The sequence below is a fragment of the Mangrovitalea sediminis genome, from assembly GCF_002514725.1.
Classification (GTDB): domain Bacteria; phylum Pseudomonadota; class Gammaproteobacteria; order Pseudomonadales; family Oleiphilaceae; genus Mangrovitalea; species Mangrovitalea sediminis.
Window position 1 is genome coordinate 112,206 of the sequence record NZ_NTLB01000003.1, and the last position, 57,671, is coordinate 169,876.

51 protein-coding genes (2 of these 51 cut by a window edge) are annotated in these 57,671 nt (G+C 57.7%); 37 read left to right on the top strand and 14 right to left on the bottom strand.

The features are described from left to right. A protein-coding gene (gene hppD, locus CLR77_RS07465; protein ID WP_097460014.1) for a 4-hydroxyphenylpyruvate dioxygenase crosses the window boundary here: on the bottom strand, nucleotides 1–1,037 show its 5' portion. 55 nt of this gene lie to the left of the window's left edge; the window shows 1,037 of its 1,092 coding nt (coding positions 1–1,037); the start codon lies at nucleotides 1,035–1,037; the stop codon falls past the left edge of the window. A 163-nt stretch (nucleotides 1,038–1,200) separates the two neighbouring features. On the opposite strand from hppD, the gene CLR77_RS07470 reads away from it, so the two are divergent. The 6 genes from CLR77_RS07470 to cyoE all read left to right on the top strand — a co-directional run bounded on the left by CLR77_RS07470 (nucleotide 1,201) and on the right by cyoE (nucleotide 7,510). Then, nucleotides 1,201–1,689 carry an Lrp/AsnC family transcriptional regulator gene (locus CLR77_RS07470; RefSeq protein WP_097460015.1) on the top strand — a complete coding sequence of 163 codons (489 nt, stop codon included), beginning with the start codon at nucleotides 1,201–1,203 and terminating at the stop codon, nucleotides 1,687–1,689. 1,008 nt (nucleotides 1,690–2,697) lie between these two features. Next, complete coding sequence (cyoA, locus tag CLR77_RS07475) at nucleotides 2,698–3,576, top strand: ubiquinol oxidase subunit II (RefSeq protein WP_097460016.1); 879 nt, start codon at nucleotides 2,698–2,700, stop codon at nucleotides 3,574–3,576. A gap of 8 nt (nucleotides 3,577–3,584) precedes the next feature. Next, nucleotides 3,585–5,618 (top strand): cytochrome o ubiquinol oxidase subunit I, encoded by a 2,034-nt coding sequence (cyoB, locus tag CLR77_RS07480; RefSeq protein WP_097460017.1) that lies wholly within the window; start codon nucleotides 3,585–3,587, stop codon nucleotides 5,616–5,618. A 45-nt stretch (nucleotides 5,619–5,663) separates the two neighbouring features. Continuing rightward, nucleotides 5,664–6,284 (top strand): cytochrome o ubiquinol oxidase subunit III, encoded by a 621-nt coding sequence (gene cyoC, locus CLR77_RS07485; protein ID WP_097460018.1) that lies wholly within the window; start codon nucleotides 5,664–5,666, stop codon nucleotides 6,282–6,284. Next, on the top strand, nucleotides 6,277–6,609 hold the full coding sequence (locus CLR77_RS07490; protein ID WP_097460019.1) for a cytochrome o ubiquinol oxidase subunit IV: 333 nt from the start codon (nucleotides 6,277–6,279) through the stop codon (nucleotides 6,607–6,609). The genes cyoC and CLR77_RS07490 overlap by 8 nt, the downstream gene beginning before the upstream one ends. A 13-nt stretch (nucleotides 6,610–6,622) precedes the next feature. Further along, nucleotides 6,623–7,510 carry a heme o synthase gene (cyoE, locus tag CLR77_RS07495; protein ID WP_097460020.1) on the top strand — a complete coding sequence of 296 codons (888 nt, stop codon included), beginning with the start codon at nucleotides 6,623–6,625 and terminating at the stop codon, nucleotides 7,508–7,510. A gap of 90 nt (nucleotides 7,511–7,600) precedes the next feature. On the opposite strand, the gene mqo is transcribed toward cyoE, so the two are convergent. Continuing rightward, nucleotides 7,601–9,115, bottom strand: a complete 1,515-nt coding sequence (mqo, locus tag CLR77_RS07500) for a malate dehydrogenase (quinone) (protein ID WP_097460021.1) — start codon at nucleotides 9,113–9,115, stop codon at nucleotides 7,601–7,603. A gap of 436 nt (nucleotides 9,116–9,551) precedes the next feature. Here mqo and CLR77_RS07505 point away from each other — a divergent pair, with 436 nt between their 5' ends. The 12 genes from CLR77_RS07505 to CLR77_RS07560 all read left to right on the top strand — a co-directional run bounded on the left by CLR77_RS07505 (nucleotide 9,552) and on the right by CLR77_RS07560 (nucleotide 21,460). Then, complete coding sequence (locus tag CLR77_RS07505) at nucleotides 9,552–10,211, top strand: response regulator (RefSeq protein ID WP_097460022.1); 660 nt, start codon at nucleotides 9,552–9,554, stop codon at nucleotides 10,209–10,211. 162 nt (nucleotides 10,212–10,373) lie between these two features. Continuing rightward, nucleotides 10,374–10,757, top strand: a complete 384-nt coding sequence (locus CLR77_RS07510; RefSeq protein ID WP_097460023.1) for a hypothetical protein — start codon at nucleotides 10,374–10,376, stop codon at nucleotides 10,755–10,757. 247 nt (nucleotides 10,758–11,004) lie between these two features. Then, entirely contained in the window at nucleotides 11,005–12,063 is a 1,059-nt protein-coding gene (locus CLR77_RS07515; RefSeq protein WP_143269376.1) for a methyl-accepting chemotaxis protein, read from the top strand. 84 nt (nucleotides 12,064–12,147) lie between these two features. Then, nucleotides 12,148–12,513, top strand: a complete 366-nt coding sequence (locus tag CLR77_RS07520; RefSeq protein WP_097460025.1) for a response regulator — start codon at nucleotides 12,148–12,150, stop codon at nucleotides 12,511–12,513. A gap of 7 nt (nucleotides 12,514–12,520) precedes the next feature. After that, entirely contained in the window at nucleotides 12,521–12,847 is a 327-nt protein-coding gene (locus CLR77_RS07525) for an STAS domain-containing protein (RefSeq protein ID WP_097460026.1), read from the top strand. Between the two features lies 1 nt (nucleotide 12,848). Beyond that, nucleotides 12,849–15,032, top strand: coding sequence for a chemotaxis protein CheA (locus CLR77_RS07530; protein ID WP_097460027.1), 2,184 nt, complete (start codon nucleotides 12,849–12,851; stop codon nucleotides 15,030–15,032). Nucleotides 15,033–15,081: 49 nt separating this feature from the next. Then, nucleotides 15,082–16,737, top strand: coding sequence for a methyl-accepting chemotaxis protein (locus CLR77_RS07535; RefSeq protein WP_158227143.1), 1,656 nt, complete (start codon nucleotides 15,082–15,084; stop codon nucleotides 16,735–16,737). A 14-nt stretch (nucleotides 16,738–16,751) separates the two neighbouring features. Continuing rightward, nucleotides 16,752–17,291: a chemotaxis protein CheW gene (locus tag CLR77_RS07540; RefSeq protein WP_097460029.1), complete on the top strand. Its 540-nt coding sequence runs from the start codon at nucleotides 16,752–16,754 to the stop codon at nucleotides 17,289–17,291. An 11-nt stretch (nucleotides 17,292–17,302) separates the two neighbouring features. After that, complete coding sequence (locus CLR77_RS07545) at nucleotides 17,303–18,100, top strand: CheR family methyltransferase (RefSeq protein ID WP_097460030.1); 798 nt, start codon at nucleotides 17,303–17,305, stop codon at nucleotides 18,098–18,100. A gap of 6 nt (nucleotides 18,101–18,106) precedes the next feature. Continuing rightward, nucleotides 18,107–18,601, top strand: coding sequence for a chemotaxis protein CheD (locus CLR77_RS07550; protein ID WP_198962713.1), 495 nt, complete (start codon nucleotides 18,107–18,109; stop codon nucleotides 18,599–18,601). Continuing rightward, a complete protein-coding gene (locus CLR77_RS07555) occupies nucleotides 18,598–19,665 on the top strand; it encodes a protein-glutamate methylesterase/protein-glutamine glutaminase (RefSeq protein WP_097460032.1) in 1,068 nt (355 codons plus the stop codon). The genes CLR77_RS07550 and CLR77_RS07555 overlap by 4 nt, the downstream gene beginning before the upstream one ends. Before the next feature lie 97 nt (nucleotides 19,666–19,762). Further along, entirely contained in the window at nucleotides 19,763–21,460 is a 1,698-nt protein-coding gene (locus CLR77_RS07560; protein WP_227519843.1) for an HAD family hydrolase, read from the top strand. A 19-nt stretch (nucleotides 21,461–21,479) separates the two neighbouring features. Here the strand turns inward: CLR77_RS07560 and petA are convergent, their stop codons facing one another. The 3 genes from petA to CLR77_RS07575 form a co-directional block, all read right to left on the bottom strand. Beyond that, entirely contained in the window at nucleotides 21,480–22,127 is a 648-nt protein-coding gene (gene petA / locus CLR77_RS07565) for a ubiquinol-cytochrome c reductase iron-sulfur subunit (protein WP_097460033.1), read from the bottom strand. 167 nt (nucleotides 22,128–22,294) lie between these two features. Then, nucleotides 22,295–23,305: a tRNA dihydrouridine synthase gene (locus CLR77_RS07570; protein WP_097460034.1), complete on the bottom strand. Its 1,011-nt coding sequence runs from the start codon at nucleotides 23,303–23,305 to the stop codon at nucleotides 22,295–22,297. Between the two features lie 86 nt (nucleotides 23,306–23,391). Further along, nucleotides 23,392–24,645, bottom strand: coding sequence for an EAL domain-containing protein (locus CLR77_RS07575; RefSeq protein ID WP_097460467.1), 1,254 nt, complete (start codon nucleotides 24,643–24,645; stop codon nucleotides 23,392–23,394). Between the two features lie 692 nt (nucleotides 24,646–25,337). Here CLR77_RS07575 and CLR77_RS07580 point away from each other — a divergent pair. After that, a complete protein-coding gene (locus tag CLR77_RS07580) occupies nucleotides 25,338–25,943 on the top strand; it encodes a DUF1439 domain-containing protein (protein WP_097460035.1) in 606 nt (201 codons plus the stop codon). Here the strand turns inward: CLR77_RS07580 and CLR77_RS07585 are convergent. Further along, complete coding sequence (locus tag CLR77_RS07585) at nucleotides 25,933–27,552, bottom strand: methyl-accepting chemotaxis protein (RefSeq protein WP_097460036.1); 1,620 nt, start codon at nucleotides 27,550–27,552, stop codon at nucleotides 25,933–25,935. The genes CLR77_RS07580 and CLR77_RS07585 overlap by 11 nt on opposite strands. A gap of 215 nt (nucleotides 27,553–27,767) precedes the next feature. Beyond that, nucleotides 27,768–28,040, bottom strand: coding sequence for a hypothetical protein (locus CLR77_RS07590; protein ID WP_097460037.1), 273 nt, complete (start codon nucleotides 28,038–28,040; stop codon nucleotides 27,768–27,770). 301 nt (nucleotides 28,041–28,341) lie between these two features. On the opposite strand from CLR77_RS07590, the gene parC reads away from it, so the two are divergent. Next, nucleotides 28,342–30,636, top strand: coding sequence for a DNA topoisomerase IV subunit A (parC, locus tag CLR77_RS07595; protein WP_097460038.1), 2,295 nt, complete (start codon nucleotides 28,342–28,344; stop codon nucleotides 30,634–30,636). Beyond that, nucleotides 30,629–31,852, top strand: a complete 1,224-nt coding sequence (serB, locus tag CLR77_RS07600) for a phosphoserine phosphatase SerB (RefSeq protein ID WP_097460039.1) — start codon at nucleotides 30,629–30,631, stop codon at nucleotides 31,850–31,852. Before parC ends, serB begins: the two co-directional genes overlap by 8 nt. 73 nt (nucleotides 31,853–31,925) lie before the next feature. Here serB and CLR77_RS07605 read toward each other — a convergent pair whose 3' ends face one another. From CLR77_RS07605 to epmB, 3 genes are all read right to left on the bottom strand, one after another. Next, the gene (locus CLR77_RS07605) at nucleotides 31,926–34,010 is read right to left on the bottom strand and encodes an EAL domain-containing protein (RefSeq protein WP_097460040.1); all 2,085 of its coding nucleotides are present in this window, start codon (nucleotides 34,008–34,010) and stop codon (nucleotides 31,926–31,928) included. A 228-nt stretch (nucleotides 34,011–34,238) separates the two neighbouring features. Further along, nucleotides 34,239–36,074: a GTPase gene (locus tag CLR77_RS07610; protein ID WP_097460041.1), complete on the bottom strand. Its 1,836-nt coding sequence runs from the start codon at nucleotides 36,072–36,074 to the stop codon at nucleotides 34,239–34,241. 325 nt (nucleotides 36,075–36,399) lie between these two features. After that, entirely contained in the window at nucleotides 36,400–37,443 is a 1,044-nt protein-coding gene (epmB, locus tag CLR77_RS07615) for an EF-P beta-lysylation protein EpmB (RefSeq protein ID WP_097460042.1), read from the bottom strand. Nucleotides 37,444–37,488: 45 nt separating this feature from the next. Here epmB and efp point away from each other — a divergent pair, with 45 nt between their 5' ends. Further along, entirely contained in the window at nucleotides 37,489–38,061 is a 573-nt protein-coding gene (efp, locus tag CLR77_RS07620) for an elongation factor P (protein ID WP_097460043.1), read from the top strand. A gap of 87 nt (nucleotides 38,062–38,148) precedes the next feature. Further along, nucleotides 38,149–39,132: an EF-P lysine aminoacylase EpmA gene (epmA, locus tag CLR77_RS07625; protein WP_097460468.1), complete on the top strand. Its 984-nt coding sequence runs from the start codon at nucleotides 38,149–38,151 to the stop codon at nucleotides 39,130–39,132. Nucleotides 39,133–39,142: 10 nt separating this feature from the next. Here epmA and asd read toward each other — a convergent pair whose 3' ends face one another. Beyond that, entirely contained in the window at nucleotides 39,143–39,991 is an 849-nt protein-coding gene (gene asd, locus CLR77_RS07630) for an archaetidylserine decarboxylase (RefSeq protein WP_097460044.1), read from the bottom strand. A 4-nt stretch (nucleotides 39,992–39,995) separates the two neighbouring features. Next, nucleotides 39,996–40,808: a rhodanese-like domain-containing protein gene (locus CLR77_RS07635; protein WP_097460045.1), complete on the bottom strand. Its 813-nt coding sequence runs from the start codon at nucleotides 40,806–40,808 to the stop codon at nucleotides 39,996–39,998. Nucleotides 40,809–41,237: 429 nt separating this feature from the next. On the opposite strand from CLR77_RS07635, the gene motA reads away from it, so the two are divergent. Together motA and motB are read left to right on the top strand one after the other, a co-directional pair. Then, nucleotides 41,238–42,089 carry a flagellar motor stator protein MotA gene (gene motA, locus CLR77_RS07640; protein ID WP_097460046.1) on the top strand — a complete coding sequence of 284 codons (852 nt, stop codon included), beginning with the start codon at nucleotides 41,238–41,240 and terminating at the stop codon, nucleotides 42,087–42,089. A gap of 73 nt (nucleotides 42,090–42,162) precedes the next feature. Further along, complete coding sequence (gene motB / locus CLR77_RS07645) at nucleotides 42,163–43,128, top strand: flagellar motor protein MotB (protein ID WP_097460047.1); 966 nt, start codon at nucleotides 42,163–42,165, stop codon at nucleotides 43,126–43,128. 11 nt (nucleotides 43,129–43,139) lie between these two features. Here motB and rsgA read toward each other — a convergent pair whose 3' ends face one another. Next, nucleotides 43,140–44,189 (bottom strand): small ribosomal subunit biogenesis GTPase RsgA, encoded by a 1,050-nt coding sequence (rsgA, locus tag CLR77_RS07650; RefSeq protein ID WP_097460048.1) that lies wholly within the window; start codon nucleotides 44,187–44,189, stop codon nucleotides 43,140–43,142. Between the two features lie 168 nt (nucleotides 44,190–44,357). Between rsgA and orn the strand changes: the two genes are divergently transcribed. Further along, a complete protein-coding gene (gene orn / locus CLR77_RS07655) occupies nucleotides 44,358–44,900 on the top strand; it encodes an oligoribonuclease (RefSeq protein ID WP_097460049.1) in 543 nt (180 codons plus the stop codon). A gap of 19 nt (nucleotides 44,901–44,919) precedes the next feature. Here orn and queG read toward each other — a convergent pair whose 3' ends face one another. Continuing rightward, nucleotides 44,920–46,035 carry a tRNA epoxyqueuosine(34) reductase QueG gene (gene queG / locus CLR77_RS07660; RefSeq protein WP_097460050.1) on the bottom strand — a complete coding sequence of 372 codons (1,116 nt, stop codon included), beginning with the start codon at nucleotides 46,033–46,035 and terminating at the stop codon, nucleotides 44,920–44,922. 50 nt (nucleotides 46,036–46,085) lie between these two features. Here queG and CLR77_RS07665 point away from each other — a divergent pair, with 50 nt between their 5' ends. The 11 genes from CLR77_RS07665 to CLR77_RS07715 all read left to right on the top strand — a co-directional run. After that, nucleotides 46,086–47,633, top strand: a complete 1,548-nt coding sequence (locus tag CLR77_RS07665) for an NAD(P)H-hydrate dehydratase (protein ID WP_097460051.1) — start codon at nucleotides 46,086–46,088, stop codon at nucleotides 47,631–47,633. Nucleotides 47,634–47,656: 23 nt separating this feature from the next. Further along, nucleotides 47,657–48,136: a tRNA (adenosine(37)-N6)-threonylcarbamoyltransferase complex ATPase subunit type 1 TsaE gene (gene tsaE, locus CLR77_RS07670; RefSeq protein WP_097460469.1), complete on the top strand. Its 480-nt coding sequence runs from the start codon at nucleotides 47,657–47,659 to the stop codon at nucleotides 48,134–48,136. A 101-nt stretch (nucleotides 48,137–48,237) separates the two neighbouring features. Next, nucleotides 48,238–49,572, top strand: coding sequence for an N-acetylmuramoyl-L-alanine amidase (locus CLR77_RS07675; RefSeq protein ID WP_264754685.1), 1,335 nt, complete (start codon nucleotides 48,238–48,240; stop codon nucleotides 49,570–49,572). Nucleotides 49,573–49,646: 74 nt separating this feature from the next. Beyond that, nucleotides 49,647–51,518 (top strand): DNA mismatch repair endonuclease MutL, encoded by a 1,872-nt coding sequence (gene mutL / locus CLR77_RS07680; protein ID WP_097460052.1) that lies wholly within the window; start codon nucleotides 49,647–49,649, stop codon nucleotides 51,516–51,518. Then, nucleotides 51,518–52,528, top strand: coding sequence for a tRNA (adenosine(37)-N6)-dimethylallyltransferase MiaA (miaA, locus tag CLR77_RS07685; protein WP_097460053.1), 1,011 nt, complete (start codon nucleotides 51,518–51,520; stop codon nucleotides 52,526–52,528). Before mutL ends, miaA begins: the two co-directional genes overlap by 1 nt. A 138-nt stretch (nucleotides 52,529–52,666) precedes the next feature. Continuing rightward, nucleotides 52,667–52,924 (top strand): RNA chaperone Hfq, encoded by a 258-nt coding sequence (gene hfq / locus CLR77_RS07690; RefSeq protein ID WP_097460054.1) that lies wholly within the window; start codon nucleotides 52,667–52,669, stop codon nucleotides 52,922–52,924. Nucleotides 52,925–52,993: 69 nt separating this feature from the next. Continuing rightward, nucleotides 52,994–54,331: a ribosome rescue GTPase HflX gene (gene hflX / locus CLR77_RS07695; protein WP_097460055.1), complete on the top strand. Its 1,338-nt coding sequence runs from the start codon at nucleotides 52,994–52,996 to the stop codon at nucleotides 54,329–54,331. 102 nt (nucleotides 54,332–54,433) lie between these two features. Then, nucleotides 54,434–55,618, top strand: coding sequence for an FtsH protease activity modulator HflK (gene hflK / locus CLR77_RS07700; RefSeq protein ID WP_097460056.1), 1,185 nt, complete (start codon nucleotides 54,434–54,436; stop codon nucleotides 55,616–55,618). A 1-nt stretch (nucleotide 55,619) separates the two neighbouring features. Continuing rightward, the gene (gene hflC / locus CLR77_RS07705) at nucleotides 55,620–56,516 is read left to right on the top strand and encodes a protease modulator HflC (RefSeq protein ID WP_097460057.1); all 897 of its coding nucleotides are present in this window, start codon (nucleotides 55,620–55,622) and stop codon (nucleotides 56,514–56,516) included. A gap of 182 nt (nucleotides 56,517–56,698) precedes the next feature. After that, nucleotides 56,699–56,884 carry a DUF2065 domain-containing protein gene (locus CLR77_RS07710; RefSeq protein WP_097460058.1) on the top strand — a complete coding sequence of 62 codons (186 nt, stop codon included), beginning with the start codon at nucleotides 56,699–56,701 and terminating at the stop codon, nucleotides 56,882–56,884. A gap of 17 nt (nucleotides 56,885–56,901) precedes the next feature. Continuing rightward, nucleotides 56,902–57,671, top strand: the 5' portion of a protein-coding gene (locus CLR77_RS07715) for an ATP phosphoribosyltransferase regulatory subunit (protein WP_097460059.1). 415 nt of this gene lie beyond the right edge of the window; the window shows 770 of its 1,185 coding nt (coding positions 1–770); its start codon is at nucleotides 56,902–56,904; the stop codon falls past the right edge of the window.

A 57,671-nucleotide genomic window follows, 5' to 3' on the forward strand; every position in this document is an offset into this window, starting at 1 on the left:
AGCGCCCGGAAGTTGCCTTCGCCAAAGCCTTCATTCCCTTTTCGCTGGATGATCTCAAAGAAGATGGGGCCAATCACGGTTTCGGTAAAGATTTGCAGCAGCAACCCCTGGCCCTGCGTCGGCGCGCCATCGATGAGGATATGGTTGCGGCGCAGTCGTGCCAGGTCTTCATTGTGCCCGGGGAGCCGTTCGTCGACCTTTTCATAATAGGTGTCGGGTGTGCTCAGAAAGGTCACGCCGGCTTCGCTCATCCCTTCTACCGTGGCATAGATATCGTCCGTACCCAAAGCAATATGCTGGATTCCTTCTCCTTTATATTGCTGCAGGAATTCCTCGATCTGACTTTTCTCGTCCGTCGACTCGTTGATCGGAATGCGGATCTTGCCGCAGGGGCTGGTCATGGCACGTGATTTGAGGCCGGTCAGCTTGCCTTCGATGTCGAAGTAGCGGATTTCCCTGAAATTGAACAGTGTCTGATAGAAGCCTGCCCAGTGGTCCATTCTGCCGCGACCGACATTGTGGGTCAGGTGATCGATGTAAGTCAGTCCCAGCCCTTTGGGGTGTTGGTCAACGCCCGGAATGGGGCGGAAGTCCACATCGTAGATATTGTGGTCGCCATAGCGGTCCACCAGATAAATCAGGGAGCCGCCGATGCCTTCTATGGCAGGAATCTGCAGCTCCATCGGACCTGCACCTGAAGCCACCGGCTTGGCGCCTCCCGCGATCAGGGCTTCGAGGGCATGGGCCGCGTCCTTGACGCGGAAGGCCATGGCGTTGGCGCAGGGGCCGTGTGTTTCGGTAAAGCGGTGCGCCTGACTGTCCGGTTCCGCATTGAGGATAAAGTTGACGTCACCTTGGCGGTATAACGTGACGTTTTTGCGGCGGTGTCGGGCCACGGCGGAGAAACCCAGGCTTTCGAACAGGCTGGCCAGCTTTTCCGGTTCCGTGGAAGCGTATTCGACAAATTCGAATCCGTCCGTGCCGAGCGGGTTTTCCCAGAGGCCTGTATCGGTATGAGCAATTGCGGGTTGTGCCATGTTCTTGTTCTCCCCGAACCTGTTTGAGGGGTCCGATCTGGTCATGGAAGTAGCAGTAACAGTTGTAACAACTACGATACGGCGTTTGCCGCGCAAGGTGATTGCATATTTCGCGTTTTACCCTTAGCGTGTGCAATAAAGCTGCATCAATAGGACGTAAAGTGTGAAAACCGCGCATGTTGTTGAGTTGGATCGTCAGGATGCCCGAATTTTGGATGCATTACAGGACAATGCGCGTCTGAGTAATGTGGAACTGTCGGAAATCGTCCACCTGTCGCCTTCGCAGTGTCAGCGGCGGCGGCAGCGCCTGGAGGAGATGGGGATTGTCCAGCACTACGTGGCCCAGTTATCGCCGGAGAAGCTCGGGCTGACAGTGATGGCGTTGATGAGTGTGACGTTCGAGCGGCATGGCGAGCATATTGCCCAGGAGTTTCGGGAGCACATTGTCGACTATCCGGAAATTCTGGAGTGCTGGAGCGTGACCGGCGACGCGGATTACATTCTCAAGGTCGTGGCTGCCGACCTTAAGGCATTCAATGACTTCATGATGTATAAGCTTTTGAGCCTGCCCATGGTGGCTAATGTGCGCTCGAACCTCCTGCTGGAAGCCTTGAAATCCACAACACGCTTGCCTGTGCATTATGGGCGCTGAACGTGTGTTTCAGGCAGCGCTCTTTCATGGCAGGGCATGCGTGGCTTTATCGACATCCTGTTTGGCCTTGTGATAGAGGGTGGCGAGCGGATGCCTGCGTGGGTATCAAAAAGGGTGTTTTGGTGGGCCAAATGACCATGCGCAATATAGGGGAAATCGGGCAGTTTAGGTCGGGTATGTCGCTGATCTTCTTGCCATGTGGCTGTTTCGACAGGTAATTCGCGTTGATGGATTTTACGTCCAACTCATTAAATCGCATCTTATCTTTTGCCTTTTCCCTCCCAACCTCTGTACAATTCGCCACCTAAGAATAAGGCGAGAGCGTTTTTGTCTCGGCCAGATTGATCCTTTGGTGTGAAGTGGACGTAACCTCCTGTAAGTGCCCTGTAGGCTCCTGAGCGTTCAGGAAGAGGAAAATGTCACTCTCTGCATCTCGTAGGATGCAGCCATTTGATCAGAATTCGTCAGGGTTCCCGCGGCGCAGGCAGATTTTGTCGGCGACGGCGAAGCTATGTCTAAAGTCGTAAGTTCGGCCCAGGCTTATTTCACTCATCTGAAGATATAGGCTTCCGGCCCGGATTTCGACTGTATGGGCGTGTTAAGTGCATTAAATTTGGTTAAGTCTTCGGCAGGTTGATATCTGGTTGAAGGCTCTGGGGAAATTCTCCGGGTGCGGTTGAGCGGCTGATGGCGGCATTGCGGCTGTCTTGATGTAGCTTAATAAGTTGCCTGTACCTTTGACGGAGATGGGTGCAAATTTGCCGCCCCAAATCGCTTGGATAGGTGTTGGATAGTTTTGGTTGCAATCGTTCAATGATGCAGGGACTGAGTCATCGGGTTAGGCGAATGTAAAAGGCGGTCGGCATCGATCTCATGTCAGGGAATTCATGATTCAGGTTCCGCTGAAAGACCCTATCCAACATAACGACTTTCGATAACAAAAATTAATTTTTGAAAACCCGTTCCTAAATCGTTAGTGACTTGAGGTAGAGGTAGTGAGGTCGTGAAATGATCAAGGCGAAATACCCAGGCTTTGTCAAATGGCTTTCCCTTTGCTCCGTCGTTCTTCTGAGCGGCTGCAAAGCGGCATTGCTGGATCCTAAGGGGCAGGTTGGGGTCGACGAAAGATCGTTGATTCTGACTGCTTTCCTGTTGATGCTGATCGTCGTTATCCCGGTCATCGTGCTGACTTTGGTCTTCGCGTGGAAGTATCGGGCTTCGAACAAGAAAGCGACGTTCATGCCTAACTGGTCTCACTCCACTGCCATCGAGGTTGTGGTATGGCTGATTCCCTGCGTTATCATTCTGGTGCTGGGAACCATTACCTGGAAAACGACCCACTCTCTAGATCCCTTCAAACCCCTGGAGACCAAGGACAACGCCAAGCCGATAACCATTGAGGTTGTTCAGCTTGACTGGAAATGGCTCTTCATCTATCCGGAACAGCACATTGCCACCGTGAACCAGGTTGAATTCCCGGCTCATGTGCCTGTGCGTTTCAAGATTACGTCGGATACCGTGATGGGGGCCTTCTTCATTCCGCAATTGGGGACGCAGATCTACTCCATGGCCGGTATGCAGACGGAGGTTAACCTGATCGCGGATCACGAAGGTACCTTTGACGGCATTTGCTCGAACTTCACGGGCGATGGCTTCTCCGGTATGACCTTCAAGGCAATTGCGACCTCCAAGGATCAGTTCCAGAACTGGGTCAGCACGGTCAAGCAGGCTCCCCTGCAGCTGGATCAGGCGGTATACGACAAGCTCGCCAAACCCAGCGAGGACACGCCTGTGACTTATTACTCGTCGGTGAAGCCTGGTCTGTTCAAGGACATCATCGGTAAGTACATGAATATGAACTCCATGCAAATGAAATCGGGTTCCTAGGAGTCGTGATGTTAGGCAAATTAACACTTTCGGCAATCCCATTTGACAATCATATTGTTATGGGTGCGGTCGCCTTCATTCTCTTAGGGGGGGTGGCCGTTTTAGCAGCGATTACTTACTACGGTAAGTGGGGCTACCTCTGGAAAGAGTGGCTGACTTCCGTCGATCACAAGAAGATCGGCGTGATGTACATTGCGGTTGCGATGGTCATGTTGTTGCGGGGCTTCTCCGACGCAATCATGATGCGTGCCCAACAAGCGGTGGCAGAAGGTGCCTCCCAAGGCTACCTGCCGCCTCACCACTACGACCAGATCTTCACCGCACACGGCGTAATCATGATCTTCTTCATGGCCATGCCGTTTATGGTTGGTCTGATGAACATCGCGGTGCCGCTGCAGATCGGCGCACGTGACGTGGCCTTCCCCTTCATGAACTCCGTCAGCTTCTGGCTGTTCGTGGTTGGTGTGGTCCTTGTTAACCTGTCTCTGGGTGTAGGCGAATTCGCCAAGACTGGCTGGCTGGCCTATCCGCCGCTGTCCGAGCTGAAGTACAGTCCGGGGGTAGGGGTCGACTACTATATATGGAGTCTGCAGATAGCCGGTGTCGGTACGCTGCTGACCGGTATCAACTTCTTTGTCACCATTATCAAGATGCGTGCTCCGGGCATGGGGCTGATGAAGATGCCCGTATTCACCTGGGCCTCGCTGTGCACCAACATGCTGATCATCGCTGTGTTCCCGGTTCTGACCGTGACGCTGGCATTGCTGACGCTTGACCGCTATATGGGCATGCACTTCTTCACCAATGCCCTGGGCGGCGACATGATGATGTACGTGAACCTGATCTGGATTTGGGGTCACCCGGAAGTTTATATCCTGATCCTGCCGGCATTCGGTGTGTTCTCGGAAGTTATCGCAACCTTCTCCAAGAAGCCGCTGTTCGGTTACACCTCAATGGTCTACGCGACCATGGCGATTGCTGTACTGTCGTTTGTCGTTTGGCTGCACCACTTCTTCACCATGGGGTCAGGAGGGGATGTCAACGCCTTCTTCGGCATCATGACGATGATCATCGCGATACCGACAGGGGTAAAAATCTTCAACTGGCTGTTCACGATGTTCCGTGGTCGTGTGGAAATGACCACTCCGGTTCTGTGGACACTGGGCTTCATGGTGACCTTCACCATCGGTGGCATGACCGGTGTCTTGCTGGCGGTTCCGGGTGCTGACTTTGTTCTGCACAACAGTCTCTTCCTGATTGCGCACTTCCATAACGTCATCATCGGCGGTGTGGTATTTGGCTATCTGGCGGGCTTCTCATACTGGTTCCCGAAAGCCTTCGGTTTCAAGCTCAACGAGACTTGGGGCAAGAGAGCCTTCTGGTGCTGGCTGATTGGCTTCTACTTCGCCTTCATGCCGCTGTACTACCTGGGCTTCATGGGTATGACACGTCGTCTGGACCACTATGACAATCCTGCGTTCCAGCCCTACCTGATTGTTGCGTGCTTCGGTGCCGTCATCATTATGTTCGGCATTATCTTCCAGCTCGTTCAGCTGTACGTCAGCATCCGCGATCGCGAGCAGAACCTCGACCTGACCGGCGATCCCTGGGATGCCCGGACACTGGAGTGGTCTGTTTCCTCGCCGCCCCCGTTCTACAACTTTGCGGATGTTCCTGTCGCGGGTGAGATCGATTCCTTCTGGGCTATGAAGCAACGTGGCGAGTACCCGCATGTGCCGCGCGAATACAAGCGCATTCACATGCCGAAGAACACCGGTGTGGGTGTCTTTATCGGCGCGTTCAGCCTGGTCTTCGGTTTCGCCATGATCTGGTACATCTGGTGGCTGGCTATTGTGAGCTTCCTGGGTATTGCCGGTTCGATGATCTTCCGTAGCTTCCAGACTGATGTGGACTACTACGTCGAAGTCGAAGAGATCGAGAAGATCGAGAGTGAATGGCTGGAAAAGGTGCGTTCCGCCGGTAAGAAGAGCATGGCCGAGTCCACGCTTGCCGAAAACGGTGAACCGCAAGTCGCGCATTAAGCCGACAGACCTTAACTTCACACTTTGGTAAATCGGGCTTAAATCATGGCAACGGATGTATTAAATAGTCACGACGCTCATGCTCACGAGCATGAGCACCACGACGCCACGAAGACCAAGGTCTTCGGGTTCTGGATCTACATCATGAGCGACTGCATTTTGTTCGCGACGTTGTTCGCGACCTTTGCAGTGCTCAGTCACAATTTTGCCGGTGGTCCCACCGGCAAAGATATCTTCGAACTGAAGGGCGTTCTGGTAGAAACTTTCTGCCTGCTGTTCTCCAGTATTACCTATGGTTTTGCCATGCTGGGTATGAAGGCTGGCAAAAAGCAGGCGGTGCAATTCTGGTTGGCAGTAACCTTTGTGCTGGGGGCCTGCTTCGTGGGCCTGGAGCTGAAGGAGTTCCATCACCTGGTCGTTGAAGGCCATGGCTGGTGGCAGAGTGCCTTCCTGTCGTCCTTCTTCACCCTGGTCAGTACCCACGGTCTGCACGTGTCCTGCGGTTTGATCTGGATGGCGATAATGATGATCCAGATTCAGCGCTCCGGTCTGAACGAAACCAACAACATGCGCCTGATGTGCCTGAGTCTGTTCTGGCACTTCCTGGATATCGTCTGGATCTGCGTATTCACCTTTGTTTATCTGCTGGGGGTGCTGCATGGCTAACCAACATCACGATAACGCAAGCGCCTATCACGGTAGCTATAAGGCGTACATCATCGGCTTTGTGCTCTCTGTCATTCTGACGGTGATCCCGTTTTACATGGTGATGAACGGGACTGCTTCGCAGGCGGCGATCATTACGACCATCGTGATCTTTGCGGTAGTACAGGTGCTCGTTCACCTGTATTACTTCTTGCACCTGGACACGTCCGAAGAGCAGCGTTGGAACTTCATGGCGATAGCCTATACGTTTCTGCTGGTGTTTATCTTTATCGGCGGTTCGGTCTGGATTATGTGGCACCTCGACTACAACATGATGCTCCGCTGAGAAGCGCAACTGCGTGATTAAGAAATATCTCCTCGTCACCAAGCCGGGTATCGTGCTCGGCAATCTGATCTCCGTCGCGGGAGGCTTTTTCCTGGCCTCCAAAGGCAGTATCGATCCGGTACTGCTGCTCGCGACGGTGATTGGCGTTTCGCTGGTTGTGGCGTCGGGTTGCGTTTTCAACAATTATATTGATCGGGACATCGATCAAATGATGGAGAGAACCAGAAATCGTGTTCTGGTTAAGGGACTGATCTCTCCGCGCGTAACCTTGTTGTATGGGACCGTACTCGGTCTTGCGGGTATTGCCGTGCTGTATATGGCGACGAATCCGCTGGCCGTGGCGGTTGTGCTGGTCGGGTTTGCGGTTTATGTCGGGCTGTATAGCCTGTATCTGAAGCGCAATTCGGTCTACGGCACACTGGTTGGCAGTCTGGCTGGCGCAGCACCCCCTATTGTGGGGTATTGCGCTGTCAGTCAACGCTTCGATTCAGGAGCCTTGATCCTGTTGCTGATCTTTAGCCTGTGGCAGATGCCGCATTCCTACGCGATCGCTATTTTTCGGCTGAAGGACTATACGGCCGCTTCCATCCCGGTACTTCCCGTTAAAAAGGGGATTCCGGCGACCAAACACCATATCTTCCTTTATATCCTGGCCTTCGTTGTAGCGACCTCTTTGCTGACCTGGGATGGTTATGCTGGCGTCAAGTATCTGGTCGTGGCGGTTGCGATGGGAGTTTACTGGTTGTATATGGCCTGGTCCGGCTATCGGGCTGCGGATGACCGTCTTTGGGCGCGCAAGCTGTTTGTCTTCTCTATCATGACGATCACGGTGTTGAGTGTCATGATGTCTGTCGACTTCAACCTGCCTGCGGCTGCAGAGCTCGTTACCTACGTCCACTAGGCGGCGACAGCGATATACGGTAGTACGTGATCGCATTTTCGCCGGGAATTGAAAAAGGGGCTCCTTGGAGCCCCTTTTTTTATGGATCGATCATGCCTGCTTGCGGGTTTCCGGCTCGGATGCATCGAGTTCCAGTGTTGACAGGGTGCGGCGGCGGACGCTGCGTAGGAGCTCTGCGTCATCGATCAGGGACTGACCGTAAGACGGCACCATCTCGCGCATCTTCGCCTGCCACTCATCGCTGGCCATCCGATCCTTGAAGCAGCGTTCGAGCACGTCGATCATCGCATGGGCGGCTGTCGAGGCGCCGGGCGAGGCGCCCAGAAGTGCTGCCAGGGTACCGTCTTTGGCGGCGACGATTTCCGTACCGAATTCCAGCTTTCCGCCTCCCTGAGGCGTGGCTTTGATGATCTGGACACGCTGTCCTGCATATTGCAGGTTCCAGTCATCTGCCTGGGCATCAGGGAAGAAGTTCTGCAAGGCTTTGACGCGATCGGCGTGTGACTGGAAGACCTCACTGATGAGGTAGCGGGTCAGGTCGATATTGCTCAGGCCAGCGGCCATGATGGGCTTGAAGTTGCTGGATTTTACGGAAGAGAAGAGGTCGAAGTAGGAGCCTTCCTTCAGGAACTTCGTTGTAAAGCCGGCAAAGGGGCCGAACAACAGCGCCGGCTCGCCATTGATGATGCGCGTATCCAGGTGGGGTACGGACATCGGCGGCGCACCGATCGGCGCTTTACCGTAAACCTTGGAATGGTGACGCTTCACGATTTCCGGTTTGCGGCAGACCAGCCATTGCCCGCTGACGGGGAAACCGCCGTAACCTTTGCTTTCTTCGATACCCGATTTCTGTAGCAGCGGCAGGGCTCCACCACCGGCACCGAGGAATATGAATTTGGTGGTGATATGGCTGGCAGCGTCAGGCCCCCCGTCGTTACGGAGGTTGACCTTCCACTCGCCGTCACGGGTCTGCTTAAGGTTTTTGACGTGGTGGTTCAGGAGGAGCTTGAAGTTTTCATGGGTTTTAAGGTGCTTGACCATGTTGCGGGTCAGGGAGCCGAAGTCGACGTCGGAACCATGTTTGACGCGCGTTGCGGCGATAGGCTGGCTCGGGTCCCGGTTATCCAGAATCAGCGGCATCCAGTCCTGCAGGACTCTCGGATCATCGCTGAACTCCATACTTTCGAATAGATGGTGGGCGCTGAGCCGTTCGTGACGCTTGCGCAGGAAGGCGACATCCTTTTCACCCCAGACAAAGCTCTGGTGAGGCGTCGCATTAATGAACTCGCGAGGGCTGGGCAGCGCACCCTGTTCCACCAGATATGTCCAGAGCTGGAGGGAGGATTCGAAGGCTGCATTGATGCCCAGTGCTCGCTGGATCTCAACATCGCCGTCCGGTGTTTCCGGCGTGTAGTTGAGTTCGCAGTAGCCGGCGTGCCCCGTTCCTGCGTTATTCCAGCCGTCAGTACTTTCATGGGCGACGTGATCGAGACGTTCGACCATGGTGATATGCAGGGACGGGTCAAGGTTTTTGAGCATCATCCCCAGGGTGGCGCTCATGACGCCGCCCCCAACGAGCAGTACATCGGTTTTTATATCACTCATTACACGGTTGCCTTTAGGGTGAAAAATTTTGGCCCCATGATACCGTTTTAGCCATAAGGTAGGGAGCTAAAAGGAAACGCGTTACTGTACTCCACTTACCTGGACACCTGCCTTCAGAGGGATTCCCGGCGCGGTGATCGCGGGTCACTCGGTTCGCCTCGTGGTTGAACCGTAGACAGGACACGTCCTTTGGGGCGTGTGTTCAATCAGGGTTTTGTGAATCTATCGTTCGGCAGGTGACGCCTGCTTTTCCCCACCCGAGGGCTGCGTTTTCAACCCGGGATAAACAGACCTGGACCTGCGTTGCTTATTGTACCTGTACTCGGCGCATTTTTGTGCTTTCTGTTGACGCCGAATGGTGGCTTTTCTTCTCTGTTACCGAATATGGCGTCTATAGTGGTTTCGAACGGTTTCGTCTCAACGGGAGAGGCCCGCATTGGCAAGTTACCGAGTGGGATTGGTCGAGGATCAACATATCATCAGGGCCGGGCTCTGTTCTCTGGTGGAAAGTTTCAGTGATTTTTCTGTCGTCGCCGAGGGGGCGGATGGTGACGACGTGCCTCGAATGTTGCGTGATCACCAGATTGACGTCCTGATCATGGACATCGCCATGAAGCGGGTATCTGGCCTGGAAGCGTTAGCCCTGATCCGGAAGCACTATCCGGAAGTCCCTGTCATCATGTTGAGCATGTACGGAACCAAAGAGTTCATTTTTCGGGCGCTTCAGGATGGAGCTGCCGGTTATGTGATGAAGGACGGTGCGGTGATAGAGCTGCACCTGGCATTGCGTTCCGTTCTGCGGGGCGAACGCTATCTCAGTCCCCGGATATCTTCGGAGTTGGTCAATGCGATTTTTCAGGCCAGATCCGACCCCTTCGGGGTGGGCGAGGTGCTCAGTCCCCGCCAATTGGAAGTCCTGCGTTTGATCGCTCTCGGCAAGGCCACCAAGGAAATTGCCTTTGAGCTCGGGCTCAGCGCCAAAACTGTCGACACACATCGGCTGCAGATTATGAGCCGGCTGCAAATCCACGACATTCCGGGGCTGATTTTCTACGCCCTGCGCAACGGCATTATCTCCCTCGACCTGATTCAATGAGTTGCGAGGGGGAGCACCTGTCCAAGATCAGGAGTTCTCCTATGGAACCCTGTTTTCTGTAGCGTACACTCAAAAACGTGCAGGAGTGCAGAATATAGGCGGGATGCGTATGTCATCGGGCCTATTGGTGTTTTTCCCGTCTGGCGGAGTATGGAGCGGGCGATGTCTACCGAAGCATTGATGCGTTACGTGGCGGGTCTCGATGCCCCGGCTTGCGTCATAGACCCTGCGGGGGTTGTCTGTGTGGCCAATGACGCCTGGATAGAAGCCGTCGATCAGGGCGGCGGAGTGCTGTCGTTGACTCCGGTTCGGTCCGACTACCTCGCTTTTTGCGACGAGATTGCCATACATGGTTTTCCCGCTGCCCATCAGTTGGCACAAGGCATCCGGGACATTCTCGAAAAGCGAAGCGGGCAGTGGGCAATGGCTTACCGGCATCAAGCCGAGGGAATGCAGGCTTATTTCGCAGTGCGAATCGAAAGTCTTGATATAGATCATTGCCGGCATGTGCTTTTAAGTCATCGGCGAGTCGCGATGAACGCCTGAAATTTATCTTTATATAATTGATATGTATAGAGTATTTTGTTCTGTTTTTGCGGTTGTCCGTTCTGAGTAAACCCGTCAAAAACCTGATACCCCTATCAGGTATTTTCTGAGATGACCTTTTTAATAGGAGCCTAAGCTTTGAGTGCTTGGTTCGGGGAATCCGGACCTTCATTCATCAAAGGTGGGTGGAATGGTCGGCGGCAGCACGAGGAAGTATTGGTACGTCGCAGGAATAGCGGCAGCATCTGTGTTACTGGTGATCGCTCTTATCCGTGAAGACAGCTGGATTATCGCAGCGGCCCTGATCTCAGGGGCCATTCAGGTTGTTTCAGCCATGGCTGCCTGGCAGGCGGACGTTGAGAGGGTGGTGCCGGTGACCTCGGAGCCGGAGCCCGAGTCGCAGCCATCCCCTGTGACTGCGCTTTTGGATGATGTGCTTCCCGTTTGGAGTGACGGTATTCAGAGAGCGCGCGAAATTCTCCACGCCAATGTCGACGACTTAATCAGTAGTTTTTCCCAACTGGTCGGGGAAGTGGAGCAGACGCTATCCCAGGTGGCGTCCCTGCAAAGCGACAATGATGATTCCACCGTTGCCGGCTTGCTGGACTCAACCCGCATCGAACTGGAAACCGTGTTGGAAGGATTGCGTCGGAATCTCGTTGAGAAGAGTGAATTCCTTACCAAAATTTCCCATCTCGAAAGCTTTACTGAAGAGTTGCTGACCATGTCCACCGAGGTCCGCAGCATTGCCGGGCAGACCAACCTGCTGGCATTGAATGCGGCCATCGAAGCTGCCCGCGCCGGTGAGGCCGGACGGGGATTTGCGGTCGTTGCCGATGAGGTCCGCAAGTTATCGACATCGTCCGGCGATGCCGGCTCCCGCATGACGGACAAGACCCAGAGTATCAGCGCCGCCATGCATGAGGCGGTCGCGGCGGCGCGCTCCATGAGCGAGTCGGATAGCGAACAACTGGATTCGATGGCCAGCACTATCGATACCGTCCTCGGTCGCCTGCAAGGTAGCTTGGCGGCTGTCAACGATGCGTCCCGCTTGCTGGAAAACAGCAGTCGGCAGGTCTCGCAGCGCGTTCACCGCATCATGGTCGATCTCCAATTTCAGGATCGAGTCGAGCAGATACTGGAACATGTCCAAAGCGATCTGGTTCGGTTGGGGAATGCTCTTCGCGAGTCTGATGGTGAGATTGACCGGGAACTCTGGGTGCAGCGCTTGCGTTCCAGTTTTACAACCGCAGAGGAGCGTGGCGCCCCGGTTGCGGAAGACAGTCAAGAAGTCACCTTTTTCTGAGTAGGACAGTGCGGGATCGCCGCAACTGTCCTCACTCGGGTATCTGAAAAATCAAGACGACCACCACCATTAGGGAGTAAGGGAATGGCGAAAACCGTCTGTGTTGTCGACGATTCATCGTCTATGCGTCAACTGGTTCGAATGACCCTGAGTGGCGCCGGATATGACATTTTGGAAGCCGTGGATGGCCAGGACGCCCTGGAGAAACTCGGCGCGCGTCGGGTCAACCTGATCATTAGCGACGTCAATATGCCTCGCATGGACGGTATCAGCCTGGTTAAGGCGCTGAAGCAGAATGCCATGCACCGGTTTACGCCAGTGCTGATGCTGACGACGGAAAGTGAAGATGCCAAGAAAAGGGAAGGGCAGGCGGCTGGCGCCAAGGCTTGGATCGTCAAGCCCTTTAAGCCTGATCAACTGCTCGCCGCCGTTCAGAAGCTGATCATGTGAGGCCGTTATGGACGTGAGCGAACCGGGCGCGGGAGAACTGACTGTCGTGATTTCCGAAGATCTCTGTATCTATGAGATTGCCCAATTGCATGATCAACTGCTGCCGCGACTGGCCGGTGGACAGAAGATCCAGTTGGACCTTGGGGCGGTCGCCGAGTGTGATTCGGCGGGTCTGCAATGGCTGTTGGCGTTGCGCGCCTGGGCCCGTTCGTCGGGGGTGACACTATCCTTCGAGCCGCTTTCCGATGCGGTCAGGGAATTGGTCGATCTGTGCCAGGTACAGAGTCTTCTGGGGTTGCAGACCGTGATACCGGCTGACATGGGAGCCTGTTGATATGCTCGACGATGAGCAATGGCGCTGGCTGGCGGAAACCTTCATTTCGGAGGCCCAAGAGCTCCTGCAACGCGCGGAGATGAGCCTGTCTGACCTCGAGCAGGATCTTCAAGACGTTGAAGCGATCAATAGCCTTTTCCGGGCGGTACATACCCTCAAGGGATCTGCCGGTATCCTGGGTGTCGATTTCGTGGTGGGGTTTACTCACCATTACGAAAACCTGCTGGTTGGTGTGCGCGACGGGGACATTCCGCTCGACAGTGCACTGCTCCATCTGTGTTACCGGTGTCTGGACCGCATCAATCACCTGATTGAAGCCGCAACGGGTGGCCTACAGGACGACCCTGATCCTGAGGCAACGGCGATCCTGGTCCGTCAGCTCAACGAGGTCCAGCGTTCCGGAGCCGATCTGCCGGTTGCGCAGGATGGACAGCATCAGGAGCGGGGGACCTTCGAACGGGTTTCTCCGGCATCGGACCAACGCGATCAGGCATGGCATATTTCCCTCCGTTTCGATCGCGAGTTGTTCCGCAGCGGATTCGATCCCGCGTCCTTCCTGCGATACCTGGGGCGGTTGGGCCAGCTCACCGAAGTGATCTATATCGCGGACGAGCTTCCGGACGACCTGGCAGATTTTGATCCTGAGCAGTGCTACTTCGGCCTGGAAATCAACCTCCTTGGCGATACGACCAAAGCGGACATCGAACAGGTCTTCGAGTTTCTCGACGATCTGGCAACCATTCGTATCCTTCCGCCCGAGAGTCAGTTGGAAGACTACATCCAACTGATCAGGGCCTTGCCCGAGGATGACCACCGCCTGGGCGAAATCCTGGTAAAGGCCGGGCTGCTGACGGAAAAGGAACTTCAGCAGGGACTCAACCTGCAGTCCGCCGAGCAGGGCCGGAAATTGGGGGAGGTGGTCGTCGATGCGCAGATGGTGGCGCCTGAGGCCGTGCAGGTTGCGTTGGAGAAACAGTCCAGCGTCCGCGAGCGATTGGGGCGAGCGGCCTACCTGAAGATTGCCAGCGACAAGATGGATGAGCTGATCAATCAGGTCGGCGAGCTGGTCATTGCCGCAGAAGGCATGCGGCTGGCCGCGCAGCAGAGCGTTCAGGCGCGTATCTCGGAACGGGCGGAGGAGCTTTGTCGCCATGTGGAGTCCATCCGGGAATCCGCCCTGCGCTTGCGCATGGTTGAGATTGGCGAAACCTTCAACCGTTTCCACCGATTGATCCGGGAAACCGGCGATGGCCTCGGCAAGCAGGTGAAGCTGGATATCCAGGGGGCCGATACCGAACTCGATAAAACCATGGTCGACCGCATTTACGAGCCGCTGGTTCACCTGGTGCGCAATGCCATCGACCATGGACTGGAAAGTCCGGAACGGCGTCTTGAAGTCGGCAAACCGGAGCAGGGCACTGTAACCCTGAATGCCTTTCACGAGTCGGGGCAGATCGTCATTGAGGTCAGCGACGATGGCGGGGGCATCGATCCGGACCGCATCCTGCAGAAAGCGATCGAGCGGGATCTGGTCGCGCCTGGTGCGGATATCGACGAGCAGTCGGTCCTGCAACTGATTTTCCATCCCGGGTTTTCGACGGCGCAAACCGTAACGAACATTTCCGGTCGTGGTGTCGGCATGGATTCCGTGCGCAAGGATATCGATGGCCTGCGCGGCACCATTGAGATCGATAACCGCCCGGGACGTGGGTGCTGCTTCCGTATTCGCCTGCCGCTGACGCTGGCGATTATCGAGGGTTTCCTGGTGAGTGTGGGAGAGCAGTACTACGTCATTCCGCTGGAGCTGGTGACGGAGTGTATCGAACTGCCGGCTCACCTCGCCCAGAAGGCAGAAGGGTATCTGGAACTTCGAGGCCAGGCGCTGCCTTATCTGGCGTTGCGCCATTACTTCTCGATCAAGGGTGGCGCCGCGGAGCGTCAGAGCCTGGTCGTGGTTCGTCAGGGGAACTTGTCGGCGGGCGTTCTCGTGGATCGTCTGCACGGAGAAATCCAAACGGTGATCAAGCCATTGGGACAGTTGTTTCAACATCTCAAGGGGGTGGGAGGCGCCACCATCCTGGGGTCAGGGGAGGTCGCACTGATTCTGGATATCGGGAGCCTGCTGAGGCAGGTGTGTGACCAAACGGATGCCGGTAGTGACCGGTTGATAGCGGCGATGCCGTAGACAGGCTTCTCAACTGTTTTGGCCCAAGATTTTCAATTGGAGAATGAGCATGGGGTTCCTCGGAAATCTGAAATTACGTACACGTCTGGTGCTGGCCTTTATGGTCGTTTGCGCCCTGATGGTCATTGTCGGGGTGGTTGGGATGTCCAACATGTCGGAGATGGACGGTCTCGCGACGCACCTTTATAAGCACAATGTGCTGGGGATCTCACGGGTCAAGGAGGCCAACATCTCGCTGCTGTATGTTGAGCGTGATGCCCGGAATCTGGCGTTGGCCGATAAGCCGGAACAGCGCCAGTCGATGGAAGATGCGCTATCGAAGGACATGGCGGCCTATCAGCAGCAGGTTAAGGATGCCCATAAGTATGTCTCTTCGGAGGAGGACCGGGCGTCGTTCGACAAAGTCGATATCATGATGCCCAAGTATCTCCAGGGGCTGGATACGCTGATGTCGATGGCCAAGAGCGAGCCCTACACCCCGGCGGGAACGATCGCTTTGAGGGACTTCCTGTTTGGTCCTTTCCATGCCGTTGTCGAAGGGCTTGATCAGGATATGAGCGACTTTGTCACGCTCAAGGAAGATGACGCCAAGAACATGGCACAACAGACGACGTCGATCTATCACAATAGCCGTACAGTGATGCTGGTCGTGATCGTGCTGGGGGCTTTGATCGGTATGGTTATGGGCTACTGGATCGCGACACGCATTGTGCGCCAACTGGGTGGCGAGCCGGTCTATGCAGTCGAGATCACGCGACGAGTGGCGGATGGCGACCTGACCATGGATATCGATACCGACACCAGGAACAAGGGTTCTTTGTTGTATGCCCTTAAGGAGATGGTCGACAAGCTGGGCCATATCCTGGGTGAGGTGCGCGGCTCGGCCGACACGCTTTCTTCCGCTTCCAATCAGGTGAGCGCCACGTCGCAGGCCCTCAGCCAGGCGGCCAGCGAACAGGCGGCCAGTGTCGAGGAAACCACGTCTTCCGTGGAGCAGATGTCAGCGTCCATCAACCAGAACACGGAAAATGCCAAGGTCACCGACGGTATTGCGTCGAAGGCGGCCCAGGATGCGCAACTGGGCGGCAAGGCCGTCAGCGACACGGTTTCTGCCATGAAGCAGATAGCTGACAAGATTGGCATCATCGATGACATTGCCTACCAGACCAACCTGTTGGCGCTGAATGCGGCCATCGAAGCCGCACGTGCGGGAGAGCATGGTAAGGGCTTTGCGGTGGTTGCTGCAGAGGTTCGCAAGCTGGCGGAGCGAAGCCAGGTGGCCGCCCGGGAGATCGGTGAAGTGGCTGGCAGCAGCGTGGATCTGGCCGAACAGGCCGGAAGCTTGCTGCAGGAAATCCTGCCGAACATTCAGAAAACCTCGGATCTGGTGCAGGAGATCACGGCGGCCTCTGAAGAACAGGCCGCCGGTGTCAGCCAGATCAATGCGGCGATGACGCAACTGAATGAAGTCACCCAGCAGAATGCGTCCAGTTCGGAAGAACTGGCGGCGACCTCAGAGGAAATGAGTGCCCAGGCGAATCAGCTTCAGGAACTGGTGACCTTCTTCAAACTGCGCCACCTGAAGCACTCTGCGTCCGCTCGCAGTCCCCAGCGTTCCCTGGAACCGAACAGGGGTGAGGGCAGTGTCGCGAATCTGCATGGCGGCGCTAATGCCGATAAGGAATTCGTGGCATACGGCCAATAACCGGGAGGTCTGTGATGAGCGAGCCTGACGTGAAAGCGCTGCCCGCAGAACTGGCCGTGATTGACGAGCTGGCAGAGCAGTATCTGTCGTTTCGGTGCCGCGGCGAAGCCTTGGCGTTACCCATCCGTATTGTCCGGGAAATCATCGAGTACGGCCAGGTGACGCCTGTTCCCATGATGCCCAGCTTTATCCGGGGTGTGATCAACCTGCGTGGGCATGTCGTGCCCGTAGTGGATCTTGCCGGCAGGTTGGGGTATAACGCCGAAACTCAGGGTCACCGTACCTGTGTCATTATCATGGAGTTACAGCGCGAGGACTGCTCCATGGTGATGGGCCTGGTGGTCGATGCGGTGGATGCCGTGCTCGACATCCCAGGCGACGGCATTGAATCCGCGCCCAGTTTCGGAACCGGTATCCGGACTGACTTTATCGCAGGTATGGCCCGGCAGGATGCCGGGTTCCTGATCATCTTGAACGTTGACAATGTGCTATCCGTGGAGGACCTGCGACGTGTCGCCAGTGCTGGCGTCCAGGCTCCGGAAACGGAGGCGTAGCAGGCGGAGTCATGCAGTCGTTTTCTCTCGAACCTGAGGTCTTCCAGCAGTTGCAACGATTGATGAAAGAAGCCTCGGGTATCTTTCTGCCGGACCATAAGCAGGCGCTGGTGTCCGGCCGTTTGCAAAAGCGCTTGCGCGCGCTTCGCCTGCCTGGTTTTTCGGACTATGCCGCCTATTTGAAAACATCAGCGGAAGAGCGTCAGATTGCGATAGACCTGCTGACGACGAACGAAACCCGCTTTTTTCGGGAGCCCCGCCATTTTGAGATCCTGACGGATATCGCCGCCCAGTCGCGCCGGCCGCTCCGCCTGTGGAGCGCGGCATGCTCCTCCGGTGAAGAGCCGTATACCATGGCGATGGTCATGTCCGAATCGGCCCGGGAACCGGGGTGGGAGATTGTGGCGTCCGACCTGTCCCGCAGTGTGCTGGATAAGGCCCGTCAGGGTATCTACCCGGTCGCTCAGGAAAGCCAGATGTCGCGGGACTGTCTTGTGCGTTACTGCCTGCGGGGCACCGGAAGTCGCGCCGGCTACTTTCAGGTCAATCCCCAGTTGGCCCGGCGTATCGAGTTTCGTCCGATGAACCTGAATGAACCGTTGCCGGGCGACCTGGGGCGTTTTGATGTGATCTTCATTCGCAATGTCCTGATCTATTTCGACGTTGCGGCCAAGCGGAAAATACTCCAACGCGTGTTGTTGCAGCTTGTGCCCGGAGGCTATCTGTTCCTGGGGCACTCGGAAACGGTTCAAGGGCTGGGGCTGCCGCTCAGTACGATCGCACCTGCAACCTACCGCAAGGAGTCGTGACGCCTGGTGACGCCGCGTTATATCAATCCCGGAGAATACGTCTTTGGCGTGATTCCCGAAGGCGTGCGTACGCTGTTGGGCTCCTGTGCCTCCATCGTGCTCTGGCATCCCGAACGCCGGATTCTTGGGTTCTGTCACATCCTGTTGCCGGAGACCCCGAAGTCGCAGGGAACTTTGGTCAGGCGCGATGGTTACTATGCTGACCAGGTCATGACAAAGTTCCTGGACGATATGCGGAGTTGGGAAAGCCAACCCGGGGACTACGTTATGGAACTCTATGGGGGGAGCCGACTCTTGTTGGCGAACGGGGAAACGCTGCAGACGCCCTTCTCGGTCGGAGCACGAAACATCGAATACATTCATGCCCGCGCCGGAGAGCTCGGCTGGCACTTCAGCCGGGTCGACACTGGAGGCCCTCTGCCGCGCCGGATTGAAGTAAATGGTATGACGGGTAAAGTGACAGTCCAGTTCGTGCCGGCACGCCGCAAGGAGGCCTTATGAACCAACAGCGACCCCGGGCTTTTATCGTTGATGATTCCGCGCTGGTCAGGCAGGTGCTTACGCACTGTCTGAGAGATAACGGTATCGATGTCATTGGTTCCGCCGCCGATCCGATCTTCGCTCAACAGCGCATGGCAAAGGATTGGCCGGATGTGATCGTGCTTGACATGGAAATGCCGCGCATGGACGGCTTGACCTTCCTGCGGCAGCTGATGTCAGAGCGTCCGACGCCGGTCGTCGTGTGTTCCACACTGACGGAAAAGGGCGCCAGAATCACGCTGGAAGCGCTATCGGCGGGAGCCGTCAGTATTTTCACCAAGGCCAGCGTCGGCGTTCGCGAGAATCTTGAGGCCATGGGACGTGACCTGGCCCGGGCCGTCAAGGAAGCGGCGCTGTCCAGACCTAGAACCCTCGCCTCGGCACCCTCGCCGGCGACCGTGACGAAGGCGGCGGAGCCCGCCTCTGTATCACCCGCCTTGGCCCGCGGCGGCTATCGGACGACCGACAAGATTGTTGCCATCGGTACGTCGACGGGGGGAACCCAGGCCTTGGAACGTGTGTTGAGCCAGCTGCAGCCGGGGTGTCCGGGTATCGCTGTCGTTCAACACATGCCGGAACAGTTTACCGCCGCGTTTGCCAACCGGCTCAACGGGCTCTGCTCGATCGACGTCGCGGAGGCAAAGGATGGCGACCGGGTGCGGCCGGGATTGGCCCTGATCGCGCCGGGGGGGCGGCATATGCAGCTGGTGCGTAGCGGTGCCCAATACCGGGTCCGGGTGTTCGATGGCCCGCCAGTGAATCGTCATAAACCCTCTGTCGATGTCCTGTTTCGCTCAGTGGCCCAGTGCGCAGGCAATAGCGCCATGGGCGTTATCATGACGGGGATGGGGGACGACGGTGCCCGAGGATTGGTCGCCATGCGTGAAGCCGGAGCCCAGACGCTGGCGCAGGACGAGGCTTCCTGTGTGGTTTTCGGTATGCCGAAGGAGGCGATAAAGCTCGGCGGGGCGATGGATGTCTGTGCGTTGAACGCCATTCCAGGGCATATCAGCCGCTTTGGCTAGGCTGGTTCATCGTTTTGCCGTCTTTTGTGTTTTCCCTCGTGGCTGATTGGACGCTACGCTTAAGGTAACCTCGACCAAAATCCGGAAGCGAAGCCCCATGTCGATCAGCAATGCGCCCCTAGTGCCTCCCCGTGTCATGTTGTTCGATTGGCACGGTACCCTGGTCGATACGCTGGATGCGATGTTCAGCGCCATGGAGGAAATGCTGCCGCAGCTGGAGTCACTGGGGCTGGTCGAGCGGCTGTTACCGGAGCATCAATGCAAAACGCCGGAAGATGCGAAACTGGTTCGTTACATTCGCATATTCCGGCGCCTGCATCCCCGTATCCTGGCTGAGCGCCGCGTATCGCGCACCGATATCTTCAACGCCATTTTCGGCCCGGACCGGGTAGCCAAGGGTATTGCCCACCGGGCCTACAATGCCTGTTACCGGCATCACTTCGGCAAAGTGAAACCCTTCCAGGAAGGCGTACTCGATTATCTGACGCTGTTTCACCGACTCGGAATCCGTCTCGGAGTCGCCACCAATCGCAGCCGGGAGTTTCTCGATAAGGAAATCCGGTTGGTCGATGACGGGCGCTGGCAGGACATGATCGATACCACGGTATGCGCCGATGACGTGATCGACTATAAGCCAGCGCCGGAAGTGATCTTATCGGCATTGTCTGCATTCGATGTCGAGCCGGGACCGGATGTCTGGTACGTAGGGGACAGCTATGTCGACATGCTGACGGCCCGCAACGCCGGTGTGACGGCGGTGTTTTACAACGGCGCACGTTGGGAGCGGGATTGGATCGAGCAGAACTTCGAGGGAAACGGGGAGCTGCCGCCTGACGCTGTGGTTGATAGTTTCGACCAACTGGTCGATGTGCTGGTCAATGTGCAGTTGCATTGCCCCGAAGCTTTCGATATTTCCGTTGAGGCGAATCGTCCGCCGTCCTATCCGGCACCGGAGCCGCCACCGCCTCGCATCGAGGCCGACTGGCACCCGTCGGTCGCCCGCCTGACAGCACCCACCCTGATTCTCTTCGACTGGCACGCGACGCTGGTCGATACCCTGGACGCCATGTACCACGCGGTCGATGACATGCTGCCTGAGCTTAAGGCGCTGGGCCTTCAGGATCGGCTGGTGAGTCCTGAGGACAGCCGTTCTCCCGAGGACGCCAGACTGGTGGAGTATGTCCGCAGCTATGGCCAGCTGCATCCCAAGATCAAGGCGGACCGCAAGATATCTCGCACCGACATCTTCGAAGTCTTGTTTGGCGAAGACCAGGACGCGAAGATCATTGCTCACAAAGCCTTCAACCATCACTACCGCAAGCATTATGGACAGGTGCAGCCATTCGAACCCCAGGTGCGGCGTATGTTAGTGGCGTTGAGGGATCTGCCCGTCAAGGTTGGGGTGATTACCAATCGGGATCGGGAATTTTTCGAGCACGAGCTGGCGGCAGTCGATGGGACTGGCTGGGTGGAGCTGTTCGACACCAATGTGTGTGGGGACGATACTCCCTTGCGTAAGCCTCATCCCGACCAACTGCTTCGGGCTATCGATAACCTGGGGTGTACCGCCGGGCCGGATGTCTGGTATGTCGGGGACAGCACCACGGATATCGTGTCCGCCAAACGGGCCGGTATCACGGGGGTGTTTTTCAACGGTGCGCTTTGGGATCTGCCCTGGCTGCGCAAGATTTTCCCGGGAACGCCTCGTCACCCCCATAAACCAGATGTAGTGGTGAACGATTTTTCCGAATTCTGGGCACTGGTTTTGGCCTGCCGTGACAAGGGGCGCCGGTGAGTCGGGCCTGTTACGGCAATCACCAGGTATTGGGCTTCCAGTCCTTCATTGACCCATCGGCCAACGTGCCGACGCGGATCTCGCGGTCGTTCAGGAAATAGTAGGGAAGCACCGGCAGGTTGAGCGGCGCCGGGCTTCCTTTCAGCACTCTTCCGGCCAGGTCGTAGTGAGAACCATGGCAGGGGCAGAAAAAACCGCCAAGCCATTGGGGCCCCATTTCAGGAGAATGCGGTGTCGGCTTGTAGTCCGGGATGCAGCCAAGGTGAGTGCAGATACCGACGCAGACGAAATAGGCCGGTTCCAGTGACCGGTAAATGTTCTGTACCTTGGGGCTGAACTGTTGGTCGGCCTTGGAATCCGGATCCTTACAGGCGTCGTTGAGTTTGCTTAATGTAGCAAGCTGTTCCGGGGTGCGGTGCAAGACCCAGACCGGTCTGGAACGCCACGAGACCGTAACCATCTGGCCGGGCTCGAGCTTCTTGATACTGATGTCGACCGGTGAGCCGGCTGCTGTTGCCCTGGCGCTGGGCTCCCAGGACGCAATAAAGGGAACGGCTGCCCCCACAACCCCAATCGCGCCAATGACGGAGGTTGCGGTGACCAGAAAGCGTCGGCGGGCTTCGTTGGTGACAGGGTCTTCGTCGCAGTCGGAGACATCTTCGGTCATGCAGGTACTCCTCTGACGGTCGAGTGAGTCACAGACTTCCGAGACACTCCATTATGGCGACAACCTAACGCCCTTTTGGGAGACCGCTGTCCCTATTGCTATGATGCGCCATTCCGCCGAAGGTTTCCTGCTGCTTGACGAATGTCAAGATGAGCGAGAGGGGAACGTCAGCCGCAGGCATCCATGAGTGGGATCTCGTCCCGCCGGTTGTAGGGTGTCTGGGGAAGATGTTGCGCGCCTTTGTCGATCAGGCTGAAGATAGCCTCCGGCTCAGTGCTGCGCTTGATCTGAAGGAACAGTTCTGCCGCCGCGGGGTAGGTCTGTCTCAGGTAAGTCAGCCACTGTTTCAAACGTCCTGCCGCCTGAGCGGGTGTTGCCGTCGCCAGCATGCGCGCGAAGAACTCCCGCAGCAAGGGTGTTACACCCGCCCAGTCTAGAGGTTCTGCGGGAGCGTGCCGGCGGCCCCGTTGAATCTGCCGGGCGAGATCCGGGCGAGCCACCAGCCCGCGACCGAGCATGACGTCGTCACAGCCGCTGACGGTTCGGCAGGTGTCGTAGTCATCGCATGTCCAGATTTCGCCATTGGCGACGACCGGCACCGAGACCGCTTCGCGAATCGTGGCCAGCCAATGCCAGTGGGCTGGCGGCCGGTAGCCTTCGACTTTGGTGCGCGCGTGGACGGTAATCTCCGCGGCCCCCGCCGCCTCCAGCGCACGGGCGCAATCCAGGGTCAGGGCGGTATCGTCATATCCGAGACGCATCTTTGCCGTTACCGGAATCGCTTTCGGAACCGCCTGCCTCAGGGCTTCCACAATCCGTTGCATCAACTCGGGTTCACGCAGCAGGGCCGCACCCCCACGGTGCCGGTTGACGGTTTTTGCCGGACACCCGAAATTCACGTCGATTGCCGGTGCGCCCAGGGCGGCAGCCTGACAGGCATTTTCGGCCATGCAGACCGGGTCACTGCCGAGTAATTGGACGACGACGGGAGTGCCTGCCGCTGTGCGCCCTTCTGTGAGTAGTTCAGGTGCCAGGCGATAGAACACTTTGGGGGGTAGCAGGGTGTTGGTAATGCGGACGAATTCGGTAACGCACTGATCCACTCCGCCGAGGCGAGTGATCAGGTCGCGGGTGATTGGGTCAACCAGACCTTCCATCGGAGCCAGGATGATGCGCATGGGAACCTACTCGGTATTAGTCGAATCCGGGAGCTTCCTGTTCCGGGGCGCCTATTGTGCCACAGTCTGGAGGCGGGCCAAGCGTTTTACAGGGACAGGATATCGCAGCAGAGCACCTGATGTTCGCCATCTTTCTCGAAGGCACAGGACAACGTGACACACATATGGGCGCCGGTGACAGACAGGTAAGGGCGTGTGACCTGCAGGACATCGGGAGCTTGCATTGCCCGTCGAAGGTAATGCTGGCGATACCAATCGGCGCTGGTAGTATTTTCCAGTGGGCGGAAGCGTGGGTCGAGACCGTTGGTAAGGTGGGAGGCGAGCAGGGTATCGCCCAGTTGGACACCGTCGCTGCCGATCAGGTAGCAACGTGATACCGCGTGATGGGAAAGCAGGTGCTGGCTGGCGCTGGAAAGTGCTTCCCCACGCTTGAGCGCCCCCATGGCACCGCGGAAGCGGGCCTCAAAGAATCCGGTCAGTTGTTCGGTGGGGTCCGCGTGTTCGTTGGACTGGCTCTTGTAGTCCTGCAGCAGCGAGTCGAAATCGGCGCCGGAGGTGATGACCCGATCCAGGGCAATACTGGGCACTTGGAAGAAAAAGCCTTGCACGAAGTCGACGCCGGCATCTACCGCGATCATTGCCTGATCCCTCGTCTCCACACCTTCCAGGAGCACCAGGCAGCCCGATTGGTGGAGCAGGGAGACGATCCCGTTGAGAATTTGGCGCGCGCGCTTATCATCGGTCGCACGGACCAGGATCTGGCGGTCAAGCTTGACGATGTCCGGCCCCAGGTTCCAGATGCGTTCGAAATTGGAATGACCGGCTCCGAAGTCGTCAATGGCGATCAGGCAGCCGAGCTCATGGTAGTACTGGACGGTTTCGCGTAGTCGTGCGGCGTCGTCCGTGGGTTGCTCGACGATTTCGACAACCACGCGATGGGACGGGAACTGGGTTTTCGTCAGCAGCTGGCCAAAAAAGGAGTCGTAACGGGCGCCGCTGGCTACGGCTTGCGGGGATACATTGAGGAACAGCCAGTTCACGTCGTCAGACAGCGTGGAGAAATTACGGACATGCAGGTAGCGGCACAAGCGATCCAGCAAGACGTTTTCCGGTTCGCTGGATGGCAGTGAGAACAAATGGATCGGCAGTACGGGGGATCCATCGTTATCGAATGCCCGTATCAACGCCTCATAGCCAACCGTTCGCTTATGCGAAATGCTGAAGATGGGCTGCAGTGCCGTACGCAGCGTCAATCCCTGAAAGCTGGCGGTCCAGACAGAGTCTGACTGTTGTTTCAATAAATGCTTCAGGGCATCGAACTCTGGAAAAACGGGTGTCATGAAAGCGTTTGATCGCATTATCGACAACGTACTGATAACCGGATCGCTCGACGTCATCATGTCCTGTCGATGTTAGACAGTAACGGCAGACGTGGCGGCCAAATCCGGGTCGGATATCCTGGGTGGAGACCCCCACAGAAGGAGGAGCCATCAGATACGACACCGGCAAATCCGTTATTCATTAAGAGAATGAAGATATCTTAAGGCTCTCTTAAGAACAAAAAGCTAGCTAACTATGTATAGCAGTGAAGTGGCTAGCTTGCCAGAGTCGTTGACTGGCCACCAGAGGTCGTCGAAAAAATTTGGTTAAACGACACAGGAGGGGCGTGTGCCCGGATAACTTTACCCGGGCACACAGATATTCAAACCGGTCGTCACCGGCAGGCTTCAACGTTTCTCATTCAAGCCGTCGAACTATGTCGTGGACAGAGTGTATCGCTGGCTTGTTGTCGTTAGTTGTTGCTCGGAACAACAACGCGTTCGTCGAATTCCGGTTCCATGACGTTCATCCTGTTCTATGCCTTTGGTGTGTGCTGAGTGTTTTATTGTCCTTGTTTAAGAAAATACTTGACAATGCGTAGTAACCACAATTCTACCAACGTATGGGGTACCTGTTGGCCTTATCGGCCTGGACAGCGATGTTGGCGGATGCATAGACTCATCGCGGTCTGCTAAGCGAGCGAGAATGTTGTATGGAGCGCGGTACCGGGCAGGATCGTCGAGTTCAGGAGAATGAAGGTAAACCGAATGAGGGGCGGCCTTTTGTCTCGGTGTTGTCGGATTGGCTCGGGGAGACTGCCGATCGCATCAGCCGGTCATTGACCTATTCCTACGACATCAGTGAACAGGATATCGAGCGACATCTGGTGGCGACATTGGCCAAAGGGGGCGGTGCCTGGGGGCTGGTCGACCCCCGCTTGACGATTCAGTCCGAAGACAGATTGAGGCTGGAAGCGAATATCGCGCGAAGCTCCCGCACGAGAGAAGCGATTATTGGTTGCCTGGTGCTTGAGGGACGGTTGGAGTATGTCTCCGCCGAAGGTGTGTTTTGGGTCAGGGCCTCTCGCATTACCGATCTCCGTCTTGGCCCGTTACGACGTGTACTGGTGCCCCTGAGGCCGGTACTGCAATGGGGTGTTCGCTGCTGGATGCGTCGGCACCCGGTTTTCCGCTTTGATGCCCTGCGTCCGGGGCATGTCTGGGTCCACCGCTACCTGGACCGTATCGAGTGCCGCCCCGGCCGGCTGAGGCTACAGCTGCGCAGGCCGCCGAATGGCGGCCGCGCGCTTAAACCCTGAAACGGCTCACCTGGCCATGCAGTTCTTCCGCCCGAATGGTGAGGTTGCTGCTGATCTCGCTGATCTCTTTCGACCGTACGTCGTTTTGGTGAGCCTGATCACTGATCTCCGTGACGTTACGGTTGACGTCTTCAACCACCTGGGATTGCTGCTCCGTGGCGGAAGCGATGCTGATGCTCATATCGTTGATCTGGGTGATAGACTCCAGGATCCCGAGTAGCGCCGACTGGGCTTCTTCGGCCAGGGAAACGGTTTCTTCCGCCTGATTGCTGCCGGATTCCATGACCTGTACGGCTTGGCCGACCCCCTCCTGCAGCGTTTGAATCATGCGCTGTATATCTTCCGTCGACTGTTGTGTGCGACTGGCCAGGGTGCGCACTTCGTCGGCGACAACGGCAAACCCTCGGCCCTGTTCTCCGGCGCGGGCGGCCTCGATGGCGGCGTTCAGTGCGAGCAGGTTGGTTTGCTCGGCGATGCCGCGAATCACATCCAGGACCGAAACAATGTTCCCGGAGTCCGCCGCGAGTTTCTGGATAACCTGTACCGCCTCCTGCATCCTGTCCGCCAGAGCCCTGATCTGTGAGGTCGAGCGGTTGATCGTGCCGGTGACAGTATCTCCGTGAGTCCGGGCCAGGCGTGTCTGTTCCGCTGCCAATGAGGCGTTGTTGGCAACATCCTGGATGGCGCTCTGCATCTGGTTAACCGCAGTGGCCGACATATTGATGGCGTCGGTTTGGCGCGCGACGCTCTGGCGATTTTCGTGTGCGGCGCCATTGAGTTTTTCTGCGCCGGACTTGAGTTCCACCGAGTGTCCCTTGACGTTGCGGATCATGCCTTGCAGATTGGCCAGTACCTTGTTGAAACGTTCGGCGAGTTCGCCCAGCTCGTCCTTGGATGTCACCGGAATTCGCGCTGTCAGGTCGCCTTCGCCTTCGGCCATGTCGTCGATACGGTTACGCAGCTCACTGACGGATTTCAATATCATGCGGAGTGCCCAGAACATGATGGCACCGCTGAGGACGAGCGTTACGATGAAGATGATCAGCGTACTTAGGGTTCCTTCCCGGCCATTGGCAGCGGACTGTTCGGCAAGGTCGCGAGCCTCCCTGTCCGCCAGTTCACCCGCTTTGTTATAGATGTCCCGCAAACTCTGGAATTTGTCGTTGACCGGTCCCAGGGAGTCGGCCCAGGCCTGAGATGTCTGCCCGGCATCGGCCTCCTGAAAGACCTTATCGGCGGCCTGCTTCCAGGTTTGGTAACTGTCGTCGAATGACTGTAGCAATGCCTTTGCTTCTGGACTGGTCACCTTGGCCTGGAAGAGTTTCATGCGATCCCAGGCTTGTTTGGCGTTGTCCTCGTAATCTTTTCGGAAGCTACTGCCATCCTTTTTCTCGGAGATGGCGGCGATGTAGTCCTGTTGTGCGGTAAGTGCCTGGTAGAGATCTCGGTCCGCATTGAGAACGGCGCTGGTGCTGGGTAGGTAAACCTGTTGAAGAGTATGCGTATTATTCACCAGCTCCGAGCTAATGAAATAGGACATCACTCCAATGATGATCAATCCCAAGGCCATGATCGAGCATGGGACCAGTAGCTTGCTACGAAGAGTCATGTATACCCCTCCCGGGCCGCTCTGGTGGCGGTCTCCTTGATCTCGAGTTGTGTCTCTTATCGAGTCCTACCCGCGTCCTGGCCACTAAGCGGTCATACTGCCACGCTATTGTTCAGTGTAGTTGCTTGTGCAGATAATGACCTAAAAACAGATGGTCGGTATGAGAGTCTACGTGGTTAGTATGTTGCCGGAGTGTTGGTGGCTACCGTGGGGGGTCAGGAGGGCCGGAAGGGGCTGGATTTTGTCGGGGTTGTAGAGGTTTTGTTCATCGTGCAGTAAGCGTTGCGGGAACAGTAAGACAGCTGACGGGGCAGTGTAATGAAGAAAATAATGACGCTGATCGCACCTGCCGCATAGACGTAAGGCAGATACATTCGCAGATTGCCGCTGATACAGAACTCCATCAGGAGCATCAATGCCAGAGCCACCACACCGTTGGTGAGGGCCGACATCAGGGCTTGCAGACAGGCGCGCAATGTTCGCTTCATACTGCGTCCAGGGGAATCCGCCAGGATTCGTCGTCAGTTCGATGGGTTATAAATGTCTTCCGATGATTGCATGTGCTGCCTTTAATCCTTTCGGCCAATGGCAGGAGATTATGGAAAGCGTCCCTCGGGCTCCATGCGTATAATCCGCAACGCCGGGTCGTTGGCATTAGTGTTATGTCAGTGACCCTGGCGCGATGTTACGAAGGTTGGTCTGCGCCGAGTGCCTTCCTATAATACGGGATTGGCTAACTGGGCCCTGGCCCGGCGGCCAGCCGTCAGTCATAACCACAAAGAGGCTTCCATGCCAGAGTATCAAGCCACGGATGAGGGCTTCGAGCGAGTCGCCCTACGGGAATATACCGAGAAGGCCTATCTCGATTATTCGATGTACGTCATCCTGGATCGGGCCCTGCCGCATGTCGGGGACGGTCTCAAACCGGTACAGCGCCGCATCGTCTATGCCATGTCCGAGCTGGGGCTGAAAGCGACCGCCAAATATAAGAAGTCGGCGCGTACTGTCGGTGATGTCCTGGGTAAATTTCATCCCCACGGCGATAGCGCCTGTTATGAGGCCATGGTGCTCATGGCCCAGCCGTTCTCCTACCGTTATCCGCTGGTTGACGGTCAGGGCAACTGGGGTTCTCCAGACGATCCCAAATCCTTTGCCGCGATGCGTTATACCGAGGCGCGCCTGTCGGCATTCGCGGAGGTACTGCTGTCGGAGTTGGGGCAGGGGACTGTGGACTGGACGCCGAACTTTGACGGAACCCTCGATGAGCCGTCGACACTCCCGGCACGCCTGCCCCATGTCCTGCTCAATGGCACGACCGGGATTGCGGTGGGTATGGCGACGGACATCCCTCCGCACAACGTGCGCGAGGTCACGGCGGCCTGTATACGCTTGCTCGACGACCCGCTGGCGACCGTTGACGATCTCTGCGAACACGTGAAAGGACCTGACTTCCCCACCGGCGCGGAAATCGTGACGCCGCGCGCCGACTTGCGTCAACTCTACGAAACCGGTCGTGGCTCGCTGCGGATGCGCGCTCGTTGGCTGCTGGAGAACGGTGACGTAGTGATCACTGATTTGCCACACCAGGTTTCCGGCAACAAGGTTCTGGAGCAGATCGCTGCGCAGATGCAGGCCAAGAAACTGCCGATGGTGGCTGATCTGCGTGACGAGTCGGACCATGAGAACCCGACCCGGCTGGTCATTGTCCCGCGTTCCAACCGTATCGATGTCGACGGTCTGATGGCTCATCTCTTTGCGAGTACGGACCTGGAGAGAACCTATCGGGTCAACCTGAACGTGATCGGTATCGACGGCCGTCCAGCAGTCAAGAACCTGAGGGCCATGCTGAGCGAGTGGCTGAGCTATCGGACCGTCACGGTGCGCCGCCGTCTCCAGTATCGCCTGGACAAGGTGCTCTCCCGCCTGCACCTGTTGGAAGGCCTGTTGATTGCCTACCTGAATCTCGACGAAGTCATCGAGATTATCCGCAGTGAAGATAAACCAAAGCCGGTGCTGATGGCGCGGTTTGGTCTGAGTGACGAGCAGGCGGAAGCCATCCTCGAGCTGAAATTGCGGCACTTGGCCAAGCTGGAGGAAATGAAGATCCGGGGTGAGCAGGACGAGTTGCAGCAGGAGCGTGATTACCTGCAGCGGACGCTGGGCTCTGAAGCACTTCTGCGGGATCTGGTGAAAACCGAGTTGCAGGCGGACGCCGAAACCTATGGCGACGATCGTCGCTCGCCGATCGTCGCGCGAGAAGAGGCGCGCGCCTTCAGTGAAGCGGATCTGGTGACCAGCGAGCCGGTAACGGTCGTGCTTTCCGAAAAAGGCTGGGTACGCGCCGGCAAGGGACATGATATCGATCCCGCGGGGTTGAGTTACAAGGCGGGAGACCGTTATTTCCTTTCGGTGCATGGCCGAAACAACCAGCAGGTCGTGTTTCTCGATTCGACGGGGCGTAGCTACTCGGTGCCAGCGCACACACTGCCGTCGGCTAGAGGGCAGGGCGAGCCCCTGACCGGACGGGTCAATCCGCCGGCAGGTGCCGGTTTCGAAGCCCTGGTCATGGGGGATCCTGAGCAGAAAATTCTGATGGCGAGCGATGCGGGTTATGGCTTCGTTGCCAACCTCAGCGACCTGTTTGCCAAGAACCGGGCCGGCAAGGCGGCGCTCAGCTTACCCAAGGGCGGGCGGGTCATGCAGCCGTTGTTGGTGCCTCGGGGGAATGATGTCTTCCTGGCGGCGGCGTCGAACGAAGGCCGTATGCTGGTGTTCCCGTTGTCCGAACTTCCTGAGCTGGCGCGGGGCAAGGGTAACAAGATCATCAGCATCCCCGGTTCCCGCGTGCAGTCACGGGAAGAGTATGTGACGGCCGTTGCCCTGTTCCGGCGCGATGATGTGTTGGTGGTACAGGCTGGCAAGCGCCACATGAAACTGCAATTCTCCGACCTCGAGCACTATCTGGGTGAGCGGGGACGGCGCGGGCACAAGCTGCCGCGCGGCTTGCAGCGGGTGGATCGTATCGACGTGGAGGCGGCGGAGGTCGCCGCTCCCGCTACTGAAGGACAAGACGACAGTGAGTGAACGCGTCCTGATCAACGTGTCCGGGCACGATAAACCCGGCCTGACCTCCGAAATCACCGGCATCATGGCGCACTATGGCGCCCGCATCCTGGATATCGGTCAGGCGGTCATTCACGACCACCTGACCTGGGGCATCCTGGTGGAAATCCCTGACGAAACCAAGGCGCCGCTGCTGCTGAAGGATGTCCTGTTTCGGGTACACGAATTGGGGCTTCATGTGCGTTTCGCCCCGGTCAGTCAGGAGGATTACGATCAATGGGCTGCGGGGCGCAATCGGGCTCGCTACATCGTGACCCTGTTGGCGCGGGATATCAGCGCGGATCAGATCGCACGGGTTTCCGGCATTACCGCCCGTCATGGGCTGAATATCGACACGATCACCCGATTGTCGGGACGCCCGTCTCTGGATGCCGCCCGCAACCGGATAGCGTGCGTGGAATTTTCGGTCCGTGGCAAACCGGCCGATTTGGACCAGTTGCGTGCTGACTTCCTGCAAATCGCCAGTGAGCTGAATGTCGATATCGCGTTCCAGGAAGATTCGATTTTCCGGCGAAACCGCCGGTTGGTCGTGTTCGATATGGATTCGACACTCATCGAGGCGGAAGTCATCGACGAACTGGCCCGGGAAGCCGGTGTTGGCGAGGAAGTGGCCGCCATCACCGAGCGTGCTATGAGGGGAGAGCTGGATTTCGTGCAGAGTTTCACCCAACGGGTTGCGCTGCTCAAGGGATTGGATGCCCAGGTGCTGGAGAAGGTTTCGGCGCGCCTTAAATTGACCGAGGGGGCGGAACGCCTGATCCGGACACTGCGCAGCCTGGGGTACCGTACGGCAATTCTGTCGGGCGGCTTCACGTACTTTGCCCGCGAGCTGCAGCGCAAGCTGGGTATTGACTATATCTATGCCAATGAGCTGGAGATCGAGGACGGTCATGTCACCGGGCGTGTCACCGGTCAGGTTGTCGATGGTCAGCGCAAGGCACAGCTGCTACTGGAGATTGCCGAGCGGGAGCACGTTCGCCGCGAGCAGGTGATTGCAGTCGGCGACGGTGCCAACGATCTGCCGATGTTGAGCCAGGCCGGTCTCGGTGTAGCTTTTCGCGCCAAACCGTTGGTCAAGGAGTCTGCCCGCCACGCGATATCGACCCTGGGACTGGATGCGATTCTTTACCTTATTGGGTTTCGTGACAGCGATACGCTGGAGCAGATTGATATTTGAGACGGTTGTTCGTTGATGTGAAATGCAAAATGGGCGGGGAATTCCCCGCCCATTTTTTTGGTGGCATAACGATCTACTGTTCGCCGAAGTCGTAGTTCATCTCGGGGACCGGCGCTTGCAGGTAATAGCCCTGGATATAATTCACGCCCGCCTGCCAGAGCGTTGACAGTATGGATGCATTTTCCACCAGCGGTACAATCGTCAGTTTGCCGCTGTTCTGCAGTGAGCGAACCATTTCCTTGACGTTTTCCTTGGCTTCTTCGCTCTTCTGGATTTCCTCGGTGAAGGAACCGTCCAGTTTCACATAGTCGACATCCACGTGCTTCAGCGTGTTGAAGGGGTTCAGGGCACAACCGAAGCGGCTGATGGATATCTTGCAATGGAGCTCCCGCAACGATTTCGAGAATTCCCGGGCCTGCTTCAGATGGGTGGTAGTATCACCTTCCGAGAGCTGGAATATCAGGGAGTCACCGGGCAATCGGGCGGCTTTCAATGCGACAGACAGCCAGGACGTGAAGGTCTTGTCCACGATGGTTTCCGTCGTAACGTTCAGGAACAGGCGTGTATCGTGGCCTTTGGATCGGTGCGTCGACAGATGTTTGATCGTCTGCAGGACTACCCAGCGGTCGATTTTGGCTGCCATTTCCGATGGACCACCTGGCGGTAGGAAGTCGTAGGGAGAGACCTCTTCGCCCTTGTTGTCCAGCATGCGCAGGAAGGCTTCGTAGTGTTCTTCGCCTTCGCCCCGCAGATTGATAATCGGCTGGAACAGGAGGCGGAAGCGGTCTTCGTCCAGTGCCCGCTGAATGGCGGCAACAGAATTGTCATCGTCGCTGATTTCGTAGGAGGCCGGGTTGTAGATCACCACACCGTTGCCTTGCGGCTTGCCCTCACGTTTACGGACGTCCGACGATGCCGTATGGGCGCGACCAAGGAGATCCTGCGGTTTGGGCGCGTTTTCGGCGATGGCTGCGATCCCGATGCTGAAGGTTACCTGAACCGTTTTCCCGGAAATCTCAAACAGGTGATCTTCAATGGCCTTACGCAGGCTTTCGCAAATCTCAAACATGTGCTTTTCATCGCAGGGGTACGCCAGTAGCGCGAAAGCATCGTCACTGAGGCGGGCCAGCGTCATATTGCTATCGCCATGTTCGCGCAGAATATTGGCGACGTCGCTGAGGATAAGGTCTGCGCCGGCGATACCGACCTGGCTTTTGACCGGAGTAAAGTTGTCGAGCGCGATATAGGCGAGAGCGCCGACCTGACCACCTTCCTGCGCGCGCGCAATGGTCGCGGTCAGTTGGTCCATCAGGTATTGACGGTTGTAAAGGCCTGTCATCAGATCCTGGCTGCTGATCTGGCGTAGCTTTTCTTCAAGTTCTGCGTTGTCCTGTTCCGGGCGCAGGACGATCTGTATGCAGGGCTCGCCATCGTAGGTTGCGGCAGAGGCCTGCATGATCACGCTGATTTCCGTGTCGTCGCTGCGGCGCGTGACACACTTAAGCTGCTTGCCGTCTTCACGGGACTCGGCAAAAGCCTTCATGAAATCGCGGAAGGCTTCCTGGCTTTCAGGTGCCAGGGTGTCGAGTATGGGTATGCACATCAACTCATCGATGTCGTGGTAGCCGCAGAACTCCAGGTAAGACTGGTTGGCATACACGTGCATGCCGTCATTGACGTAGGCGATGGCATCCTTGGAGCTTTCCAGCAGCAGTTGACAGCGCTGCTCGGAGTCCCGCAGGTGTGACTCGAGGAGTCGCCTGCGACGGCGTTCGCCCAGGTTGCTCAGCTCCCGGTTGAGTATCAGTGTCAGCAGTTCCTGGTCATCGAAGGGGACGACGTCCTGAGCTCCCAGTTTCAGGAAGGCCGCGGATTTTTCGCGGTTGAACTCGTTGGTCAGCAGCACGAAAGGAACGTCTTTATCCAGACGCCGGATATGACCCAGCGCTGTTTCAGCTGAACATTCCTGTTCTGTGTCGCGGGCGAGGAACAGGTCCCAGTTGCCGTTGTTCAGGGTCTCCAGCAGGTCTTCTTCTGAGGTGATCCTGTGCGCGCGCGTGGCACGACCTGAATTACGAAGTAGACTGACGAGTTTTTCAGCATCGTTCTGCGACGGGTCGAGAATGAGCAGGTGCGTCGTCTCGTTCTTTTTCTGCATGCGGTGAGTATCTCGTGAAGGCCTCGAACCTCTGCCGGCCGAGACTATCGGATTTGCGCACATGAGCATGCGCACAGTGTTCTTTCGTCAGAAATTGCTAGTCCGGTAGATGGTCTTACTCGAAGGGTGTTGCAACTCTAACACCCTGAGCGCCATCTTTCTTTTTTATTCTAGAATGCGTTGCCGGTTGCCTCAACCTCTCCCAAGCGGGTCATCATGTGACCTGCGTCAAAGAGAGGGCCATAGCGAATCGAATTCGTCCTCACTGGTGCCGCCCTGGTTCGAACGCCGGCCGTTTGATTCGTTACCCTGTCCGCCCTGACTGCTACCCAGATTGATGAATTTGAGTTCGAATTGGCTGACACTGCCGGTTGCCGAAATGCGTCGGTTCAATTGGCACTGATCTTCCCGGCTGTCGTGCAGGAGGGATATGCGGTTACCTGTCTGAAAGGGCAGGCGCGGCGCGATCAAGGTGGCTGGTTGGCCGATAGCACTGAGCTCGGGCAGTAACAAGCCTCGCAGAAACTCACTGCTATTTCCGACTTTCTGGATCAGTCTCACTCCGCAGGGGGCTGCATTGGGTGCCAGCAACTCCACGCCGACCTGTGTACCCTGCTGGCGTACCTGTCGGATCCAGCGGATCACTGCAATGCTCCAGGGGTGCTCATTCTGCTCGCGAACGCCCAGGATTTCGCCAGCCTGCAATGTGGCTGGCACCTCAGCGTCCCAGTTGAGGCAATAGCCCCCGGGACTGGTGTTGATCAGGGATACGCGGTACTGCTTGTGGAGGACACCTTTCTCTGTGCCGTTCTGGATGCGGCCATCGGCGCCACGGAATTGAATGGGGGTATCCGGGGATACGAAGCTGTCTCCCGGGCCTGCATCGAAGGCACCGGCCCAGGCGTCTTCCCTGCGGCGAGCCCTGGACAGGAAGATGTTTTCGTCATCCTCGACGTGATCGTGGTTTTCCAGGTGCGATTTAACGAACTGGCTGAACTCCACCTGTCCCGAACAATAATAGTGAAGAGCGCTTAAGCCCAGGCACACCTGCAGCGTTCCCGAACTCGACATTCGCTTAAAGGATCGTTTGGTCAGTATGCCCAGGGCTTGGCTCAGGTGGCCGAGCAGCGACTCGCTGACGGTCACTGGAACGTCCAGAAGGGCGTCAGCCTCTTTCCTGCGTTCCCGCTTCAGGGCCAGATATTCCGTCAGCAGGTTTGACAGGTTCGAGGTGTCAAAGCCATAGCAGTAGCTGGACGAGGCATCCGGCGCCAGGCTCCGATACAGCGGTGGCGCGTCGCGTTCGAGGTTGATGACGAACATCGCGTCGGAATTATCCTCCGGCCGACAATTGACCAGGTCGGTCCAGTTCTCGAACAGCTCGTAGGCCTGCGTCAGCTCGTTCTGTCTCAGCTGGTTAGGCCGGCAACAGCCCAGAAGCAGTAGGCGCTTGTATGCATCGCTGACAGAGGTTTCCGCCCGATGGGTGTTGGTTTCGTCGGGCACCTGCTGGTTGTGCAGCTTGTTCTCATAACAGAATTGAAAGACCTGGTGGCTTTCAAGCCAGCTGCCTGCCGGGCTCGGACAGTAGAGCTGGCAGGAGCGCAGAATGGTGGCGCTCAGGTCGGTGATGACCCGGTGGGCGGCCTGAGACAGAGAGCGTTTGTTCTTCTCGGGGCTGTTCTGTTGGGCAAGTTCGCACAGTACGGTTTTATAGCCGCCCGCGAGATGCAGCTGTAGAGCCTGGGCCAGGTTGGCAATCTTCCGCTGCTTTTCGGGCAGCGAGATAGAGTGGCCGAGGAAGTGCCGGCTGAGTTCACCACAGATGAAATAGATGGGCTGTCGAATGCCTTCCAGCATCAGCATGCGCTGTGCGGGCGGGGTGATCAGCTGGTTGAGTTCGATAATGGCATGATAAAGCTGACGCGAAGCTTCCCCTATGTTTGCCAGTGGCAGGCTTGCCGCCCAGTCCCGAATCGCTTTCGGCGTTGCCTCGCAGAAAGAGAGATTGGCCAGCTTCTGTTCGGGTAGGGAAAGATCGAGCGTGCTTTTCGTGCCTGCCATCAAATACTCACCGATATCGTCGTGGAGCCCATCGCTGTACTTTGCCGACTGCCGGTTTTCGGGGTGGGCAGTCGGTAGTGGGGCATCGGAACATTCTGCATCGGGTTATCGTTTTGTAATAGCCCGAAAAGGCATTTGGATCTCAGGGTTATCATTCAGCTTCCTTCCCAAAAAATCCAACAGTTACGCATCTTTATAATACAAGCCCAGCCTTGGCGAAATAGCAAGTGCGTCATCCCGTGCCAAACCCATCACTTCGTGGTCTGATTTGACAATATTTGACGGCGACGAAGCCGTGGATGATGAATCGTATCACCTGTTCCCGTTAAGCGAGTCCCAGATCGAGAGGCCATTTGCTCTCGCCGCCAGGCACCTCTCTGACTAAACGCGGCACGAGAAAGCCTGGCAATCGAGACAGCATCTGGCGGCAAAGGTGACGAGCTTCGTCATCGGAGACCCGGAAATGTGCAGCGCCAAGGACCGGATCGAAGGCGTGCAGGTAATACGGCATTATACCGGCACCGAAGCATCGCTCGCTGAGTTCGCACAAGGTGTCGACCTGATCGTTCACGCCGCGCAGAATGACGCTCTGGTTTAGCAGTGTGGCGCCAGCGTCCCGCAGTCTCGCAGCGGCATCGGCCACTGCCTGATCAATCTCGTTGGGGTGATTTATGTGCAGGACGATCACTTTCTGTAGCGACGACTCTCGAAGCCAGGTCAGTAGGCGTTCGTCGACTCGTTGAGGAATGACAACAGGCAGGCGGGTGTGAATACGGAGTCGTTTGATATGGGGTATGGCTTCAAATGCCCTGACCCACTCGGCGAGCAGGCGATCGTTCATTGCCAGCGGATCCCCGCCGCTGAGAATGACTTCGTTGAGGCCGCTTTCGCGCTGCAGGTAACGAAGCGCTTCTTCGCGGGCAGACGGCGACAGCCGGTTGTCGCCGTAGGGAAAGTGACGGCGGAAGCAATAGCGACAGTTGACGGCACAGGTGCCGGTGAGAACCAGTAATGCGCGCGACTGGTACTTGCGGATGATGCCGGTAGTGACGGTAGTCGCAGCCTCCTCCAGGGGGTCATTCCGGTCTTCGTCGTCACTGAGTGTTTCCTCGTGACGGGGAAGGACCTGACGCAGCAGCGGGTCGTGCGGGTCGCCGGGTTTGATGCGGGATAGGTAGGGTTCGGGCACAACAGTGGGAAACAGCCGATGCCCCTGCACCGCCCCGGGCAGCCATTCCAGGGACAGGCCAAGGCGCGACAACAGCGTTTCGGGGTCGCGGATGGCCTGGGCTAAAAGGGTTTGCCAGGAAGCGTTAATGTCAGTGGCTTGCGCTCGGACTTCTAACGGAGTTGCGGTTCGCTGTATCATTACGCCCTTGTCATTCACAACAGCGTGATTTCGGGTATCTTTCTCATGGCTTCATATTCTACCAACGAATTCCGGGCTGGTCTCAAAGTTCTGCTGGAAGGCGATCCTTGTGTGGTACTGGAAAACGAGTTCGTCAAACCGGGTAAAGGGCAGGCCTTCAACCGTGTCAGACTGCGCAACCTGATCTCCAACCGGGTCTGGGAACGGACCTTCAAATCCGGCGAAACGCTGGAAGCGGCCGATGTCATGGACCGCGACATGGAGTATCTCTATAACGACGGCGAGTTCTGGCACTTTATGTTGACGGATGGCTCCTTCGAGCAGTTCGCTGCAGATGCCAAGGCGGTAGGGGATACCGTCAAGTGGCTGAAAGAACAGGATGTCTATACTGTGACGCTGTACAACGGTTCCCCGTTGTCTGTTGCACCGCCCAACTTTGTCGAACTGGAAATCGTGGATACGGATCCCGGTATCAAGGGCGATACAGCTCAAGGCGGCACCAAGCCGGCGACGCTGTCCACCGGCGCGGTGGTCAACGTACCGTTGTTCGTGGCCACGGGCGAGGTGATTCGTGTCGATACCCGTTCCGGCGACTATGTGAGCCGGGTCAAGAGCTGACCTCCTGAACGACCTGACCCACTCGGGGACAGGTCGTCATGTTCCCTCGGCCTTCTCTGTCTCTGTTCTGCCTGACCCCATTTTATGATGGAATCCTCCGATCCTGGCGCTCTGTGGCGTCCGAGTTGTTCTCTGTTGGCGCTGCAAACGCGCGCGCGCCTGCTGGCATCGCTGCGGGCGTTTTTTGCCGAGCGTAACGTGCTGGAAGTGGAGACGCCGGTTCTGGCCCATTATGCGGTTACGGACGTCCATATCTCCGCGGTTGAAGCCAAGATGCATCTTGGGCGGCCCGATGTCGGCGAAGCATATTGGTTGCAAACGTCTCCCGAATACCACATGAAACGCCTGTTGGCAGCCGGCAGCGGCTCGATCTATCAGGTTTTTCGGGCCTTTCGTGACGGTGAGCGCGGCGCTCGACACAACCCGGAGTTCAGCTTGCTGGAGTGGTATCGGGTTGGGTTCGATCATCTGTCGTTGATGGATGAGGTCAGGACGTTGGTCGAATCTCTGTTGGGGCCGCGTCAGTGGCTGACACTTTCCTATCGAGACCTGTTTAAGCGCTTCCTTGGGCTGGACCCGGTAGAAGTCTCTGATGGAATTCTTGCCGAAAGGGCTGCCCGGGTTTCCGGATTGACGGCGTCGTCGCTGGACCGGGATGGTGCACTGGACCTGCTATTGACCCACGTGATCGAACCTGCGCTGAAGGAACTGGATGCGGTATTCGTGCATAGTTATCCGCCATCTCAGGCGGCGTTGGCGCGCACGGATAGGGTCGATGGTGTAGAGGTCGCACACCGTTTCGAGCTTTACATCGGCGGTATGGAGTTGTGCAACGGATATTGGGAGCTGACCGACTCGGCTGAGCAGGCGCGCCGTTTTAGCGAGGACAACCGCCAGCGTCGTTTGCGTGGGTTGCCGCCGATGTCTGTCGACCCCTGGTTTATGGCGGCACTTCAGGAGGGGTTGCCCGATTGTGCGGGCGTTGCCCTGGGGCTGGACCGCCTGCTGATGTTGATGTTGCAGGCGACCAGACTCGAAGAGGTCGTGACTTTCCCCGTGGCGCGGGCCTAGGTCTCAGCGGTCAGCGACTGCCGAAGGCCTGCCCCATGCGTACCGAGGTGCCTGCGGTCATGGCACCATCCCACTTGACGGAGCCGCGGGGCATCACCATGACGACGGTGGAACCCAGCCGGAAGCGTCCCATCTCCGCCCCTTTTTCCAGTGTGATCGCCTGCTGGCCGCTGTATTTTACGGCCGTAATCCCGTTGTGCCGGTGCGCGACCAGGCCCGACCAGACGGTTTCCACGCTGGCAACGATCATGGCTCCGACCAGCACCAGTGCCATGGGCCCCCATTCCGTATCGAACAGGGCGACGACACGCTCGTTACGTGCAAACAGTCGCGGAACGTTGGCAGCAGTGACCGGATTGACCGAAAACAGGCGGCCAGGAACGTGCACCATTTCCTTTAGCGTGCCGGTAATCGGCATATGAATCCGGTGGTAGTCCTTGGGCGAAAGATAGAGTGTGGCGAAATGCCCACCCTGGAAGGGGGCTGCTCGTTGTGCATCTCCGCCCAGTAGCTCGGTCAGGCTGAATGACTGTCCCTTGGCCTGGAAAACCCGGTCGTCCGTTACATCGCCGAGTTGGCTGATGGCGCCATCCACCGGACAGATCAACGTATCTGGCTCGGAGGCGATCGGCCGGGCGCCGGGGCGAAGGGCCCGGGTGAAAAAGCTGTTGAAGTCGGGGTATGCGTCGAGGTCTGCATTTTCGGCCTCGCTCATATCGACGCCGTAATGCTTGGCGAACCAGTGGATAAAAGGTTGTTTCACACGGTTCGCGCGACTTTCCGCCAAGAGGCCGGCGGCGCGCGAGAGGGCGTGATGGGGCGTGATGTACTGGCTCCAGACAAATAACTTATCGAGCATTAACTCATTTCTCCACTGGGGTGTCCGGGTGATTGCCCCATTCCGCCCAGGAGCCGGCATAACCCTTGATTTTTGGGTAGCCCAGTATCTTGGCGACCAGATAGGTCAAGCCGGAGCGGTGATGGGTCTGGCAATGGGTGATAACGGTTTTGTCGGGCGTGATACCCAGGGTTTCGAGCTGCTTGCGCAGCAGGGTTTCCGGCTTGAGACGAAAGCCGCGCGCGGGATCCATGGCTTGCGTCCACTCGAAATGGCGCGCTCCGGGGATGTGGCCGGACTTCGCGGCGGTTTGCCGTTCGCCATGAAATTCCGCTGCGGACCGGGCATCCCAGATAACGTGGTCCCCCTGTCCGAGATGGTTCAGGATCTCGTCCAGGGTTGCAGTCGGTGCGTCGGTCAACTGGAGCGGGTAGTGGCTCGGAGCTATATCAGGTATTTCCACTGTAAGCGGACGCTCCTCGCTGTCCCAGGCAATCCAGCCACCGTTCAGATAGCTGTAATGCGAATGGCCGATGCAGTCGAGTAGCCAGATAAACCGGCCCGCCCAACCGCCGCCTTCGTCGTCGTAGACCACGACATGTCGCTCCGGCGTCAGACCGATGCGGTTGGCCAGAGCCTGCAGGGCTTCTCTGTCGGGCAATAGGCCGGGTGATGGCGGTCGTCTGGATTGGGTTTCCTGCGGGTGAACGTATACGGCACCGGGAATATGGCCCTGGCTGTAGCGTTCAGGATGACAAAGGTCAACAATCAGCAGGCTGTCGTCGTCAAGTAAGGGTTCCAGTGTTTCTGGTTCGACGATAAGCGGCAAGTCGGCCATAGAGAAATGTCCAGGATTCGGCAAAGCGCCAGTGTATCATGTCTTGGGTGGATGGTATGCGCCTGAACGTCGCGGTTTTACCCTGTCGAAAATAAAAAATCCTTTTTCCAACAGCAAGTTGGTGGCAAAGTAACAGCGGCCGGGGCTGCGTTTGGGAAAGTGCCTCCGGCAGAAATTAAAGCTCAGGTTTGCCAATCCCCGGCCGATAAGCTGAGCTCCTGGTTGTCGTGATCCTGCCGATTCCTGATAGATGATGTCGGGCAAAATGATGTGCCGGATTTGTCGTCATAAGTGTTTGTTAATCGCCTGAAAATAGTCTTAACTTGTGTGGTGCAATTGCCCCGGTGGGCACGGGAGACGATTCGTTATGGTCGTCATCCAGTGCATTCCATGTTGGATCGGGGCGGGTGACGGAGGCTGAATACCAGTATGACCCTGATTGTTGGCATGCTCATCGTTATAGGGTGTGTGGTCGGTGGCTTTATGGCGAGTGGCGGCGTTCTGCTCGCCCTTTGGCAGCCCTATGAGGTGCTGATCATTGCGGGGGGTGCGTTCGGTGCCTTCGTTATCGCCAACCCGATGCATACGGTTAAAACCGTATTCGGCAAACTGCCCAAGTTGCTCGGGGGCGGTGGTTTCAATAAAGCGTTCTACATGGATTTGTTGAGCCTGCTTTACGATTTGTTCGATAAATCGCGTAAGCAGGGCGTGATGGCGATCGAGGAAGATGTTGACAATCCCGCCGAGAGCCAGATCTTTACCCGCTATCCGGCCATCACGAAAATCGAGCCGTTGATGGCGTTCATCACGGATTACCTGCGCATTATCAGCGCCGGTAATATGGCGCCGCACGAGTTGGAAGGGTTGATGGATCAGGAGATCGAAACCCGTCTGCATGAACTCGAGGAGCCTTCCCACGCGGTCACCAAGGTTGCTGATGCATTGCCGGGCTTCGGTATCGTGGCGGCGGTTATGGGTGTGGTTATCACCATGGGAGCCATTGCCGGGCCTATCGAGGAAATTGGCCATCACGTCGGTGCTGCGTTGGTAGGGACCTTTATGGGTATCCTGCTGGCTTACGGGTTTGTCGGGCCGATGGCAACGTCGCTCGAGCATATGGCTCACGCCGAGATCAAGGCTTACGAGTGTGTTAAGGCGGCGATCCTCGCAACCATGGGCGGGCAGGCCCCGCAAATGGCTATCGAGTTTGGCCGGAAAACCCTGATGTCCGACAAGCGTCCTGGATTCCAGGAACTGAACGATCATGTGCGCTCCAAGTAAGCCGTGCTCGCTCATTTGATGTTCATTTGAAGTTTGTTCTTAAGCGGCGCGAGCCGCTTCCTGGAGAGGGGTAGTGGAAGATCGTCAGCCAATAATTGTCCGTCGGGTGAAGAAAGTGGTCGGCGGACACCATGGTGGTGCCTGGAAAGTGGCCTACGCCGACTTTGTCACGGCGATGATGGCGTTTTTCCTCGTGCTGTGGCTGATTGCGACCAGTACGCCGAAACAGCGGGCGGCGATCGAAGCCTATTTTCACAACCCCACTGGGTTCGTCAGCGGCGGTAGCGCACATCCCATTGACTTGAAGGGCAGCGCATCGGTGGTTCAGCAGACCTCTGCCGATCAAGCGCCGAATCAGATTACCATTCCCGAGAAGACCGTCACCCAGATGGCGGACACCATCGAGCAGCGGAAGATGCAGGATCTCCTGCAGGACCTGAAGAATAAGGTCGACACCGACAAAACCCTTCAAAAATTCAAGGACCAACTGCTGATTGATATCACCGACGAGGGGCTGCGGATCCAGATCGTGGATCGTTCCAAGCGTCCCATGTTCGATAGCGGCAGTGACGAGTTGAAATACTATTCCGAGGATTTGCTGTTCTCGTTGGCCAAGCTACTGGGCAAGCTGCCGAACAAGATCAGTATCACCGGTCACACCGACTCTTCGCCTTATGTCGGGCGTCCGGGTTATACCAACTGGGAGTTGTCGGCGGACCGTGCCAATGCGGCACGGCGAGCGTTGGTTGCCGGTGGCGTCTCACCCGACCAGATCGCCCGTGTGGAAGGCCTTGGCGATTCGGTGCCGTTCGACAAGTCGGATCCCACGGCGCCGGTCAATCGCCGAATCTCGATCATTGTGCTGAATAAGAAAACGGCCGAGAACATTCAGAAGAATGCCTCGGCAGGCGGTGACGCCCCGATCATCGATTTGACCAAGCCGACGCCTGGCCAGAGCAAGAATGCAGAAAAGTCACTGAAGGAAGGCGACTGGTTCAAGAGCGTCAAGCCGGACAAGCCGGGACCTGTGAAGTGGTAGTGGCCTGATGGCTACTGGCTATCTGTTATGACGTTGGACGACTGTTCGATATCGGTCAGGATTCGCTGAAAACTCTCTCGCCTTTGCAGCATCAGGCGCCCATCTTTGACCGCCTCATCCAACGCGCAACCGGGTTCGCCCTGATGCCGGCAGTTACGGAAACGGCAATGTCCGCTCAATGGGCGGATGTCTGTAAATCCCCATTCAAGCTGGTCCGGCGTGATATGCCAGAGTCCAAACTCGCGGATGCCGGGGGAGTCGATCAGGTCGCCCCCGCAAGGCAGGTGGAACAGTTTTGCCGTGGTGGTGGTATGGGTGCCTTTGCGGGTGGTTTCTGAAAGGGCGCCGATACGAATGTCCACGTCTGGTGCCAGCTGCTGGATCAGTGAGGATTTTCCGACACCCGACTGCCCGACGAAAACGCTGGTGCGATCGCGGACCAGGGCTTCGAGTTGGGCACGCTGATCGGCTCGTTTGGCAGATGTCTGCTCAACGGTGTAGCCCAAGGCCTGGTAGCGAGCCAGTAGGTCGAGTACCGGGTGTTCCGGCGAATCCTCCAGCAGGTCCGACTTGTTGAGCAACAGGACCGGCGGAATGCCGGTGGTCTCGGCGGCCACCAGATAGCGGTCGATCAGATTGGCATGCGGTGTCGGTTCGACCGCAATGACGATGATGATCTGGTCAATATTGGCGGCAACGGGCTTGAGCGCGCCATAATTGTCTGGTCGCAGCAGGACCGAGCGACGATCGCTGCGGGAGACCACGACGCCGCCCTGCTGATCATCGGCGCGCCAGGCCACGCGGTCACCCGTGACCAGGCTGTCGATGTTGGCTCGGATGTGGCAGCGGAAGAGTTCGCCTTTCTGGGCGCCTTCGAGCGCTTCGACATCCAGCTGGCGTCCGAAGTGCGCAATCACCAGTCCCGGCTGTTCCGGCCCCAGTTCCCCGGCTTGCAGGCGCCGGTCGATATCCTGCTCGCGTCGCTCGCTCCGGCGCGTGCGTTCTGACTGAATCTGGCGGATTCGTCGTTGCTGCTGCTGGTTGAGTCGTCGTTTTGCCATGGGTTCCTGTGGGCGCTCGGAATCTGGTGTAACATGATAACCGGCTTGGCAGCCCATCGCTTGCCTTTCACCGGGTTTCGTTTGAACGAGTGTGCTTGAAGCGTGTGGTTTCGGCCATAGTGCCTTTGGCAGATGTTTTTTTGATTGCGTGCACAGGAGTCCACAATCATGCCAGGTTTGGATCGTTTGATCTGGATCGATCTGGAAATGACCGGTCTGCACCCCGAGACCGACCGTATCCTCGAGATTGCCACCATCGTAACGGATGCTCAGCTCAATGTGATCGCGGAGGGGCCTGTTCTTGCGGTACACCAGTCCGACGAATTGCTGTCGGGCATGGATGAATGGTGCGTGCGTACCCATGGTGCGTCAGGTTTGACCGAGAGAGTCCGTCAAAGCACCTTGAGCGAATGTGCTGCGCAGCAGCAGACGCTGGACTTTCTTCGCCAGCACCTTGAAGCGGGTCAGTCCCCCATGTGCGGTAACAGTATCTGTCAGGACCGGCGTTTCCTGGCAAGCTACATGCCGGAACTTGAAGCTTTTTTCCACTACCGCAACCTCGACGTCAGCACCATCAAGGAACTGGCGAGGCGCTGGAAGCCCGCGGCCCTGTCCGGATTCAACAAGAAGGGTGCGCACCTGGCGCTGGACGATATTCGGGAATCCATTGCCGAATTGCGTCACTACCGGGAAACGTTCTTTAGTCTCTGACGTGGCCGGCGCAGGCCGGTTACCCGACACCGTGACGCGATAGGGCCCATTGGACATGTTCGCGAACCAGCGGGGATGGGTGGTCGGCTCGTTGCCTGAGCGCCTCGACAACGGGGATCGTTGTTGGTGCGTTGCCGAGTCCAACGGCCAGATTCCGTAGCCAGCTTTCATAGCCCGCGCGGCGGATCGCCGAACCTTCGGTGTTTCGTAGGAATGTCGCTTCATCCCACAAAAAAAGCTCGGCCAGTGTGCTGTTATCCAACTGATGGCGAGGGGAGAAGTCTGTTTCTGCAGTGGCGCGGCTGAAGCGGTTCCAGGGGCAGACCAACTGACAGTCGTCACAGCCAAACACCCTGTTGCCCATGGCCGCACGAAGTTCGGTCGGAATCGCCCCCTTCAGCTCAATCGTCAGGTACGAGATGCAGCGTCGGGCGTCCAGTTGGTAAGGGCCGACAAAGGCTTGGGTGGGACAGATATCCAGGCAGGCGCTGCACCGGCCGCAGTGTTCGGTCCTGTGCGGTTCGCTCAGCGGAATGGGCGCGTCGGTGAAAATTTCACCGAGAAAGAAAAAGGAGCCTGCGCGGCGGTTGAGCAGCATGGTGTTCTTGCCGATCCAGCCCATGCCGGCATTGCGGGCGACGGCACGCTCCAGTACTGGAGCGCTGTCGACAAAGGCGCGGTAGTGATAACCACTGACGGCTTCGTCGATTCGCTTCGCCAACTGTGCCAGCCGCTTACGGATCAACTTGTGATAATCACGCCCGAGGGCATACCGTGAGATGTAGGCGCGTTCGCGGTCCTGCAATACCTGGAGAGGGTTGTCCTGTGCGGGTAGGTAATCCATGCGCACTGAGATCAGCCGTCGGGTTCCCTCAACGAGGGCGTCGGGCTGGATGCGCTTGTCTCCATGCGCTCCCATGAAGGTCATTTCGCCCTGATAGCCGGCCGCAAGCCACTGCTTGAGGTGCTTGCCGTCCTCTCCCAGTTGGGTGTCGGTGATCCCGATTTCCTGAAAGCCCAGTTCCTGCGCCCATTGGCGAATCAGGTCAGGCAGGTCGCCCAAGGCGGCCTCATCGTGCGTGGCAGTGGCAGGATAATGATCTTGAGCCCCTGATTTGTTACGCTTTCCAGGCATCTCGCCCTCGTTTTTCAACCGAATGCTGTGACTGCGGATTTCCGATAACCATGATAACAGGCGAACACTCCAGATCCTCATTGCCCCACGCACTCTATCGTACCGAGTCGGTGCGGGCATTGGACCGCTATGCCATCGAACAAGGTGGCGTGCCGGGGTTTGAGCTGATGAGCCGGGCAGGGCGTCGTGCGTTCCGGCATCTCATGCGGCGCTGGCCACTGGCGCGGCACCTGACGGTGCTGTGTGGCGCGGGGAATAACGGAGGCGATGGCTACATCATGGCGGGCCTGGCTGTTGCGCAGGGGCTGTCGGTCCATTGCGTGGCTGTCGGGGATCCTGCCCGCCTGCAGGGGGATGCGCGCAGCGCCTGGGCCCAGGCTCAGGAGTTGGGTGTCCAGGTGCAAGGGATCGAAGCATCGTCATGGCGTGAATGCGTTGACGGTGCGGACGTTATCGTGGATGCGATGCTGGGCACCGGCCTGAGCGGTGAGGTCAGAGACCCTTATCGGACGGTGTTCGATTATGTCGCGCGGAGCGGGAAGCCCGTCCTGGCAGTGGATGTCCCGTCTGGACTCTGCAGCGACACAGGACGGGTACTCGGGCTGGCAATTCGGGCGGAATTGACGGTTACCTTTATTGGAATGAAGCAGGGGTTGCTGACCGCTGCGGCGCCCGATTACGTCGGTGAACTGGTCTTTGACGATCTCGGCGTTGGTGAAATGATTGAGGGGGTCGTGTCAGCCGACGCGACACGCTGTGACTGGCCATCTGTCGCGTCCCTTTTGCCGGAGCGCAAGGCCGCAAGTCATAAGGGGCTGTTTGGCCGGGTGCTGATCGTTGGCGGTGACTGTGGCATGGGCGGGGCGGCGATTCTGGCAGCGGAAGCGGCGGCTCGTACAGGGGCGGGGCTGGTTTATCTGGCCACGCGTCCCGAGCACGTAACGGCGGCCTTGACGCGTTGTCCGGACATCCAGGTAACGGGCGTCGAGCATGGCTCACAGCTGGATGCGCTGCTGGTGGGCAAGGATGTGGTCGTTGTCGGGCCTGGCCTGGGGCAGTCGGCTTGGGGGCAACAGATGCTGCAGCGGGTGATGGCCTGGGGCGGTCCCTGCGTGGCGGACGCGGATGCACTTAATCTCTTGTCGCGACCGGGCAAGGCGTTGCAGCGGGAGAATTGGATCTTGACGCCACACCCGGGTGAGGCGGCCCGAATGCTGGGAATCTCGACGGCAGAGATTGGCGCTGATCGGTTCTCCGCCGTATGCCGTTTAGCCCAATGCTGGGGTGGCGTTGCGGTGCTGAAAGGTGCCGGTACCTTGATAGCTTCCCGCGATGCGCCAGTGCAGGTTGCGACCACGGGCAACCCGGGTATGGCCAAGGGCGGTATGGGCGATGTGCTTTCGGGTATTTTGGGGAGCCTGCTGGCTCAGGGGCTTCCGGCTGCCGATGTCGCCTCATTGGGTGTGTGTTTGCACGGAGAGGCGGCGGATCGTCTGGTATCGTCATTCGGTTATCGCGGCCTGTTGCCGCAGGACCTGATCGCTGAGATCCCTTCGGTTCTTGCCCGGGCTGAAGCGATTGGAGTAGCCGGGGCATGAAGATAAACAATGGTGTCGACGGGATGGCTTGGGGAGATTGGGAGACGCTGGCGGATGCCGACGCGACCGAAGCCTGGGGGGCTGCCTTGGGCCGTGCCTGCGGGAACGGGGCGGTGGTGTACCTGTTTGGGGACCTCGGTGCAGGTAAGACGACACTGTGCCGCGGTTTGCTTCACGGTCTTGGGCATCAGGGGAATGTCAAAAGTCCGACCTATACCCTGGTTGAGCCCTACGAAGATATTCGGCCCCGTGTTTATCACTTCGACCTTTACCGGCTGGCCGATCCGGAGGAACTGGAGTTCATGGGCATCCGGGACTATTTTTCCGGTGAGCACCTGTGCTTGGTGGAATGGCCCCAGCGCGGGCAGGGATTGCTGCCGTCGGCGGATTGCGAAGTGGAGCTCCAGGTTGTCGGCACTCACCGACAGCTAAGGTGCAGGGCCTGTACCCGGGAAGGGAAGTCTATTGTGATGCGAATGCAGCAAGCGGTGCGGACATCTTAAAGGAGGCCCCGTCTGGGCGTGAAGCGAGTGTGAACAAGGAGAAGGTCTTGCAGCGCCGTTGGACGTTAGGGCGTCCAATCGGACTGACAATGATGCTGTTGATGCTCCTGATGGCGGGCAGTCGGCAGGCATGGGCGGAGACCCGCTTGAGCGACGCCCGCCTTTGGCCTGCGCCCGGGCATACCCGGCTTGTACTCGATCTTAGCGGCCGCATCGATCACAGCGTTTTCACGTTGGCCAAGCCTGACCGGCTGGTGATCGATATGCAGAATACCCGCCTGGCGGTTGACCTGACCCGCCTCAGCCTCAAAGGAACGCCGATTGAGGCGATTCGTAGTGCCCCCCGTAACGGGAACGACCTGCGGGTGGTGCTGGACCTGAGGCATCGTGTCTCACCCCGAAGCTTTCTGCTCGACCCCAATTCCCAGTATGGCTACCGGTTGATCGTCGACATGCAGGACCCCAATGTTCCTGACAATGACCAGACTGCCGTGATCAACGCATCCAGCGTGCAGGGCAAGCGGAATATCATTGTCTGTATCGATGCGGGGCATGGCGGCGAAGATCCCGGCGCGATAGGGCCGCATGGCTACAAGGAAAAGAATGTCACGTTGAGCATTGCCCGCGATCTCCAGGCGTTGGTCTCTGCGCAGCCGGGCTTCACCGCCAAGATGACCCGTACCGGCGATTACTACGTCGGCCTGCGGGACCGGACCCAGCTGGCGCGGAAGTACAATGCGGACATGTTTGTCTCGATTCATGCGGATTCCTACCCCAGTGCCTCCGCCGAGGGCGCGTCGGTTTACGCGCTGTCGCGGCGTGGTGCGACCAGCGAAACCGCGCGATGGCTGGCCCAGAGCGAAAACCGTGCTGACCTGATCGGTGGGGTGGGGGGTGTTTCGCTGGACGACAAGAGCAATACGCTGGCGCAGGTGCTGCTCGATCTTTCGATGACGGCAAGTATGAAGGCGAGCCTGGGTATTGGTAGAGATGTTCTCACCCAACTGGATGATGTGACGCAATTGCACCGGAATCACGTCGAACAGGCGGCTTTCGTAGTCCTGAAGTCACCGGATATTCCGTCGATTCTGGTGGAGTCCGGTTTTATCTCCAATCCCCAGGAGGAGCGCCTGCTGATTTCGCATAAGCATCAGCGTGCCATCGCCCATGCCATCTTCGAGGGCATTCAGGATTACTTCCAGAACTCGCCGCCGCCGGGCACACTGCTGGCGTCGGAGAAGCGTCAGAGCAGGACGGCTACCGCTGCACCTTTGCCGCGCCCCTCACCGTTGCAGCGTTATAAGGTGCGTAGCGGCGATACCCTGTCGAGCATTGCGCACCGTAGGCAGACTTCTGTGGATCGTTTGCGCAAACTTAACGGTCTCAATTCGGATGTGGTTGTTGTCGGTCAGGTATTGCAGGTACCGGCTTCCTGACTTCTGTCCCGGATGAGCGAAGGTCCGGGCTTCTGTTATCATCCCCACTTCTATTGCCTGATTAGTGAAGGTCCATGAGTCGCATCCAGTTACTGTCACCCAGACTTGCCAACCAGATTGCCGCCGGTGAGGTCGTTGAGCGACCAGCATCGGTCGTCAAGGAACTGTTGGAGAATGCCCTGGATGCCGGTGCGGGACGCGTCGAGGTGGATATCGAACAGGGGGGCGCGAAGCTGATTCGGATTCGGGACGATGGCGGTGGTATCGAACGAGACGATCTGCCGCTGGCACTCAGTCGCCATGCCACCAGTAAGATTGCCGAACTCGAAGACCTCGAGGCCGTCGCCTCACTTGGCTTTCGCGGCGAGGCGCTGGCCAGTATCAGCTCGGTGTCCCGCCTGTCGCTAACGTCGAGGCGACCGGAGGCCGAAGAAGCCTGGACGGTTGAGGTCGAGGGCCGCGATATGGCCGCGCAACTGTCGCCGGCGGCGCATCCCGTCGGGACGACCGTGGAAGTCCGTGACCTGTTTTTCAATACGCCGGCCCGGCGTAAGTTTATGCGCACGGAAAAGACCGAGTTTGGGCACATTGAAGAATGCCTGCGCCGCCAGGCGCTGGCGGCCTTCGATGTCGGTTTTACACTGCGTCATAACCAGCGGGGCATCCAGTCCTTGCGGCCGGCGACGGGGCAGGTGGACCGGGAGCGACGTATTGCTGCGCTTTGTGGAAAGCCCTTTATCGAGAATGCGGTGGCCATCGATGTGGAAGCGTCAGGTCTGCGTCTTTGGGGCTGGGTCGCACTGCCGACCTTTTCGCGCAGTCAGGCAGATCTTCAATATTTCTTCGTCAACCGCCGTGTGATCCGCGATCGATTGGTAGCGCATGCGGTGCGTCAGGCCTATCGGGATGTCCTGTACAACAATCGCCATCCGGCTTTTGTGCTCTATCTGGAGCTGGATCCGGCCAATGTCGACGTCAACGTGCACCCGACCAAGCATGAAGTACGGTTCCGCGATGGCCGCCTGGTGCACGATTTCATCTTCCGCAGCCTGCACCGGGTGTTGGCCGAAGTGCGGCCTGGCGACCAGATGCGTGGCGCCGTCTCCCAGTCTCTGGTGCGGGAGGAGGCGCAAGGCGGAGTGACGATTCCGTCAGTGGCCTATCGGCCAGAGACGGCAGCGGCCGAGGTGGTTCCGGCAGTGCGCGAGCAAATGGCCTTTTATCAGGCGCTGCATGGGAATGAGGGGGCGGTGTCTACAGATGGGCCCGAAGCGTCGGCCCCGGCTGCCGGCTATTCACCGGCGTCCCCTTCGCCGTCATTTACGTCACAGCCGCTGCCCACGTCGCCGAATGGCGACAACAGCCAGCCTCTCGGTTATGCGATCGCCCAACTGCATGGCATCTATATCCTGGCACAAAGCGCACAGGGTCTCATTGTCGTGGATATGCATGCTGCTCACGAGCGGATTACGTACGAGCGGATGAAAAGGGCATTGGCCGAGCAGGGCCTTAAAAGCCAACCGCTGCTGGTTCCCTTGAGCCTGGCGGTGAGTCAGCGCGAGGCCGATCTGGCGGAAACGCATGCTGCCGACTTGCTGACCCTGGGGTTGCAGGTGGAGCGCATGGGGCCGGAAACGCTTGTGGTCAGACAGATTCCTGCGTTGTTACGGGGCGCGGATGTCGAAAGCCTGATTCGGGATGTGGTGTCCGATCTGGCCGAAAATGGACGCAGCGATCGTGTCGAGGCCGTGACTCACGAATTGCTGGCAACCATGGCCTGCCATGGTTCCGTCAGGGCTAACCGGCAATTGACCATCCCGGAAATGAATGCCTTGTTGAGGGATATGGAGGCGACGGAACGTAGCGGTCAATGTAACCACGGTCGCCCCACCTGGACGCTGGTCACGATGGGCGAGCTCGATAAGCTTTTCCTGCGGGGGCGTTGATGAGCCATCACGATTCCCGTCCGCCAGCGATTTTCCTGATGGGGCCGACGGCGTCGGGCAAGACTGATCTTGCTGCAGAACTGTGCGAAGCGCTGCCTTGCGATGTGATCAGCGTCGATTCGGCGATGATCTATCGGGACATGGATATTGGTACGGCGAAACCGACACCGGATGAGCTGGCTCGTACGCCCCACCGCTTGATCGATATTCGGGATCCGGCTGAATCCTACTCCGCAGCGGATTTTCGAACGGACGCCTTGCGGGAGATGGCCGAGATTTCGGCTGCCGGGCGTATTCCGCTGTTGGTGGGCGGAACCATGATGTACTTCAAGACGTTGCGCCAGGGCATTGCGAATATGCCAGCGGCCGATCAGGCCATTCGTGCCCGTCTGGAATCCGAAGCGTCGGAGCGCGGCCTGGAGTCTTTGCACGCGCGACTGCGCGAGCTCGACCCCGAGGCGGCAGAAGCGATTCATCCCAATAATCGTCAGCGGCTGTTGCGGGCCCTGGAAGTCATTGAGTTGTCAGGGCGGCCCATTTCTGCAATTTGGCGTGACGGTGGAGATGACAATAGTCAGGAAAATGGTAAATACGTCCAATGGCGAGAAGACGGGAACTCGGCGCTGCCGTATAATGTCTTGCAGATAGCGTTGTTACCGGAACAACGCCCCCTGTTACACCGTCGAATCGATGAACGTTTCCAGAAGATGCTGGAGTCCGGATTGATCGATGAAGTTGCTGCGCTGAAGGCGCGCGGTGACTTGAATTTGTCGATGCCCTCCATGCGGTGTGTGGGATACCGGCAGGTCTGGGAATATCTTGACGGCATGCTGGATCGGAGCGAGATGGTTGAGCGCGCTTCAGCAGCGACCCGGCAGTTGGCCAAGCGTCAATTGACCTGGTTGCGAGGGTGGCCGGAGCTACACAGTTTGTCTTCCAATGACTCCGGAAACATACGTATGGCCTTGAAATTGATCCATGCGCACACCACATTGGAAAATCAGTGTTAGACGAACTGAAAAAAAACGGTATTCTGTCACAGGACGACGACGCAACACTGTTTCCCGACTCAGAATTTGGCTTGCGGCCGAGTTTCTTCAGGCCTGCCGTATCGATGATCTGCAGCATCAATAACAGGAGATAAAAAGATGTCAAAAGGGCACTCTTTACAAGACCCTTACCTGAATGCCTTGCGCAAGGAGCGAATTCCCGTATCCATCTTTCTGGTAAACGGGATTAAGCTGCAAGGTCAGATCGAGTCTTTCGACCAGTTCGTGATTCTACTCAAGAACACAGTCAGTCAGATGGTCTACAAACATGCCATTTCCACGGTGGTTCCGGCGCGTAATGTCCGGTTGCCCCAACAGAATCCCGCTGGGGAATCTGAAGGAGAAGGCAACGTCTGACCGGCGCTGGAAAGCGGCTGCATGATGCGGCGGTTTTCCGGAACCTCTTAAAGACGGAGTTTTCCCTACTTGTTCGAACGTCCTGATGTCGGTGAACGGGCAATACTCGTTCACCTAGACTTTCCCTCCGACACCGAATCCGAAGACCCCGGTGAATTTGCCGAATTGGTTGCTTCGTCAGGTGTCGAAGCCATGGAATTGGTGCGTGGTACACGCAATCAGCCCAGTTCCCGCTATTTCGTCGGCGAAGGTAAGCTGGAAGAAATCCGCGAAGCGGTCCTTCTGCACGGTGCCGATGTTGTCCTATTCAATCATTCGTTAAGCCCCAGCCAGGAACGCAACCTGGAGAAGGCCTTGCAGTGCCGTGTTCTCGATCGGACCGGCGTGATCCTGGATATCTTTGCCCAGCGGGCGCGCACGCACGAAGGTAAGTTGCAGGTCGAGCTGGCACAGCTTGAACACATGTCGACACGCCTGGTGCGAGGCTGGACTCACCTTGAGCGACAAAAAGGTGGTATCGGCCTGCGCGGCCCGGGTGAAACCCAGTTGGAAACGGACCGCCGATTGCTGCGCGGCCGGATCAAATCGATCCATAAGCGCCTGGACAAGGTGCGCCGGCAGCGCGATCAGGGGCGCCGGGCGCGTAAGCGCGCGGATATTCCCTCGGTGTCGCTCGTAGGCTACACCAATGCCGGCAAGTCAACGCTGTTCAATCGGCTTACGTCATCTTCGGTCTATGCGGCAAACCAGTTGTTTGCAACCCTGGACCCGACGCTGCGGCGTCTGGATTTGCCCGATGTGGGGCCGATTGTCCTCGCCGATACGGTAGGTTTTATCCGCCATCTTCCGCACAAACTGGTCGAGGCTTTCAGGGCCACACTGGAAGAGACGGTTGAAGCGACCCTCTTGCTGCATGTCGTTGATTGTCATGACGAACGCCGCGATGAAAATATCGAGCAAGTCGAATCGGTATTGACCGAGATCCACGCCGATGAAGTGCCCCGCCTGGAAGTTTTCAACAAGGTTGACCTGTTGGAGGACTTTTCGCCGAGGGTCGATCGCAATGATGAGGGCGTGCCGGTGCGGGTTTGGCTGTCTGCGGTGACCGGTGCAGGCCTGGATTTGCTCCTGGATGCCGTCAGTGAGCGGCTCGCCGAAGACGTCATTCACGAAGGCTTTGTGCTGGAACCACAGCAGGGGCGTTTGCGCGCGGCGTTATATCAGGCCGGCGGCGTGGTGAGGGAGCAGGCGCTGGATGATGGTAATACCTTTGTGGAGGTACGTCTTCAGTTGCGGGATTGGCGCCAACTGCTCAGTCGTCTTGGAATATCTGACGAAAGCCTGCCGCAGTTACCGTTTGCTGAGTGGCCTGGGGCGATCGACGTTGTCAGTCGCCACCACGCCTGACCCACGGTTGCTGTTGTGGGCCAGAACACATAGTATTTGCAGTCATTTGGGCGATGTGGGTTTTAGCCGTCGCTGTTTTAAATGGGTTTAATGGAGAACGTTATGGCCTGGAATGAACCGGGTGGAAACAACAAGGATCAGGACCCCTGGGGGAGTGGTAAGCGGGGGAACGATCAAGGTCCGCCGGATTTGGACGAAGCCTTGCGTAAAGGGCTGGATAAGCTGAATCGTCTGCTTGGCGGCGGCAAGTCCGGTGGTGGCGGTTCCCAGAACCGGAGTGGTGGTTCCGGGTACGGTTTTCTTTTTGCGCTGATAGGGATTCTTCTTGTCGTGTGGGTTGCCTATCAGTCGTTCTATACCGTCGATGAACGGGACAGGGCCATCGTTCTGCGTTTTGGTCAGTATTACCAGACTCAGCAACCTGGTTTGCATTTCCGTATCCCCTGGGTCGATGAGGTCCATATCGTTCCGGTAACCAACGTTAATTCCTTCTCCGTCCGGGGTGAAATGCTCACGGAAGACGAGAATATCGTTGATGTGAACCTGTCCGTTCAATATGTCGTCAGCGATCCCAAGGCGTATGTTCTGAATATCCGCGACGGCGTGCAGGCACTGCAATACGCCACTGACAGCGCCTTGCGCCACGAAGTGGGCAGCATGGCGTTCCAGGACGTGATTACTGAAGGTCGCGCAGAGCTGGGGGTGAATGTCGAGAAGCGTTTGCAAGGCTTCCTGAACGAGTATCGCGCCGGTCTGCGGGTCCTTAAGGTCAACGTTGAAAGCACTCAGCCTCCCCAGGAAGTGCAGGACGCCTTCCAGGATGTGCAGCGGGCGAAAGAAGATGAACAGCGCGCACAGGAAGAAGCCGAGACATACCGTAACAAGGTTGTTCCGGAAGCGCGCGGTAAGGCTCAGCGTATCCTTCAGGACGCCCAGGCGTACAAGCAGCAGGTGGTCGATCAGGCAACCGGTGATGCGTCTCGCTTCGACAAGATCCTGACGGCCTACAAGATGGCGCCAAGCGTGACCCGTGAACGCCTGTATCTGAGTGCGATGGAAAAAATCATGGGTGACAGCAGTAAGGTCATGTTGAACACTCGCTCCGGCGACAACGTCATTTTCCTGCCTCTGAACCGGCTAAGTCAGGGGGCTAACGGCACTCCTGTTGCGTCGGGTAACGATGACGGCAATGGCGACCTTTCCAGCAGCGAAGTTCAGGCGCTGACGGACAAGGTGGTGAACGAGTTGCGTTCACGTCAGGAAAATTCTGGCCGGAGGGGGCGTTAATATGCAGTCCAAATCCGTGATTGCGGTTGTTGTGGCGTTGGTGGTTCTGCTGCTGGTGTCGTCAACCCTCTACATCGTGCCGGCAACCCATCGGGCCGTCGTGTTGCGTTTTGGCAGCGTCGTTGAGGCCGATGTCAAACCGGGCCTGCACGTCAAGGCGCCGCTGATCGATAAGGTGCGCCAGTATGATGTGCGGGTACTTACGCTGGACTTGCCGACGCACGAATATCTGACGGCGGAGAAGAAACCGTTGGATGTGGATTCCTATGTCGTCTGGCAGATTTCCAATGTGCTGCAGTTCTATAAAGCGACTGGGGGCGACGAGCTGCAGGCTGTGCAGTTATTGTCCGCCCGGATCGACAACGGGCTGCGTGACCAGTTTGGTATCCGCACCATGCATGAAGTGGTTTCCGGGGAGCGGGACCAGTTGATGACCGAGCTGACCAAGCAGGTCGATAAGTTGACTGAGCAGGAGTTTGGTATCCGTGTCGTGGATATCCGCATCAAGGCCATCGATCTGCCAAAACAGGTGAGCGAGAACGTCTTCAAGCGTATGCGTACGGAGCGGCAGAAGGAAGCTCAGCAGCACCGTTCCAGCGGACAGGAAATGGCCGAAGGTATCCGGGCTGATGCCGATCGCCAACGTACGGTAATTCTGGCGACGGCTTATGCCAAGTCCCAGGAACTGCGTGGTGAGGGCGATCAGCAGGCGTCGGAGATCTATGCAAAGGCTTACGGCAAGGATCCGGAATTCTACCGATTCTTCAAAAGTCTGCAGGCTTACGAGAAGGCCTTTGCGAACAAGCATGACACCTTGGTTCTCGATGGTAACAGCGACTTTATGCGTTACTTCAATGACCTGCTGGGCAAAGGGGTGAAAACCGCACCAGCCCGGTGATGGTGGCGATATCGAAAACCGGAGCGTCGAGTGGCGTTCCGGTTTTTTTGTGGCTCCGATCCCTGTAAAATCTGGGCCCTTTGGGGCGCTGCCGTGAGGACCTGCCGAGTCAGGTGCTTGGCACGCGTCGGCCTTCGTCCGGCCTGGCGACATGCCGGTAGTGACGAGAGGGTGAAAGTTCGATGTGGCAGGAACTGGCAATAGGCTTCAGTCTGATGCTGGTCATCGAAGGGATCATTCCCTTTCTGTACCCTCAGCGTTGGAAGAACATGGTGCAGACCTTGGCCCGGATCGATGACCGAACCATGCGTATTATGGGTTTGATCAGCATGCTCGCCGGTACGGGCCTGCTGTATCTGGTGCACTGACAGACGGATTTCATGTAATGACCGTATCCGATCGCTGGTTGCTGCCCGACGGTGTGGAAGACATTCTTCCGCCTCAGGCGGCGCGTATCGAGCAATTGCGTCGTACCTTGCTGGACACCTGGCAACGCTGGGGTTACCAGCAAATCATCCCACCGCTGATTGAGTACCTGGAATCCCTGTTGACGGGAACCGGGACCGATCTGGCGCTACAGACTTTCAAATTGACCGATCAGCTGTCCGGGCGCTTAATGGGAGTGCGGGCTGATACCACGCCACAGGCCGCCCGTATCGATGCCCACAGCCTGCATCGTCAGGGCGTTTCCCGTCTTTGTTACTGCGGTCATGTGGTGCATACGCGTCCGGCACACATGTTGACCGGGCGTACGCCTCTGCAGGCTGGGTGCGAGCTCTTTGGGAGCGCCTCTGCCGAGGCAGATCAGGAGATTATTATCCTGATGTTGGAGACGCTGCATGCCGCGGGTCTTGAGCAGATTCACCTGGATCTCGCCCATGTGGCAGTGGTTCAGGGGCTTCTGGCCGGCATTGATGCAGACGCCGAAACGCAGGCCGCGATTTTCGATGCCGTGCGTCGCAAGTCGATTCCCGAACTGGACGAGCTTCTGGGTTCGGCGCCGGCAGGTTCCGCCGGGGAGCAGTTGCGGGCGCTAGCCCGCCTCAGCGGGGGGCCTGAAGTCCTCGAGGAAGCCCGCCGCATCCTGAAAGAGGCCAATCCGTCGGTTCAGGATGCATTGGCGGAGCTGGCGAACACGGCTGAAATGATTTCCAA

What these genes read in the sequence shown, in the direction of transcription:
- cyoA (WP_097460016.1), top strand. Translation starts at nt 2,698, where the DNA reads ATGATCAAGGCGAAATACCCAGGCTTTGTCAAATGGCTTTCCCTTTGC.
- cyoB (WP_097460017.1), top strand. Translation starts at nt 3,585, where the DNA reads ATGTTAGGCAAATTAACACTTTCGGCAATCCCATTTGACAATCATATT.
- cyoC (WP_097460018.1), top strand. Translation starts at nt 5,664, where the DNA reads ATGGCAACGGATGTATTAAATAGTCACGACGCTCATGCTCACGAGCAT.
- CLR77_RS07490 (WP_097460019.1), top strand. Translation starts at nt 6,277, where the DNA reads ATGGCTAACCAACATCACGATAACGCAAGCGCCTATCACGGTAGCTAT.
- mqo (WP_097460021.1), bottom strand. Translation starts at nt 9,115, where the DNA reads ATGAGTGATATAAAAACCGATGTACTGCTCGTTGGGGGCGGCGTCATG.
- CLR77_RS07510 (WP_097460023.1), top strand. Translation starts at nt 10,374, where the DNA reads ATGTCTACCGAAGCATTGATGCGTTACGTGGCGGGTCTCGATGCCCCG.
- CLR77_RS07520 (WP_097460025.1), top strand. Translation starts at nt 12,148, where the DNA reads ATGGCGAAAACCGTCTGTGTTGTCGACGATTCATCGTCTATGCGTCAA.
- CLR77_RS07525 (WP_097460026.1), top strand. Translation starts at nt 12,521, where the DNA reads ATGGACGTGAGCGAACCGGGCGCGGGAGAACTGACTGTCGTGATTTCC.
- CLR77_RS07530 (WP_097460027.1), top strand. Translation starts at nt 12,849, where the DNA reads ATGCTCGACGATGAGCAATGGCGCTGGCTGGCGGAAACCTTCATTTCG.
- CLR77_RS07535 (WP_158227143.1), top strand. Translation starts at nt 15,082, where the DNA reads ATGGGGTTCCTCGGAAATCTGAAATTACGTACACGTCTGGTGCTGGCC.
- CLR77_RS07540 (WP_097460029.1), top strand. Translation starts at nt 16,752, where the DNA reads ATGAGCGAGCCTGACGTGAAAGCGCTGCCCGCAGAACTGGCCGTGATT.
- CLR77_RS07545 (WP_097460030.1), top strand. Translation starts at nt 17,303, where the DNA reads ATGCAGTCGTTTTCTCTCGAACCTGAGGTCTTCCAGCAGTTGCAACGA.
- CLR77_RS07555 (WP_097460032.1), top strand. Translation starts at nt 18,598, where the DNA reads ATGAACCAACAGCGACCCCGGGCTTTTATCGTTGATGATTCCGCGCTG.
- CLR77_RS07560 (WP_227519843.1), top strand. Translation starts at nt 19,763, where the DNA reads ATGTCGATCAGCAATGCGCCCCTAGTGCCTCCCCGTGTCATGTTGTTC.
- petA (WP_097460033.1), bottom strand. Translation starts at nt 22,127, where the DNA reads ATGACCGAAGATGTCTCCGACTGCGACGAAGACCCTGTCACCAACGAA.
- CLR77_RS07570 (WP_097460034.1), bottom strand. Translation starts at nt 23,305, where the DNA reads ATGCGCATCATCCTGGCTCCGATGGAAGGTCTGGTTGACCCAATCACC.
- CLR77_RS07575 (WP_097460467.1), bottom strand. Translation starts at nt 24,645, where the DNA reads ATGACACCCGTTTTTCCAGAGTTCGATGCCCTGAAGCATTTATTGAAA.
- CLR77_RS07580 (WP_097460035.1), top strand. Translation starts at nt 25,338, where the DNA reads ATGGAGCGCGGTACCGGGCAGGATCGTCGAGTTCAGGAGAATGAAGGT.
- CLR77_RS07585 (WP_097460036.1), bottom strand. Translation starts at nt 27,552, where the DNA reads ATGACTCTTCGTAGCAAGCTACTGGTCCCATGCTCGATCATGGCCTTG.
- CLR77_RS07590 (WP_097460037.1), bottom strand. Translation starts at nt 28,040, where the DNA reads ATGAAGCGAACATTGCGCGCCTGTCTGCAAGCCCTGATGTCGGCCCTC.
- parC (WP_097460038.1), top strand. Translation starts at nt 28,342, where the DNA reads ATGCCAGAGTATCAAGCCACGGATGAGGGCTTCGAGCGAGTCGCCCTA.
- CLR77_RS07605 (WP_097460040.1), bottom strand. Translation starts at nt 34,010, where the DNA reads ATGCAGAAAAAGAACGAGACGACGCACCTGCTCATTCTCGACCCGTCG.
- CLR77_RS07610 (WP_097460041.1), bottom strand. Translation starts at nt 36,074, where the DNA reads ATGGCAGGCACGAAAAGCACGCTCGATCTTTCCCTACCCGAACAGAAG.
- epmB (WP_097460042.1), bottom strand. Translation starts at nt 37,443, where the DNA reads ATGATACAGCGAACCGCAACTCCGTTAGAAGTCCGAGCGCAAGCCACT.
- efp (WP_097460043.1), top strand. Translation starts at nt 37,489, where the DNA reads ATGGCTTCATATTCTACCAACGAATTCCGGGCTGGTCTCAAAGTTCTG.
- epmA (WP_097460468.1), top strand. Translation starts at nt 38,149, where the DNA reads ATGGAATCCTCCGATCCTGGCGCTCTGTGGCGTCCGAGTTGTTCTCTG.
- asd (WP_097460044.1), bottom strand. Translation starts at nt 39,991, where the DNA reads ATGCTCGATAAGTTATTTGTCTGGAGCCAGTACATCACGCCCCATCAC.
- CLR77_RS07635 (WP_097460045.1), bottom strand. Translation starts at nt 40,808, where the DNA reads ATGGCCGACTTGCCGCTTATCGTCGAACCAGAAACACTGGAACCCTTA.
- motA (WP_097460046.1), top strand. Translation starts at nt 41,238, where the DNA reads ATGACCCTGATTGTTGGCATGCTCATCGTTATAGGGTGTGTGGTCGGT.
- rsgA (WP_097460048.1), bottom strand. Translation starts at nt 44,189, where the DNA reads ATGGCAAAACGACGACTCAACCAGCAGCAGCAACGACGAATCCGCCAG.
- orn (WP_097460049.1), top strand. Translation starts at nt 44,358, where the DNA reads ATGCCAGGTTTGGATCGTTTGATCTGGATCGATCTGGAAATGACCGGT.
- queG (WP_097460050.1), bottom strand. Translation starts at nt 46,035, where the DNA reads ATGCCTGGAAAGCGTAACAAATCAGGGGCTCAAGATCATTATCCTGCC.
- CLR77_RS07665 (WP_097460051.1), top strand. Translation starts at nt 46,086, where the DNA reads ATGATAACAGGCGAACACTCCAGATCCTCATTGCCCCACGCACTCTAT.
- tsaE (WP_097460469.1), top strand. Translation starts at nt 47,657, where the DNA reads ATGGCTTGGGGAGATTGGGAGACGCTGGCGGATGCCGACGCGACCGAA.
- CLR77_RS07675 (WP_264754685.1), top strand. Translation starts at nt 48,238, where the DNA reads ATGCTCCTGATGGCGGGCAGTCGGCAGGCATGGGCGGAGACCCGCTTG.
- mutL (WP_097460052.1), top strand. Translation starts at nt 49,647, where the DNA reads ATGAGTCGCATCCAGTTACTGTCACCCAGACTTGCCAACCAGATTGCC.
- miaA (WP_097460053.1), top strand. Translation starts at nt 51,518, where the DNA reads ATGAGCCATCACGATTCCCGTCCGCCAGCGATTTTCCTGATGGGGCCG.
- hfq (WP_097460054.1), top strand. Translation starts at nt 52,667, where the DNA reads ATGTCAAAAGGGCACTCTTTACAAGACCCTTACCTGAATGCCTTGCGC.
- hflK (WP_097460056.1), top strand. Translation starts at nt 54,434, where the DNA reads ATGGCCTGGAATGAACCGGGTGGAAACAACAAGGATCAGGACCCCTGG.
- hflC (WP_097460057.1), top strand. Translation starts at nt 55,620, where the DNA reads ATGCAGTCCAAATCCGTGATTGCGGTTGTTGTGGCGTTGGTGGTTCTG.
- CLR77_RS07710 (WP_097460058.1), top strand. Translation starts at nt 56,699, where the DNA reads ATGTGGCAGGAACTGGCAATAGGCTTCAGTCTGATGCTGGTCATCGAA.